The sequence below is a fragment of the Acinetobacter sp. AB03 genome (genome assembly GCF_058107045.1).
The window spans coordinates 2,394,084-2,438,119 of sequence record NZ_JBUEBA010000002.1; the positions used below are offsets into that span (position 1 = coordinate 2,394,084).

General features: G+C 41.1%; 44 protein-coding genes, 6 pseudogenes and 1 other annotated feature. Of the genes and pseudogenes, 17 read left to right on the forward strand and 33 right to left on the reverse strand.

Going from position 1 to position 44,036, the window contains the following annotated elements; genetic code table 11:
- Together ACY3FQ_RS12150 and ACY3FQ_RS12155 are read left to right on the forward strand one after the other, a co-directional pair.
- Positions 1-410: hypothetical protein (locus ACY3FQ_RS12150; RefSeq protein WP_489774109.1), on the forward strand; the 410-nt coding region annotated here is incomplete at its 5' end.
- A 224-nt stretch (positions 411-634) separates the two neighbouring features.
- Positions 635-1,213, forward strand: a complete 579-nt coding sequence (locus ACY3FQ_RS12155; RefSeq protein WP_201704142.1) for a DJ-1/PfpI family protein — start codon at positions 635-637, stop codon at positions 1,211-1,213.
- Between the two features lie 172 nt (positions 1,214-1,385).
- Here ACY3FQ_RS12155 and ACY3FQ_RS12160 read toward each other — a convergent pair whose 3' ends face one another.
- The 5 genes from ACY3FQ_RS12160 to sbmA all read right to left on the reverse strand — a co-directional run bounded on the left by ACY3FQ_RS12160 (position 1,386) and on the right by sbmA (position 5,327).
- The gene (locus tag ACY3FQ_RS12160) at positions 1,386-1,904 is read right to left on the reverse strand and encodes a hypothetical protein (protein ID WP_005399999.1); all 519 of its coding nucleotides are present in this window, start codon (positions 1,902-1,904) and stop codon (positions 1,386-1,388) included.
- Positions 1,905-2,014: 110 nt separating this feature from the next.
- Positions 2,015-2,695, reverse strand: coding sequence for a hypothetical protein (locus tag ACY3FQ_RS12165; protein ID WP_227556989.1), 681 nt, complete (start codon positions 2,693-2,695; stop codon positions 2,015-2,017).
- A 42-nt stretch (positions 2,696-2,737) separates the two neighbouring features.
- On the reverse strand, positions 2,738-2,878 hold the full coding sequence (locus tag ACY3FQ_RS12170) for a hypothetical protein (protein WP_227556988.1): 141 nt from the start codon (positions 2,876-2,878) through the stop codon (positions 2,738-2,740).
- A gap of 59 nt (positions 2,879-2,937) precedes the next feature.
- Positions 2,938-3,990 carry a hypothetical protein gene (locus tag ACY3FQ_RS12175; RefSeq protein ID WP_201950526.1) on the reverse strand — a complete coding sequence of 351 codons (1,053 nt, stop codon included), beginning with the start codon at positions 3,988-3,990 and terminating at the stop codon, positions 2,938-2,940.
- A gap of 143 nt (positions 3,991-4,133) precedes the next feature.
- Entirely contained in the window at positions 4,134-5,327 is a 1,194-nt protein-coding gene (sbmA, locus tag ACY3FQ_RS12180) for a peptide antibiotic transporter SbmA (RefSeq protein ID WP_178928804.1), read from the reverse strand.
- 416 nt (positions 5,328-5,743) lie between these two features.
- Between sbmA and ACY3FQ_RS12185 the strand changes: the two genes are divergently transcribed.
- The 4 genes from ACY3FQ_RS12185 to ACY3FQ_RS12200 all read left to right on the forward strand — a co-directional run bounded on the left by ACY3FQ_RS12185 (position 5,744) and on the right by ACY3FQ_RS12200 (position 8,402).
- Entirely contained in the window at positions 5,744-5,938 is a 195-nt protein-coding gene (locus ACY3FQ_RS12185) for a hypothetical protein (protein ID WP_004694700.1), read from the forward strand.
- Positions 5,939-6,405: 467 nt separating this feature from the next.
- On the forward strand, positions 6,406-7,110 hold the full coding sequence (locus ACY3FQ_RS12190) for a CoA transferase subunit A (RefSeq protein ID WP_201950508.1): 705 nt from the start codon (positions 6,406-6,408) through the stop codon (positions 7,108-7,110).
- A gap of 2 nt (positions 7,111-7,112) precedes the next feature.
- A complete protein-coding gene (locus ACY3FQ_RS12195; protein WP_201950505.1) occupies positions 7,113-7,760 on the forward strand; it encodes a CoA transferase subunit B in 648 nt (215 codons plus the stop codon).
- A 255-nt stretch (positions 7,761-8,015) separates the two neighbouring features.
- A complete protein-coding gene (locus ACY3FQ_RS12200; RefSeq protein WP_201950503.1) occupies positions 8,016-8,402 on the forward strand; it encodes a carboxymuconolactone decarboxylase family protein in 387 nt (128 codons plus the stop codon).
- Between the two features lie 98 nt (positions 8,403-8,500).
- Here ACY3FQ_RS12200 and ACY3FQ_RS12205 read toward each other — a convergent pair whose 3' ends face one another.
- From ACY3FQ_RS12205 to ACY3FQ_RS12225, 5 genes and pseudogenes are all read right to left on the reverse strand, one after another.
- A complete protein-coding gene (locus ACY3FQ_RS12205) occupies positions 8,501-10,666 on the reverse strand; it encodes a TonB-dependent receptor domain-containing protein (protein WP_489774426.1) in 2,166 nt (721 codons plus the stop codon).
- A 94-nt stretch (positions 10,667-10,760) separates the two neighbouring features.
- Positions 10,761-11,081: pseudogene (locus tag ACY3FQ_RS12210) on the reverse strand (membrane-bound PQQ-dependent dehydrogenase, glucose/quinate/shikimate family); the annotation flags it as partial.
- 78 nt (positions 11,082-11,159) lie between these two features.
- Positions 11,160-11,801, reverse strand: a complete 642-nt coding sequence (locus ACY3FQ_RS12215) for a hypothetical protein (RefSeq protein WP_227556987.1) — start codon at positions 11,799-11,801, stop codon at positions 11,160-11,162.
- Positions 11,802-11,865: 64 nt separating this feature from the next.
- Positions 11,866-13,047 (reverse strand): annotated as a pseudogene (locus tag ACY3FQ_RS12220) (TonB-dependent receptor domain-containing protein); the annotation flags it as partial.
- A gap of 42 nt (positions 13,048-13,089) precedes the next feature.
- Positions 13,090-14,309, reverse strand: a protein-coding gene (locus ACY3FQ_RS12225; protein WP_489774113.1) for an IS3 family transposase whose coding sequence is annotated in 2 segments (ribosomal slippage) — positions 13,090-14,033 and positions 14,033-14,309 — 1,221 coding nt in all. Because the reading frame shifts where the segments join, the coding sequence is not laid out codon by codon here.
- Positions 13,918-14,034 (reverse strand) — a sequence feature (AL1L pseudoknot). (Overlaps the previous gene by 117 nt.)
- A 51-nt stretch (positions 14,310-14,360) precedes the next feature.
- Between ACY3FQ_RS12225 and ACY3FQ_RS12230 the strand changes: the two are divergent.
- From ACY3FQ_RS12230 to ACY3FQ_RS12245, 4 genes and pseudogenes are all read left to right on the forward strand, one after another.
- Positions 14,361-14,699: pseudogene (locus ACY3FQ_RS12230) on the forward strand (cytochrome ubiquinol oxidase subunit I); the annotation flags it as partial.
- Complete coding sequence (gene cydB / locus ACY3FQ_RS12235) at positions 14,692-15,696, forward strand: cytochrome d ubiquinol oxidase subunit II (protein WP_039889800.1); 1,005 nt, start codon at positions 14,692-14,694, stop codon at positions 15,694-15,696. The pseudogene ACY3FQ_RS12230 and the gene cydB, both read left to right, overlap by 8 nt.
- Positions 15,697-15,710: 14 nt before the next feature.
- Positions 15,711-15,833 carry a hypothetical protein gene (locus ACY3FQ_RS12240; RefSeq protein WP_004694789.1) on the forward strand — a complete coding sequence of 41 codons (123 nt, stop codon included), beginning with the start codon at positions 15,711-15,713 and terminating at the stop codon, positions 15,831-15,833.
- 79 nt (positions 15,834-15,912) lie between these two features.
- A complete protein-coding gene (locus ACY3FQ_RS12245; protein ID WP_201950492.1) occupies positions 15,913-17,319 on the forward strand; it encodes an aminotransferase-like domain-containing protein in 1,407 nt (468 codons plus the stop codon).
- A 133-nt stretch (positions 17,320-17,452) separates the two neighbouring features.
- Here ACY3FQ_RS12245 and ACY3FQ_RS12250 read toward each other — a convergent pair whose 3' ends face one another.
- From ACY3FQ_RS12250 to ACY3FQ_RS12280, 7 genes are all read right to left on the reverse strand, one after another.
- Positions 17,453-18,274 carry an HPP family protein gene (locus ACY3FQ_RS12250; RefSeq protein WP_227556986.1) on the reverse strand — a complete coding sequence of 274 codons (822 nt, stop codon included), beginning with the start codon at positions 18,272-18,274 and terminating at the stop codon, positions 17,453-17,455.
- Positions 18,213-18,380, reverse strand: coding sequence for a hypothetical protein (locus tag ACY3FQ_RS12255; protein WP_227556985.1), 168 nt, complete (start codon positions 18,378-18,380; stop codon positions 18,213-18,215). The genes ACY3FQ_RS12250 and ACY3FQ_RS12255 overlap by 62 nt, the downstream gene beginning before the upstream one ends.
- A gap of 18 nt (positions 18,381-18,398) precedes the next feature.
- Positions 18,399-19,109, reverse strand: coding sequence for an LrgB family protein (locus ACY3FQ_RS12260; RefSeq protein ID WP_201950491.1), 711 nt, complete (start codon positions 19,107-19,109; stop codon positions 18,399-18,401).
- Positions 19,102-19,518 (reverse strand): CidA/LrgA family protein, encoded by a 417-nt coding sequence (locus ACY3FQ_RS12265; RefSeq protein ID WP_201950488.1) that lies wholly within the window; start codon positions 19,516-19,518, stop codon positions 19,102-19,104. Before ACY3FQ_RS12265 ends, ACY3FQ_RS12260 begins: the two co-directional genes overlap by 8 nt.
- 1 nt (position 19,519) lies before the next feature.
- Positions 19,520-21,172 (reverse strand): nitrite/sulfite reductase, encoded by a 1,653-nt coding sequence (locus ACY3FQ_RS12270; protein WP_201950486.1) that lies wholly within the window; start codon positions 21,170-21,172, stop codon positions 19,520-19,522.
- 69 nt (positions 21,173-21,241) lie between these two features.
- Entirely contained in the window at positions 21,242-22,063 is an 822-nt protein-coding gene (locus tag ACY3FQ_RS12275) for a hypothetical protein (protein WP_201950479.1), read from the reverse strand.
- Between the two features lie 294 nt (positions 22,064-22,357).
- On the reverse strand, positions 22,358-22,819 hold the full coding sequence (locus tag ACY3FQ_RS12280; protein ID WP_201950477.1) for an Lrp/AsnC family transcriptional regulator: 462 nt from the start codon (positions 22,817-22,819) through the stop codon (positions 22,358-22,360).
- Positions 22,820-22,927: 108 nt separating this feature from the next.
- On the opposite strand from ACY3FQ_RS12280, the pseudogene rarD reads away from it, so the two are divergent.
- Positions 22,928-23,833, forward strand: a pseudogene (rarD, locus tag ACY3FQ_RS12285) (EamA family transporter RarD).
- A 159-nt stretch (positions 23,834-23,992) separates the two neighbouring features.
- Here rarD and ACY3FQ_RS12290 read toward each other — a convergent pair.
- Positions 23,993-24,904: a LysR family transcriptional regulator gene (locus ACY3FQ_RS12290; protein WP_201706137.1), complete on the reverse strand. Its 912-nt coding sequence runs from the start codon at positions 24,902-24,904 to the stop codon at positions 23,993-23,995.
- A 96-nt stretch (positions 24,905-25,000) separates the two neighbouring features.
- Here ACY3FQ_RS12290 and ACY3FQ_RS12295 point away from each other — a divergent pair, with 96 nt between their 5' ends.
- Positions 25,001-26,254 (forward strand): MFS transporter, encoded by a 1,254-nt coding sequence (locus ACY3FQ_RS12295; protein ID WP_201950475.1) that lies wholly within the window; start codon positions 25,001-25,003, stop codon positions 26,252-26,254.
- Between the two features lie 13 nt (positions 26,255-26,267).
- Positions 26,268-26,603 carry a gamma-glutamylcyclotransferase family protein gene (locus tag ACY3FQ_RS12300; protein ID WP_201950473.1) on the forward strand — a complete coding sequence of 112 codons (336 nt, stop codon included), beginning with the start codon at positions 26,268-26,270 and terminating at the stop codon, positions 26,601-26,603.
- 123 nt (positions 26,604-26,726) lie between these two features.
- Here the strand turns inward: ACY3FQ_RS12300 and ACY3FQ_RS12305 are convergent, their stop codons facing one another.
- Positions 26,727-28,643 (reverse strand): bifunctional metallophosphatase/5'-nucleotidase, encoded by a 1,917-nt coding sequence (locus ACY3FQ_RS12305; protein WP_489774116.1) that lies wholly within the window; start codon positions 28,641-28,643, stop codon positions 26,727-26,729.
- Positions 28,644-28,904: 261 nt separating this feature from the next.
- Between ACY3FQ_RS12305 and ACY3FQ_RS12310 the strand changes: the two genes are divergently transcribed.
- On the forward strand, positions 28,905-29,375 hold the full coding sequence (locus tag ACY3FQ_RS12310; RefSeq protein WP_201950465.1) for a Csu type fimbrial protein: 471 nt from the start codon (positions 28,905-28,907) through the stop codon (positions 29,373-29,375).
- Between the two features lie 12 nt (positions 29,376-29,387).
- On the opposite strand, the gene ACY3FQ_RS12315 is transcribed toward ACY3FQ_RS12310, so the two are convergent.
- On the reverse strand, positions 29,388-30,368 hold the full coding sequence (locus ACY3FQ_RS12315) for a Csu type fimbrial protein (RefSeq protein ID WP_489774118.1): 981 nt from the start codon (positions 30,366-30,368) through the stop codon (positions 29,388-29,390).
- A gap of 121 nt (positions 30,369-30,489) precedes the next feature.
- On the opposite strand from ACY3FQ_RS12315, the gene ACY3FQ_RS12320 reads away from it, so the two are divergent.
- Together ACY3FQ_RS12320 and ACY3FQ_RS12325 are read left to right on the forward strand one after the other, a co-directional pair.
- Complete coding sequence (locus ACY3FQ_RS12320; protein WP_005156618.1) at positions 30,490-30,837, forward strand: IS630 transposase-related protein; 348 nt, start codon at positions 30,490-30,492, stop codon at positions 30,835-30,837.
- A 17-nt stretch (positions 30,838-30,854) separates the two neighbouring features.
- Positions 30,855-31,328 (forward strand): annotated as a pseudogene (locus ACY3FQ_RS12325) (IS630 family transposase); the annotation flags it as partial.
- On the opposite strand, the gene ACY3FQ_RS12330 reads toward ACY3FQ_RS12325, so the two are convergent.
- The 12 genes from ACY3FQ_RS12330 to madL all read right to left on the reverse strand — a co-directional run bounded on the left by ACY3FQ_RS12330 (position 31,325) and on the right by madL (position 42,656).
- On the reverse strand, positions 31,325-33,595 hold the full coding sequence (locus ACY3FQ_RS12330) for a fimbria/pilus outer membrane usher protein (RefSeq protein WP_489774119.1): 2,271 nt from the start codon (positions 33,593-33,595) through the stop codon (positions 31,325-31,327). The pseudogene ACY3FQ_RS12325 and the gene ACY3FQ_RS12330 sit on opposite strands and share 4 nt — an antisense overlap.
- 27 nt (positions 33,596-33,622) lie before the next feature.
- Entirely contained in the window at positions 33,623-34,372 is a 750-nt protein-coding gene (locus tag ACY3FQ_RS12335) for a fimbrial biogenesis chaperone (RefSeq protein WP_227556984.1), read from the reverse strand.
- Between the two features lie 43 nt (positions 34,373-34,415).
- Positions 34,416-34,943 carry a Csu type fimbrial protein gene (locus ACY3FQ_RS12340; RefSeq protein ID WP_201950458.1) on the reverse strand — a complete coding sequence of 176 codons (528 nt, stop codon included), beginning with the start codon at positions 34,941-34,943 and terminating at the stop codon, positions 34,416-34,418.
- 441 nt (positions 34,944-35,384) lie between these two features.
- On the reverse strand, positions 35,385-36,302 hold the full coding sequence (locus ACY3FQ_RS12345; RefSeq protein ID WP_201950454.1) for an acyltransferase domain-containing protein: 918 nt from the start codon (positions 36,300-36,302) through the stop codon (positions 35,385-35,387).
- Positions 36,280-37,158, reverse strand: coding sequence for a triphosphoribosyl-dephospho-CoA synthase MdcB (gene mdcB / locus ACY3FQ_RS12350; protein ID WP_201950450.1), 879 nt, complete (start codon positions 37,156-37,158; stop codon positions 36,280-36,282). The genes ACY3FQ_RS12345 and mdcB overlap by 23 nt, the downstream gene beginning before the upstream one ends.
- Positions 37,136-37,816 carry a malonate decarboxylase holo-[acyl-carrier-protein] synthase gene (gene mdcG / locus ACY3FQ_RS12355; protein ID WP_201950442.1) on the reverse strand — a complete coding sequence of 227 codons (681 nt, stop codon included), beginning with the start codon at positions 37,814-37,816 and terminating at the stop codon, positions 37,136-37,138. The genes mdcB and mdcG overlap by 23 nt, the downstream gene beginning before the upstream one ends.
- A 10-nt stretch (positions 37,817-37,826) precedes the next feature.
- Complete coding sequence (mdcE, locus tag ACY3FQ_RS12360) at positions 37,827-38,543, reverse strand: biotin-independent malonate decarboxylase subunit gamma (RefSeq protein WP_201950439.1); 717 nt, start codon at positions 38,541-38,543, stop codon at positions 37,827-37,829.
- A gap of 4 nt (positions 38,544-38,547) precedes the next feature.
- Entirely contained in the window at positions 38,548-39,435 is an 888-nt protein-coding gene (locus ACY3FQ_RS12365; protein ID WP_201950433.1) for a biotin-independent malonate decarboxylase subunit beta, read from the reverse strand.
- 3 nt (positions 39,436-39,438) lie between these two features.
- Positions 39,439-39,747 (reverse strand): malonate decarboxylase acyl carrier protein, encoded by a 309-nt coding sequence (gene mdcC / locus ACY3FQ_RS12370; RefSeq protein WP_016166424.1) that lies wholly within the window; start codon positions 39,745-39,747, stop codon positions 39,439-39,441.
- Positions 39,748-39,752: 5 nt separating this feature from the next.
- Positions 39,753-41,408: a malonate decarboxylase subunit alpha gene (gene mdcA / locus ACY3FQ_RS12375; RefSeq protein WP_201950426.1), complete on the reverse strand. Its 1,656-nt coding sequence runs from the start codon at positions 41,406-41,408 to the stop codon at positions 39,753-39,755.
- A gap of 21 nt (positions 41,409-41,429) precedes the next feature.
- A complete protein-coding gene (gene madM, locus ACY3FQ_RS12380) occupies positions 41,430-42,191 on the reverse strand; it encodes a malonate transporter subunit MadM (RefSeq protein ID WP_004981504.1) in 762 nt (253 codons plus the stop codon).
- A 63-nt stretch (positions 42,192-42,254) separates the two neighbouring features.
- Complete coding sequence (gene madL, locus ACY3FQ_RS12385; RefSeq protein ID WP_201950422.1) at positions 42,255-42,656, reverse strand: malonate transporter subunit MadL; 402 nt, start codon at positions 42,654-42,656, stop codon at positions 42,255-42,257.
- A gap of 136 nt (positions 42,657-42,792) precedes the next feature.
- Here madL and ACY3FQ_RS12390 point away from each other — a divergent pair, with 136 nt between their 5' ends.
- Positions 42,793-43,461 (forward strand): GntR family transcriptional regulator, encoded by a 669-nt coding sequence (locus ACY3FQ_RS12390; protein ID WP_201950420.1) that lies wholly within the window; start codon positions 42,793-42,795, stop codon positions 43,459-43,461.
- Positions 43,462-43,900: 439 nt separating this feature from the next.
- On the opposite strand, the pseudogene ACY3FQ_RS12395 reads toward ACY3FQ_RS12390, so the two are convergent.
- Positions 43,901-44,036, reverse strand: a pseudogene (locus ACY3FQ_RS12395) (IS5/IS1182 family transposase); the annotation flags it as partial.

The window sequence follows — 44,036 nt, forward strand, 5'->3', positions numbered from 1 at the left end:
CTAAACCCAATGTTCCAGCTAAAGAAGCTAGCCAAATATTTAAAGCCGCTGGCTTTGCAAAAACCAAACATGGCTGGGAAGGTAGCTGCGACACAGGTGAAATCAGCACATACAAAGACCTCAATGGTGACGGCCTAAAAGACGCAGTTATTTCAGACTACAGCACCATGTGCTATGGCAACACAGGTGTCGGCTACCACATCGTTGCTCAGCAAAAAACGGGAACATGGAAACTCATTTTTGAAAACATGGGCATCCCTACTTTTCTAAAAACCAAAGGAAAAGACGGCTGGCCTGATATTGAAAATGGTGGCCCCGGATTTTGTTTTGCCGTTTACCGCTGGAATGGTCAAAAATATGATGTCAACCGTTATGAATATCAGGGCAAAGCCTGCACATTAGACTATTAACACCTTAGCATAGTAAATTTCATATCAATGAATATATAAACTGATTGATTTATCATGCTTTTCTATACAGTTAAAACGCCTCAATTACTTGGGGCTTTTTTTATAAAAATGACCTCAGTTATACGACTAAAGAGCGCTGAATGACTTAAAAATGACATCTGAACTGTGCTAATTTAGATCAAAATTGAACATAAATATGTACAAACAATAAAGAGGGTTTAAAGATGTCTAAACAAATTTTAATGCTCGTAGGTGACTATGCTGAAGACTATGAAACCATGGTGCCTTTTCAGTTTCTAACAGGTCTCGGTTATACCGTACACGCGGTCTGCCCCGATAAAAATGAAGGAGAAAGCATAGCCACAGCCATTCATGACTTTGAAGGCGAACAAACCTATAGTGAAAAACGCGGTCATAACTTTGCCATCAATTACAACTTTGAAGCCGTACACACTGCGGACTATGTTGGTTTAGTCATTCCCGGTGGTCGCGCGCCCGAATATTTACGCATGAATGAACGTATCCTTGAAATCGTACGTGAGTTTGATGCTGCAAAAAAACCAATTGCAGCAGTTTGTCATGGTGCTCAAATTCTTGCGGCAGCCGATGTACTCGAAGGCCGTACTTGTTCAGCCTACCCTGCATGCGCAGCCGAGGTGAAACTAGCAGGTGGAACTTATGCGGACATTGAAGTGACGGAAGCTGTAACCGATGGGCACTTGATCACAGCGCCGGCTTGGCCTGCCCACCCTGCTTGGATGGCGCAGTTTATTAAAGCTTTAGGGGCGACTGTAACGATTTAATTGTGTTGTTCCTCAAATGAATCTTTTATGGCATGGTTTATCATCTTTTTAGATTCAAAAATAAAAAAGCTCCTTCGATTCAAGGAGCTTTTTTAATGACTTTTTTATAACATTAATGCTTTCGATTCAGTTTATAAATCTCTCTCACTATTCATAATCTTCAAAGACCGAACTACCTCGTCACACCCAACTTATTCCAAATCTCTGGGGTTAAAAAAGTCGTGACCAATTTATTCAAATCCACATAGCGCAGCACACCTTGCAACTGGCCCTTCACTTCAGGGTTCTTTAAAATTTCCTCACCCGTAATCTGTCCAAGTTCCTGAAAACTGTCTCCAACCGCTTGTAAGCCTTCAGCTTGAATCACCGCTTTGGTCTGCGCTGAACATTGCTCCACCAAAATGCGTTGTAAGACCTGTGCTAAGTTTTTATCTAGCTGTGTACGCTGTGCATCGGTGACATTGCTATACACCTTCAGATCAGGATGTGCAGCCAGTGCCGCAAACGTCCACTGCAACACAGTGGTTTTATCTGTTGCTGTCGTTGACTTCACCAAACAATTACTCAGTTGGTCGACTGTAGTACTAGCCGTAGCAACTTGGACTGAACCACACAATGCTGCGGCCAAAAAAGCATGACGAAAAAGAACAGAAGACCGACCTCGTAAAACGCTTAAAACAGGCTGTGACATAAACTCAACTCCAATCAACAATTGCATTCTTTGTATCACAAAGCCCGTCGATCAGCCTGTTATGGAACTGTAAAATTACCGTGTAGTTGGAGAAAATTAAATCGCTCAATTCAAGCGATTTCCCTATCCAACTCAGCAGTTTCAAATGCAGTGAGCTGTGGGTGTATAGTCGGGCATGCATTCCAAAACCAATAAAAATAACCTTTGGGATCAAGCAAAGTATGCATATGAATCGTAGATTGATCACTTTCGCCCTTCCAACACGCTAAAGCAGCATTTCGGTTATTGTGTAAATCGATAAATTCAGGAGCAACTTGCTTCGGCATTTCAGGAATATAAAGTGCGTCACCATGTTCTACCCACAAGTCAGCCAAATAAATTTTTCGGTCTTTTGGAAAATATCGTCCTGCTGAGATCACCAACGGCAATTGATTTGGATCGGTCGAAGCAAAAACATGCGGAAAGTCGTGATGCTCTAAGTCTGTGACGACAAAAGGATATAATGTTTTCGCGGCTAGATTGATTTGAGTTGGGTCATAAGGGAAAAAATGACCCGCCAACATGCCATATTGATATTTAATTTGAGACAACTTTTTCTGCGTAGCCTGTACCTCTATCGCCTGTCTAGCTTTCAGCAAAGTCATACCAAATGCGGCAGCAGTTTCTGGCGTGGCTTTGAGTGGCATAAACTCAAAAGAGTTTCCCCCGAATGCTAACTGAGTCTGCTCTCCCCAATGGGCTTGGATCGTTGCTATTTCTTTGGGTACATCATAAACATGTCCCATACTCATACGGGCATTGGTCGATGATGCAGAAATAAGTTCAATAGCATCTTATAGATCAGCTAAATACTCAGGCGTTCCGTCATTTTTGTAAAAATAAGGCTGAGCTGAAATATCAACGTCTATTTCTTGCACGGTCTGATCCAGCAAAGGCGCAGTAAAATAGGTGGCTGGTGTTTGGACATTACTCATGATGTTCTTCCTTTGGTTGAGGTGCTCACATGAAGTTCGGTCGCAAACAGCCGAAAATCTTACTTCATTTGCTTGAGCATATTTTTAGCACCTGTGTGGTTATGGTTTTTGGCTAAGTTCTGCAAAACATATTTTGCTTGCCCTTTAGGGTTGGAAAAACGACTGCTATAACTTGGAATACCCGTTAAACAGCGTGCAACTAATATGCCCGATTCGGTATAGACATTTGAGGCATCCGACCCCGGCAAACGACCATAGTTATATGCGCGTTGTGCACTGTTACAGGCAGCGACTTGGTTGCGTCCACTGTTAATATCACGGCGTGCAGCCACATACAGTTTGGCCTGTTGCTGCTGTGGTGTTTCTAAAGCTTTGGGAGCTTTAGGTGGTACTTCAACTTTGCTTTCTTTTTTAAGCTCAACTTCTTTTTTGCTTTCTTCCTCTTTCTTCACCTCTACCTTGGTGGCAGGTGCTTTCGTCACCGTTTTTTTGCTTGGCGTAATAGGGGTCATACTTCGTGGTGCTGGCTCAGTCAATACTTTGCTTTGTAGATTCACTACACGAGTATCATTTGAGTTAGGCAGTTTGCGTTCAGACAATGCCTCAATACTCACCAGCCACTGCTCGCCATTATTGAGCTGGCAACGAAAAGCACCCGTACCCTGTTTTAAACTGTTATAGGTGCGAAGTAATTTTTTCGCCCACGGATCTTTCACTAAGCTAAAACTACTTTTTTGTGTCTGAGTAAAACGCCCACCATGTGCTTGGCAATACTGACTAAACATGCTGCGTGGATATAGCACCTCGATATCTTTTTCATTTTTTACGCCTACCGTGTGATAGACGTATTCTTTGCTGTTTTTATCGGTATCATTAATTTTTCGTTCTACGATTAATTCTTGTGGTGATGCAATATTTTTAAAAGGTGCTTGTGCTATATTTCCCAGACTGGTACAGCCCTGCAACACACTCACCAAAACCCCAAATACACATAAAATTTTATAATTCACTACGACTTTACTCTTAAACACCCGCATAAAAACATTAGCGGAAAGCACATAAAATAACAAACTTAAATAACTGTTTTTATTATTTATTTTAGCTTGACACACACATCGTTTTGCTTTGCTTTATGACAACCTCAACAATATTTCATCAATTTAATTTGACCCATATAACAAAAGTTACAGACAAAACGATGTTTGAACACATAAAAAACCTGCCGTGAAAGGCAGGTGAGATACATCAAAAATATTTAGTCATCTAAAGTCGATTCAAAAGCTTTTAGACGCTTATAAATTGAGAGCAGTTCAATAATGGTTTTCCATGACAGAATTAGATATTGAAATGACTCTCGTACTTTATCAAACACATTACCAATTTGGTTGATTAAACCTAGAGTCATTTTCCCTGCTGCAATTGCGGGAAATAACACCACCAAACTGTATAAAATATCCAGTTGTCGATACCATGTCGCGACTAAGTTAAAATAAGCATAGTGAAAATAAAGTCTAAAATAATTCTTTCTTACTCTGCTAAACAGTTCGACCAATGTTGCAGGTTGGGCACGGTCTGCATGGTCTTCCCCATAAACCAATTCTTTACGGTAAGCTGCTTCTACTTTTTGATTGTTAAACTCTAAACCTGGTAGTTTACTTCCTACTACCATTAACAAGACCGTACCAAAAATAGCCCAAATAATAGAAGCCCAAACTAGGGAATGCTTTACTTCACCCACAATAGGCAATTCAGGAACATGCTTTGAAAGCTCAAATAGAATTGGTAAGAAAGCCACCAATACCATCACAGCCTTGATCAACTCAACGCCCAAATCTTCTAAAATGGTAGCAAAGCGCATAGTGTCTTCTTGCACACGTTGTGATGCCCCTTCTATATGACGCAATTTTTCCCAGTGTTGGGTGTAGTATTCATTCATCGCTGTACGCCACCGAAATACATAGTGGCTGGTGAAAAAGGCATTGATCACTGCGAAAGTGACCGCAACCATCGCAATATACAAGAAGGTTAAAGTACCCATATATAGGTCTTTAATGTTACCGCCTTTACCAAGCATGCTTTGAATGAGGTCCCAAAATGGTCCATACCATGCGTTGATGGCAACACTGACCTGTACACCAAACCAGATGTTAAACAGAATAAATGCGGAGCCCCAAATCGACCATCTTTGCCATTTATTGTCTGAGACAAAACGCCAAAATAAGGCAAAGAGTGTTGTTGCTATAAAAAACCAGAGATAGAACCACAGAAAAGACGGAGACCAAAAACGGCTTACCCCAATAGCTAATTCAGCCGTTGCATATCCTTGCGGCCAACCTATGGCGCTTCCCCATGTATTTCCCCCTGTGTACCACAGTACGACATTGATCACCGACCAAAGTAATACCGAAATGAAGAACCATCTAGGGTTTGGGAAAAATGACTTAAACATGAACGATATATATCCCTTTTATGTTTCAGGTATGCAATCCGTGCATACTAATCCTTATTTCTTAATTTAGTACAATCGCATTACAGCAAGTTTGTACAATTTACTTATCCTTATTGGGTTATACGTTATTTGATTTGTATGCCCCTTCACAAGAGCTCAGGACATTATTTTCCGACTTGATCAGTCACATCAAAATCAAAATCAATTATTTCAATAACTTATAAAAATAGAAATGAACTTTGCCTCAGATTTCAAATAATATTTTATTGCTTAGGATTTAAAGCGAGTGCAATAACGGTATTTCTTTAACAACCATACGATTACTTGTTGATTTTATGTATAAAAGAATGAAGTTTGCACATTTTAAAATGGCTTCATGCTACTATCTTTTCATTAAAAACTATTGGATCTATGACATGGAAACCCTAGTACTTGAACTGATCAAACCACTCACACTGACAAAAGAAGACTTTCCACCCATTAACTTTGAAGAAGGCACTGTGCTCAAAGTTCTCATGAAAACACCTACAGGTTACTTGGTAACGGCGGACTCTCGTTTTAATTTTACGGTGTCTTTTGATGATGAAAATCAAGTGTGGCAGAAGCTTTAATTTGCAACGCTCTTTAATAAAAGAATAATCCACTCAATAAGATAAAAATAAAAAACCATCTTTTTTTATTGATTTAAAACTGATTATTTTTATTAAAATTTAGTTTTTTATACTCAATCAGCAAATGAAGCCGTGCTGAGAGTTTTCTGTACCTATTGATTTTGTGAGATTATGAACTGTCTAACATTTCGTCCCAATTTATTGAAACCACACTTTGGCATCATTTCTAAGCTAAGTTCTCCCTCCTTGACTAAGCGAAACTGAGGCTAAACCTTTATAGTTCAGAATAAGCCGTATGATTATTTGCATAGCTTTCGTACATGCTTTGACTCTTCTTTTATCTATTTTTCTTTGTAAATATTCTGCATTAATGAGTTTTTCTTATTATACGTTAGAAAGATTCAATTTCTAAAAAGTGCAGCGCAATGCTAAAAAAATAACAAGCAAGGAAGATCAGGAAATAAAAGATGAATAAAGTCGTCGCAAATGCAGCCGAAGCATTGGCTGATGTGGTTGCCAATAATCAAACGGTTGCCGTGGGTGGTTTTGGCCTCTGTGGTATTCCAGAAGCATTAATTGATGCCTTAAAAAATACAGGTGTCACAGGTTTAACCTGTATTTCAAATAATGCAGGTGTGGATGGCTTTGGTTTAGGTAAATTATTAGAAACCAAACAAATTAAAAAAATGATTGCCTCTTATGTCGGTGAAAACAAAGAGTTTGAGCGACAGTATCTCAATGGTGAACTTGAAGTTGAGCTCACTCCGCAAGGTACACTCGCAGAAAAACTACGTTCAGGCGGCGCAGGTATTCCTGCATTTTTCACCCAAACAGGTGTAGGCACCCTCATTGCCGAAGGTAAAGAAGTCCGTGACTTTGATGGTCGTCCGCATATTTTAGAAATGTCCCTTACTGCGGATATTGCTTTAGTGAAAGCCTACAAAGCCGATAAAGCAGGGAACTTAGTGTTCCGTAAAACAGCACGTAACTTTAACCCTGACTGTGCCATGGCAGGCAAATTCACGATTGCCGAAGTTGAACAAGTGGTTGAAATTGGTGAAATTGATCCAGATGACATCCATTTACCGGGTATCTACATCAACCGCGTGGTGCTTAATGCCACCCCAAAAAAGCAGATCGAACAACTGACCATTAAAGCAGAGGAAGCTTAATTATGGCTTGGACACGTAATGAAATGGCGCAGCGTGCTGCCCTTGAACTCGAAGATGGTTTTTATGTCAACTTAGGTATTGGCTTACCGACCTTAGTGGCCAATTATCTACCCGAAGGGATCAATGTTTGGTTACAGTCAGAAAATGGCTTGCTCGGTATTGATGAGTTTCCAACCCGTGATGCAATCGATGCAGACTTGATTAATGCAGGAAAACAAACCGTCACCGCACGTAAAGGGGCTGCATTTTTCTCAAGCTCAGAATCTTTTGCCATGATTCGGGGTGGACATGTCAATATTGCTATTTTAGGTGCAATGGAAGTCTCTGAAACAGGCGACTTGGCAAACTGGATGATTCCGGGTAAAAAAGTCAAAGGCATGGGCGGTGCTATGGACTTGGTTTCTGGTGTACAAAAAGTCGTGGTTCTGATGGAACACTGCGCCAAAGATGGCACGCCAAAAATTATGCCTCAATGTACCCTACCACTCACAAGCAAAGCTGTCGTCAGCCGTATCATTACTGACTTAGGCGTAATGGATATCACGACTGAAGGTGTGAAACTGGTTGAACTGGCACACGATGTAAGCTTAGAGCAAATCCAAAAAGCGACTGGCACAGCACTCATCATCAATGACTTTAAAGCCGCTTAAGTACAAAACAGCATCATTCAAAGCAGCTTCGGCTGCTTTCTTATTGGGCTCAATCAAAAAGATTTTCAGTTACCAATAGGTATTTTTATAGCCTTTAAATCAGACATAAAAACCATCATCAGCTTGATCAAGAGTATTTCTATACTCCGAAATATATTGAAGGATGACTCTCGCGCACATCTTTTTAACCCAAATAGCTGATGAAAAACTAAGCCGCTCGGCTACTATATTTGCATTCCACATTCAGAGGTTCCCATGTCACAACAAGATTATGAAAATGGTTTAAAAGTTCGCACAGAAGTCATGGGCGAATCTTTTGTTAAAAGTGCTCAGGACAATACTGTACCTTTCACCCAACCTTTACAGGACTGGATTAATGAACATGCTTGGGGCTCAACATGGCAACGTGAAGGTGTCTTACCACGTAAATATCGCTCGTTAATTACCATTGCATTCTTGACGGCACAAAAAAGTCCAACTGAGCTGAAAGGTCACGTTCGTGGTGCGTTGAATAACGGTGCAACGGTTGAAGAAATTCAAGAAGTCCTTTTACACAGTTTGCCTTATTGCGGCGCACCTGCGACTCAAGAGGCGTTCCGCGCTGCGCTGGAAGTGATTCAGGAATATCAAAGCCATTCATAAATAGATTATGCGCCATACAAAAGCGTTTTTTGCAGTCGCATGGCGCGATTCATCTGGTTTGGCTATGCTGTATTTTTTGCCTAGCCAAACCATTTCCATTAAAAGGCTTTAGTCACACTCATGCCAACGCTAAAGTTTCGACCATCGGCCGGTTCAAAGAAGCGACTATTGCTGTCATTTACAATCACTGAGCCAACATAGTTACGGTCAAACAGGTTATCGAGTCGAGCATAGCTGTTTACTTTCCAGTCACGGTTTACCCATAAATAGCCGACATTTGCAGCCACAACGGTATAACTTGGCGCAGTATCTGAGTTGATATCATCGACATAAATTTTATCCATATATCGTGCTTCTAAGCCTGCTTGAAAGCCCTGTTCAGGTTGCCATGCAATACGAGTAAATGCTTGATTTTTAGCAATTCCGGGAATCTTATTTCCTTTATTAATGGCTTTCGCATAAGGTTTTGTTGAATCATCTGGATTCGCTATTTCTGCTGTATAACTATCAAATTCAGCATCGATATAACTAAAGCTAGATTGAATATTGAGCTGTTTCCAGATCGTTTGTTGCCATGAAAGCTCTAAACCTTGTCGTGTGGTTTGATCTGCATTACGAAAAGTCGCACGACCATCACGTGTTCCCGCTGTCACTATATCGTTTTCTGTATCTGTCTGGAAAATAGCAAAAGTGAAGAGCCCGAATGGATTCTGCGACTTTAGACCCAGCTCATAGTTATCACTACTTGCTGCTTTTAACGCAAAATTCATACCCGATTTCGAAGGATCAGTGTTATAAGCCATTTCGGTAAAGGTTGGCGTTTCAAAGCCTTTGCCATAACTGGCATAGGCATAAATTTCAGGTAAAATTTCCCAGCCTAAAGCTACAGAAGGCAATAATTTTTGATAATCCGTTGAACCACTGTCATCACCATTTTTATCAAGGATGTAATGATCATCTGACTCATAATGTACATTGCTATAGCGTAAGCCTGTATCAAGATGCCATGTGGGTAAGAATTGCCATGAGGCTTGTACATACGGATCTAAATTCCACAGGGTATTATTTTCATTTCGGCGTAAATCACCTTTCACGCCAAATGTACCCGCATGATTATAATTGTTATAACCTTTACGGTCCTCGACCATCCGGTCTAAAGCCAGTCCTGCAACCAAAGTTGTATTCAGCAAAAGTGCTTTTCCTGTCCAGCGAAAATCTGCGCCATAGTAATCTCGGTCAAAATCAATTACTCCACCTGCATGGCGAGGATTGAGTTGTGAAGAATTCGGTATACATTTGCCTGTATTTTCATTTATTGCACACTCAGGAATCGACTGATATTGTACGACTTGTCGGTTTCCCAAATAGAACATGCTATACAACTCTTGCTGGTCATTCAGCGGTTTAGTCCACGTCAGTCCTGTTTGGGTTTGTTCAATTTCTTTACGCACATTATAAGTATTGGTACGGTCATTCACTTGTTTCGGATTAGCTTTCCACTGCTCACGACTGAGACCTTGCGGGTCGTCAGCATCAATATCGACACGGTTCATCACCCAGTTGATTTTACTGCCATCGTCTAAGTTCCATGTTAGTTTGGCATTATTTAATACTTTTTGTGCAACACTATGGTCTCGAAAACCATCAGTATCAAAATAAGAAGAACTAATCACATAAGCAGGTTGATTGGCCTGTTCGGAACCCCCTTGTAATTGGATATTGGCTTGTTGCTTATGATTGCTGCCTGCATTTAGACCCACTTGAATTGAGTCTTTCCCTTGTCCTTCTTTGCTCTCAGCTAAAATGGTTCCACCTGATGAGTTACCATATAAAGATGAAAATGGCCCTGTCAGTACTTCGATGTGATCTAAACTATTGAGGTCAATATTGGAACTTTGCCCTTGACCATCAGGCATGGTCGCAGGAATACCATCGACATACATCCGAATGCCACGTACGCCGAAAGTTGAACGAGCGCCAAAGCCACGCATCGAAATCTGTAAGTCTTGCGCATAGTTTTCGCGGTTATTAATTTGTAAGCCTGCAACCCCTTGTAATACTTCGGATAGGTTCACATTGGCATTGTTTTGTACTGTAGCCGCTTGGACTTTTTGAATGGATGCAGAAGTCGATAACAACTCGCTATCGGTATGTACCGCTTGGACGGTGATGACAGGAAGTTGATATTCTGTCGCTTCTGCATAAGCATGCATAGATTGTAAAATAACCGCTGTCAATAAGGCTTGTTTAAAAGGCGCAGGCATCAAATAAGTTAATCGCACAATATTTCCTTGCTTGTTATTACCATAAAAATGGGAAGCCTATCATCTCGGCAGGCTTCCCATACAATAAAACGTTTTAATCGGCTAAGCTATACGCAACCACATAATCACCATGATCAGGCGACTGACGTGCCCCACCTGCGGAAATGACCACATATTGCTTGCCTGTTTTTGGAGAAATGTAGCTCATCGGTGTCCCTTGGCTACCCACTGGTAAACGCGCTTTCCATAATTCTTCACCATTAGATGAATTGAAGGCGCGCAAGTAGAAGTCTTGTGTTGCAGCAAAGAACACTAAACCACCTTGCGTCGCCATTGGGCCACCAATGGTTGGCATACCAATCGGCGCTTTTAAGCCCATTTTAATACCCATTGGACCAGTATCTTCAACCGTACCGGCTTTGTTGCACAACTACCTAACACCATGATTTTATTATATTTATTTTTATTAAAATTCTCACAAACCCCTTAAAAATCAGTATCTTGCAAAATATTTATGCAACAAATCAGTATCGGTCTCGAAATATTGTTTATCGCGCGCTGTTAGATAGTCACCCAAAGTCACATAATTTTTACCCTGACCATATTGCGCGATAAACTCATTCACATTACTTGGCATCGGCATTGAAATGGGTAATTTGGCACGGAAACCATCATGTGTTCCTGTATTTGCCCCAGACAACTTTGCATCTTCAGCATTAATCAAACCATCTTGGTTCTGATCGAAACCATCAAAAGTTTTTTCACCAGAGGCTTGGAACTCTTTTAACGTTAACTTTGGATCTTTACTCTTATCTAAAATACCATAACGGACATGTGCCTGTTTTAAAGACATTTCACGTCGTTGCTTAAGTACAGGGGCTAAACGTGCCTGTTCAAATTGTGCAAACTGTTCGGCTGTCACTTTTTTAGTGTTCGCAAAAAGTGCGGCATAATCCTGCGTATATTGCTGTGTTACCAGTGCAGCACTCGGTTGTTTATTTTCTGGGTGGTAAAGCGCATGAATGGCATAAGCTTGTTGGTATGTATCCGTTTGTGCTGTTTTGTCTGCAGCTAAAATACTCGCTGAAGCACTGAGCATAACGATGCCCGTTGCCAATCTAGTCATAATTTTCATGGTGATTTCATTTCCTGAAGGTTAAGTTTGCTGGGCGGAATCTCAGTTCTATCTAGCTTTGAAATTAGTATTTAAATTCAACACTTGCGACAATATTACGACCTGGTTCTGCAGCACGATCGATCAGAGTGGCTTGGTTCGTTCCTGTAATGGTGCCCACTGCGGCATAGTTCCAATACGTCTTATCAAAGATGTTATTCACCGCCACATTCAACTTAGTGAACTTATTCATATTCCAGTAAGCTGAGAGATCAAACACGGCATAACCTGCAACATGTTGATACTCCACGTCATCTTGGTAGGTACTCACATCTTTAGATGCGATTTTGTCCCCGACCGCAGTTGCAGTTAGACCTAAACCAAAGACTTTATCTGGATGGTCATAAGTAAAGGTGAGGCTGCCCTTTTCAGGTTGTACTGAATTCACCCCACTTTTCAGTCCATCTTTATTTTTTGCGGTGCCTTTGGTTTTACCTGCCACTAAAGAGAGGCTAAATCCATCCGAGTGTGGAATAAATTGACCCAAATCAATACGTGTAGACAACTCACCTCCCCAAATTTCGGCATTGGCTAGGTTTTCTGCACGGTAGTAACCATAAGGATATTGTAGGGTGGTGCCATAGTTGTGGTAATCGATGAAGTCACTGTATTTGGTATAAAAACCTGTGACATCAAACTTGATACCATCAATTGAAGTATTTCTCAGTCCAATTTCAAATGCATCACTGGTTTCTTCATCAAGATTCGAGTTACCAATCACGATATAACTTGGATTGCCTGCGGTAGTTTGATAGATGCCGCCTATCTCAGTAGGTGATGGAATACGTGTACCGCGGGTGTATTTAAAATAACTGTAGTTTTCAGGAGTGAATTGATAACTGGCCGCAAAACCCGGCGAAACATAACTAAAGTCACGTGCTTGGACATCACTATAGCTCGAAGAATCTGGTCGATACTCCTGTCGTTCAAAACGAAGCGATGGTGTTAGGGTTAAATCACGACCAAAGAGCCCCAAACGAATTTCATCTGAGAAATAGGCTGCGTAACGCTTTAACTCAGAATCCAGTAAATAACCATCTTGGTAGAGTGTTGGTAGTGTTGCACCATTGCGTAAATCGACTTTGGTACTGGAATAATCTTTTTGGTCGACTGCAAGACCATATTTTAAAGTCTGCTGCTCTAAGTTCTTCGATGCATCAAACTTAATCCCTGTGTTTTTTTCTTTATAAGTGGTTGAGAAATCACGTTTTGAACCGTACTGGGTTTGTCGGAGACTTTTTTATTTAAGTTAGGCCACCTGACCTAACGGGTTAATCTTATCATAGTACATTGCTTCAAACTCAAAAGGCGATACATAACCCAGTGCACTGTGTACACGCTTTTTATTGAACCAATCTACCCAGTTTAGTGTCGCAAGTTGTACATCTGCTAAACCTTGCCAATCTGCTTTTAAATATTCAATCACCTCTGTTTTGTATAAGCCATTCACCGTTTCAGCCAGAGCATTATCGTATGAATCACCAGTTGTACCGACTGATGCTCGTAAATTTGCTGCTTCTAAACGATTGGTATAGCGAATGGAAAGATATTGCACACCTCTGTCGGAATGATGAATCACATTCTTTGGCATGCATCGATCGTGCAATGCTTGCTCAAGTGCATCGAGTACCATATCTGTATTCATCCGTGTAGATACTTTCCATCCAACAATTGCTCGTGAGAACACATCAATAACAAATGCGGTATAGACCCAGCCTGAATGAGTTTGAATATACGTAAAGTCACCCACCCATAGTTGGTTTGGATGATCAGCATTAAAATTCCGTTTCACTAAATCATCTGCTCGTTTTTGGTCATCTCGGTTACGAGTAGTTTGTTTATTCTTACCACGCCAAACACCTTGTATACCTAGCTTCTGCATCAATCGAGCAACTGTACAACGTGCAATAACATAGCCTTCACGTTTCAGTTGTTGCCAGATCTTACGCACACCGTATCGACCTGAACTTTCTTTCCAAATACGTTTGATTTGCTCTGCATGATGTAAATCATGCAGAGCACGTTTCGCTCGATGTTCTGGATTGTCAGCGAGATCTAAGGTTCGGTAATAGGTTGAAGCTGCGATCGGTAAAATCCTACAAATCGCTTCAACACCATATCGATCTTTATTGTTATGGATAAAATCCACCATTATTTGTGTGGGCGGTCGAGCTCCGCCTGGGCGAAAAAAGCGGCTGCTTTACGTAGAATCTCATTGGCGCGTTGCAGTTCTTTATTTTCGCGTTCGAGTTGTTTGATACGTTCTTGGTCTGAAAGCTGCTGTACTTTAACTGGATTTTGTTTATCTAAATATTTTTGATACCAAACACGTAGTGTTTCAGGAGTACAACCAATCTTAGGCGCAATAGCTGTGATTGCAGCCCAAATAGAAGGATAATCTTTTTCAGATTCAATCAATAATTGAACCGCTCTTTCTCTGATTTCAGGGGTATATTTTAATTTTGTCATCGGGATAGTCTCTCAGAATATTGACTCTCCGACAAACCCGGTACGGTTCACCTAGCAGGTTGGGTTACCACAGAAGTTGGCCGTCAGCCTTGGGTCGTGTATGGCGTGATTCGAACTAAAGACGGTTTATCGCATACAGTCACCGCAGATCAAGTCGGCTTGAGCCTGATTATTTTTGTTCTGGTCTATACCGTCGTCTTTGGCGCGGGTATTTACTACATGCTGCGCTTGATCAAATTAGGCCCTGCTTTTTCTACGCCTTTAGATGCCGTGCAAGATACTGGCCCAGGGCATTTTAAAACCCCTTTACGTCCACTCAGTGCTGTTGAAGAATCCATCGAGACCACTGATCCTTCTGCTCAAAATAGTAAGGAGAAACCACATGATTGATCTCGCTTTGGTTTGGGTCGGTATTATCGGGCTCGGGGTACTCATCTATGTGGTTATGGATGGTTTCGACTTAGGTATTGGTATTCTGTTTCCCTTTATGAACGGAACGCAAGAACGCGATGTGATGATGAATACCGTCGCGCCTGTTTGGGACGGTAATGAAACATGGATGGTCCTAGGTGGTGCTGGCTTATTCGCTGCATTTCCTTTGGTCTATTCAACTGTTTTATCGGCACTGTATTTACCCATTATCTTTATGGTGGTTGCCTTGATTTTCCGCGGCGTAGCGTTCGAGTTCCGCTTTAAAGCCACGCGCACCAAATACCTCTGGGATCTCGCGTTTATCTGGGGCTCTATCTTATCGAGCTTTTTCCAAGGCGTGATTTTAGGGGCTTATATCCAAGGTATTCAGACCACCAATGGTATTTACAGCGGTGGTGGATGGGACTGGTTCACGCCATTTACATGTTTTACCGGTCTAGGTGTCGTGGTCATGTACGCCACTTTAGGCTGTGGCTGGCTCATTTGGAAAACCGAAAAAGAGATACAGCAACGGATGTTTCATCTCATGCCTAGGCTGATTATTGCTTTGCTCATCATCTTCGGTGCCGTGAGTTTATATACGCCGCTGACCCATCCTGAAATTGCACAGCGTTGGTTCTCTCTGCCGAATCTATACTATTTTAGCCCAGTGCCAATTTTAGTCTTACTGTTTGTTGGCTTGATTCTATCTGCGTGCAAAAAGCAGCATGAACTAAAACCGTTTATCTATACTTTGGCTTTAGTCTTTTTGGCTTTTACTGGCTTCGTCATCAGCTTATGGCCCAATATTATTCCGCCATCGGTCACTATTTGGCAGGCCGCTGCACCTGAGTCAAGTTTAAAGTTCACCTTGGTGGGAGCTGCAATTTTAATCCCAATCATCATTGCCTATACCTTCTTGTCCTATTGGGTGTTCCGTGACAAAGTACGTATAGGAGATCAGGGTTATCATTAATTGAGGAGATAGACATGAAAAAATTTGTTGATCGACTCAGCCCACGATTATGGTTTATTTTATTGTGGTGCTTTGGCTTTATTTCTCTCGCACTGATTGCGGGTTTCTTTAAGCTGTTGCTGAGTTTTGCTTACTAAAGCCAGCCAAGCATTTTTTATGAATTAGGCACGGGACTTTCAGTACATGTCCTGTGCCTTTTAATTGCAGCGAACCTATATGTATAAATCAGAAAAACTTGCGCTCAGCCTGAAACATTTGATTGAAAGTGGTTTTTGGAAAGCCAACGATAAACTACCTTCACTTCGTCAACAAGCTGAAATATCGGGTTTTAGCCTAATGACCGTGATGAATGCCTATCAGGAACTCGAAGCGCAAGGGCTGATTTATTCACAAGAAAAACTCGGTTATTTTGTGACAGGCGATGGACGCTCAGACAGCAACTCCAATAGTGTCATCCTCAACGAAAAAATTGAAATCAACTCTAAAATTTTCAGATACTTAAAATCGATCCAATCTGAACAAATGGTTCCCTTTGGCATTGCCTTTCCCAACAGCCAACTGCTCTACTCTGCCAAGCTGATGCAAACGTTGGGACAACGTGCCAAACACCGTCTCAGTTATGAACAGATGCCAAGTTTACCTCCCGGAAACTTTGAGCTGCGGAAACTGATTGCACAGCGCTACTGTATGCAAGGAATTCCAACAGACCCATCCGATATCGTAATTACCTCGGGCGGATTAGATGCTTTAAACCTCTCCTTACAAGCCATGACCCAACCGGGTGACTATATTTTACTTCAAAAAACAATATTTTATGGTGCATGGCAAGCGGCTGAACATTTGGGCCTAAAAGTCATTAGTATTCCTGAACATGAAGAACATGGTATTGACCTTGAGGCGTTTAAAGATGCAATTGAACGTTATCCAATTAAAGTCTGTTTATTGATGCTCAACAGTCACAACCCAATTGGTTTTACGGTCAGTGATGACATCAAATACCAACTGGCAAAGCTACTGCATGAGCGCGATATTTATTTAATTGAAGACGATGTGTATGAAGAGCTTTATTTTGATCATAAAAAACCGCTGTCGATGAAATACTTTGATCAGAAAAATTTGGTTTTACACTGCTCTTCTTTTTCAAAAACTTTAGGTGCGGGTTTTCGGATTGGTTGGGTCTATGCGGGTAAATTTTCGGAGCATATTCAGCATCTACAGCTGATGAGCACGCTTTCCGTCAACTCATTTATTCAAAATGCCTTGGTCGATTATTTATCGCATCGACACTATGAAAAGCACTTAAAAACTTTGCGTAACACCTTAAAACGTCTCAAAAATCAGTATTACACTTATTTATCTGAACATTTGTCTGAAGATTATCAAATTCATTATTATCCATCGGGCTATTTTCTTTGGATTACTTTGCCCGAGCAGATCAATGGAAATTTGATTTATGAGCAGCTTTTAGAGAAAAATATCAGCATTGCGCCCGGTTCATTATTTTATCAAACGGACAATGTCCCACATCATATTCGAATCAATTGTTCATTTGAAATCAATGAGCGTATTCAAAATGCCTTAGATGCCTTGATCCAATGTATTTACCCAGAAGCCTTTGAGTAAAAGTTGAATGCTTTAAATCCAAACTGATTTAAAGCATCTTTTTATTTGAAGAGACTCACTGCCCATACTGCAAATATCACCATCCTAGAGATAAAATGACATGATCAGATCGGATCATGCCATTCCTCTCAAGCTAGGTATAAGATTTCTCAGCAATCATATTTTGAAAATAGGTGCGATAGATATAGACACAGCCAAGTGAAAAGCCAGCCATCAGGCCGGATGCAACAGGTAAATACATCACACTGTCTTGTGGAAAGACAAAAACCAAAAATGGAAAGGCATATACCGCAGGAATGCGCATATCAAAGAGCTTGAGCAAAAGAAACATCAAGGGCATATATATAAAGGTGAGCAAGATCCAATCTTGAATCCACAACTGCATAAGCACGGCCATTGAAATCGACAGTGTCAACACAGCAACCTGCTTAAGATACATTTTCAACGAATACATCATCATATTTAATGATTCGTACACCACCACTGTAATCGGTGGAATCAGTGCCATCGCTTCAACCTTGAAAATAGCAGCGAGTGCAAAACCAATTAAAGTAATACTGGCATACACACCTATTTTTCGTCGATCAAAATTGCCTTTTCTCTCCACACCTTGGTTCAGTTTAAAGAGCACTACACCCAACATCAGGATAAAACTGGTGGCAAAAATCGAAATCAAAAACGATATTTCATAGGCTTGGGTCACAATCGGCAAGAAACCTGTGGCCAGTGCGGGCGGTAATATATAGTTAAACATCCGCATCACGAGCAACATGGCACAGAGAACTAAAACCAGTTTGAATAGATATGAAATTGGCATTAAGTTAATACAGAAGCCTATAACAGCGGTCAAACTGGGTAAAATAAAAATTTTATCTGGCTGATTCAGCCACTGTTTATCTCGATAGACCCACAACCCAACGGCCATCGCCGCCCATTTCAGGCAGAATAATTTCACGATCATTCAGTCCATAGGCAGCTGCCACCATGAATACTATAAAGACAAAGGCCGCGAGATAGCTTTGGGGGCTTAAGATTGTCTTTGCATGTGACATAGGATTCATATTCGATTCCTTGTTGATTTAAAAAAATATAAAGCCAAGTAAATATTTCGTCACTGCAATCAGCGATGGCGCAAATAGCACCATAATGATTCCTGAAATAATCATCGAGAGACTGGCAATGACGCCTTCCAATTTATGCCGCTGTCTTGCTCGAGCTATGCCCATAGCATGTGCGGCATTACCCAGTGCTGCACCTGAGGCAAGGTGATTTTTATATTTAATCCAAAGCAAGAGGAGGTCTCCCAACAACATACCGACTAAACCTGTAATCACGGTAAATAGCGGAATCAGGCTGATAGAGCCCCCGAGTTTTTCGGTGAGCACCAAAGCAAAAGGAATCGAAATGGAACGCGCCAACAGGCTATTTTTAACGATGTCATCAAAGTCCAATATGCTCGCCAAAAACCAACTGCTGAAAATACCCACCAACATGGCGAGGCTGGAACTGAAGAGCAACACTTTAAAATGTTGCTGAATCATGCGGCGATAACGAAATACAGGAATCGCAAAAGCCACCGTGATTGGGCCGAGCATGGCCACCAAATATTGGGTATAAAAGTAATAGTCTTGGAACTGATGCTGTAAAAGAAAGATCAGTATGATGCTCAAGCTAGGAACGACAATAATCGGAGATAAATAGATTTTTTGGGTTCGAACAAAAAGCTGCTTTGCCATGAAATAGCACAGCACGGTCCAAACCAAGTAAAAAAGCCCCCAGCATTCAGTCATACTGATCTTCCTGTTTTGGTTCCTGATTTAGCTCTGGCTGCTTTAACAACAACCGCACGCTATATACAGAAACCATCATCACCAAAGCGGTGCTGATTAAAATCACCAGCAGAATTTTCCAACCACTGGCAATCAATAAATCCTGATATTGAATCACGCCAACCACTGGCGGAATGAAAAACAGCAGCAGTTCAGCCAGTAACAGATCGGCACCGCGTTCAACGTGGGCTAATTTCAACCATTTCATTTCAAGTAAGAACAGCAGCAGAAAAAAACCAAGTACTCCAGATGCCACAGGCAAATTCAGCAGCTTTTGCAAGACCTCAGCACAGCTCCAAACGGCCAAAATAATGATGATTTGGCAGCTCGCAGTGTTTAGCTTTTTCAGCCGAGTTCGGTCATGCAACATCTCAATTTATGTCCGCATAAGCCCGCTCTTTAAACGGCTGGATCGAGACACGTTTGTAGGTTTCTAAAAAAGATTCATACTCCAAACGCAAATCCAGATAAGTATTCAGAATTTCCTCTAGCACATCGGGAATATCTTCTGCAGGAAATGATGGCCCTAAAATATCACCGATGGATGCATCATGATCTGAGTTACCACCTAAGCTAATTTGGTAATATTCAGCGCCTTTTTTATCGACACCTAGAATGCCAATATTGCCGACATGGTGGTGTCCACACGCATTCATACAACCTGAAATGTTCAAATCGACCCTGCCTAAATGATATAAAGCATCCAGATCATCAAAACGGCGAGCAATCGCCTCATACACCGGAATGGATTTGGCATTTGCCAAGGAGCAAAAATCGCCGCCCGGACAGCAAATCATGTCAGTCAGAAAGCCAATATGCGCTCGGGCTAAATTGCCACGATCTAAGACTTGCCACAGTTCAAACAGATCCTTTTGGCGTACATCGGTTAAGGCAATATTTTGCTCATGCGTGGTTCGCAGCTCACCAAAGGTATATTGGTCAGCCAAATCTGCAATTAAACGCATTTCATCGGAAGTCATATCCCCCGGAGCCACACCCGCCCGTTTTAAGCTGATTGTGACTATGCGGTAGCCCGCGACTTTATGTGCATGGGTATTGATATTGAACCAGTGTTTAAACTTCGGATACTGTTGGAACAACGCCTCAAAATTTTCCGCATCTAAAGCTTCATAGGCAAACGGTCGAAATACTGCATCCATTTGCGCTAAAACACTAGGCTGAACTTTGAGCAGTGTTTGAGTATGTGCAAACTCAGCTTCAACTTTTTCCGCAAAGCCCGCTGGAGTGAGGGCTTTCACTAAAATTTTAATACGCGCTTTGTATTTATTATCACGGCGACCATGCAAGTTATATACGCGCATGATGGCATCTAAATAAGCAATTAAATCTTCACGGGCTAAAAATGGCTTAATGACATGTCCCGCTAAAGGGGTGCGTCCAAGCCCACCGCCGACTTTAATTTGATAGCCCAATTCTCCTGCTTCATTTTCTACCAAATAGACCCCAACATCATGAAAAGTCGTGGCAGCACGATCTTGTTCTGGGTGTGCACAGACCGCAATTTTAAATTTACGCGGAAGGAATGAAAACTCTGGATGGAAAGTACTCCACTGGCGAATCAGTTCACAGGTCGGACGTGGGTCTGTGAGCTCCCCTTCAACGACACCTGCATACTGGTCTGTCGTGGTGTTTCGAATACAGTTGCCACTGGTCTGAATAGAATGCATGTGTACCGTAGCGAGTTCCTGCAAAATATCTGGGACATCTGCAAGCTGCGGCCAATTCAGTTGAATATTTTGACGCGTAGAAATATGCGCATAACCACGATCATACTTCTGCGCAACCTCAGCCACCTTACGTAATTGCTCTGTGTTCATTAAGCCATAAGGCACTGCCAAACGTAGCATGGGTGCATAACGTTGAACATATAAACCATTTTGTAAGCGTAAGGGGCGGTATTCTTCTTCGGTCAGTTTTCCCTCTAAATAACGCTGGGTTTGGTCGCGAAACTGTGCGACACGTTCATTCAATAAATTTTGATCAAAGTCTGTATATAAAAACATGGGGATGACCTAGGTATATGCATCAATATGAAAGAAAAGCTGTTTTGAATGGCGCATCAAAAATGCAAGTTAGGCGAAAAAAGTCGCCTGCTTTCGGGACACGCCATGTTGTAAACAAGTCTGCATATACTCGGCATAGACCGATAACTTTTCATAAATATGCTCGGCATAGAACATATCTTCAACCAACTGGATCGCTTGCTGCTGGTTATAACTGCCATAACTCAACAGTAACTGCGCATTCAATGTGGCGAATTTTTCACATAAATCGATATATTGCTGATCTTTGTTTTTAAAGAACAATTTCCGCATATTCCATTCACCGCTGTCGATAATGGCATCTTGCGGATGGAGAGAAATATAGTTAATTTTGACTTTAAAAAACTGTTCCAGCTCTGTGAGTTTTTGTGTATTGAGCACCAATGATGTCACCAAAAAAATCTGAGAGACATCAGTTCGACATAGTGCTTTGATCAATGAAAAATAAAAAAAATCGACATCATTAAATACGCTATCACTCAAATCTAAATAAACATTGAGTGCCTCAAGCACATCATCTATTTTTAGGTTTTGTTTTTGCTCTGCTTGATAGTAACGATTGAGGATATTGAGTACGGTTGGCGTTGCAGGACTGCTATAAATCACAGGATGGTTCAAATTTGCCAAGATAAAAGGCGCAAATAAAAATGCGACCTCGGCATGTTCTGCTTGAATGGCAGACTGCACGATATATTGAACTTTAGCGCTTGAAAAATCTCGTAAAACTTTAGCACGCAGCAAAGTCGCTTCTAAGTTTAAATACTGCTGCGCAAGTAGATGTTGCAGTTGATCTGAAAGACTCTGCCCCTCAACCAATTCAGAAATTGTATTCAGTTGCTGTGTTATAAACATTACGCCACCATCAAGATTGTGATCCCTTCTTGAATCAAATTTTCAGCTAGTTTGGTGCTAATGAGTAGCTACAGTAAGGCTTGAAAAAACTATAACAGCGTGCCTCCTTCTCAAGTTTTATGGGTACAAAACCATCAAAATTAGAAAATAAATTCGCTATTTAAATAGAAGCCAATCCCCTCATGGCGTTATTTTGAGTGCCTAAAAATTCAGAAACTACTCTTCTCTTTTCCTATTTCAAGCTGACTGTTTAGCCATTGAATCTAAAATGGAATATAAAAAGGAGAATAAAAGTTATGGCTGACAAGACACCTCTAAAGTTGTTTTGATCCTTTCTAACACAACGGTGGTTTTAAACCATTGCACATTGGCATTATGATGAAAAAGCTGATCACATAAGGCTTGAAACCGACTCATACTTGGCACCAAGAGTACCAACATAAAATCCGCCTCACCTGTTACGTAATAGCACTGCTGTATTTCTGGAATTGAAAAACTTGCTTTCAACTCGTCAAGGTCAGTCACATGGGTTTGATTGACGCGAACCTCGACAAAAATCGTAATCACTTGTCCCAATTTGTCTGGATCAAGCACCGCGGTATTACCAATAATATAGCCACTGTCTCTTAATTTTTGAATGCGACGTTGTACCGAGGTCGTTGATAAATGCACTAAATCTGCCAATTCTCGGAGTGGCGTTAAGCAATCTTTTTGCAGATGCTCCAATAAAGCGAAATCAAATTTATCCAATTGCATGAGCAACCTCCTACGAGAAACTTTCTCATTCAAACTAATGATTACAAGCCATTTTATCAATAAGATTGCAATAAAATATTATCCATTCATCCAGTTTTAGAACCGCCTATGTCTACGCATTCCAATACAGCACTTGGCATTAGCTTAAATGTCACGGCCTCGGTATTATTTGCTTTAATGTTTGCCTATACCTCACTTTTGGGCAAGTTGGCAGGTACAGAAATATACGGCTGGCGCATCGTATTGACCATTCCATGTCTAACGCTTTTTATTTGGCTCAAAGGCAATTGGTCTCAGATGGTTGTTATTTATCGCCGTTTCTACCAAGAGCGCTTTTTCTTTTTAACGCGAATTTTATCTTCGTTTTTAATTGGGATTCAGTTGTGGCTGTTTATGTGAGCACCCAGTCATGGCTATGGACTAGATGTTTCACTCGGTTATTTTATGATGCCAATAAGCATGGTGATTGTCGGTCGGATTGCCTTTAAAGAGCGAATGTCACGCTTTCAGCAACTGTCCTGTATTTTTGCAGTGCTGGGGATATTGAATCTCTTGACCATTTCTCAAACACTGACTTGGCCCACTCTGCTGATTTGCTTAGGTTATCCGATCTATTTTTGGCTCAGACAAAAAACGGAGACGAATAATATAGGCGGACTTTGGTTTGACATGATGCTGAGTCTCCCTGTCTGTATTTTCTTTATCATGCAAGGCAGTATCGTCACAGAAAGCCTATCTGAAAGCTCACATACACTTTGGCTCATTTCAGGACTTGGACTAATCAGTGCGCTGGCTTTGGCATTTCAGTCCTTGTCTGCCCCGCATTTAAACTTAAGCCTGTTTGGACTGTTGGTTTATGTTGAACCGATATTGTTAGTGGTGGTTTCAATCGCCTTAGGGGAAAGCATTACTTCAGCAGAATGGCCAACCTATATCGCCATTTGGCTCGCAATTTTTACCCTCATGCTGGAAGGATTACGCAGCTTTAAAAAGAATCGTAAATTAGCGACATAGACATTTTTTATGCATATTTTCCTCTAGATCTCTTAAATTTAGCCGTCTAGGCATGTTTTGGTGCTGAATTGAGAACAGACTTTCTGATCTTATTTAAATGGCTATTTGACTCCGCGAGTTAGGTGCTGACACTTCATATTTAAAATGACATACCGTGAATTACAGCGAACCTTTTAAATGATGATGTTGTCTCACAATACTATTCAATAAGCTGGAAAAGTTGATTGCAGGTTGGCTATGCAAATCTGCCTTGAAGGCAATACCGAGTCCAATTGTCGCGGTCTTATTCTTCAGGTATTTATATTTAATCCCTTCAATTTTGAGCTGTTGGGTGGACTCAGGCACCAAAGAAATGCCCAAATTTGCCGCAACCAACGATAAAATCGAAACAATCTGAGGGGCTTGCTGTCCAATTTTAGGCGTGAAGCCATGCTGTTGGCAGCTATTTAAAATCGCGGCATACAGCCCTGCACTCACCTCTGGTGGAGAGACAATGAAGCTCTCATACTTAAATTCTGCCAAATCTATCACCTCATCTTCTGCGGGATATTGAATCGGCAAGGCAGCAATCAATTTTTCATCGATCAAATTACGAATCGTAATGGCTTTAGGATACTGCGCAGGTGGTCGCACAATCGCAATGTCTAATTCATTATTCAATAAACTCTCAATCAAAATCAAAGAATTGGCTTCTTTTAATACCAAATTCACCTGAGGATATTGCTGTTGAAATGCTTGAATGGCTGTCGGAATTAATGAGTTTAAAATTGAAGTACCTGTAAAGCCAAGCCGTAGTTCTCCCAATTCACCATTTGCCGTACTTTGGGTCAATTTCACCGCATTTTTCAGTTGGTTCTGAACAGGCAAAACCATTTTAAGAAAAGTTTCCCCTGCTGGTGTCAGAGCTACACCATGCGAATAGCGATAAAAAAGTTCTACACCGATTTCTCTTTCCAATTTTTTAATTTGCATACTCAACGGCGGCTGACTTATGCCAAGACGCAAAGCAGCTTTAGAGAAACTTTGCTCTTCCGCGATAGCAATAAAATATTGAATATTACGCAGCTCCATATATTAAAGCTATACCATTATTGAGTTATATATATTATACATATATGCATGTAGTTATTAAAATAAAGCTTCTCTCCATTTTAAATCCGCCAAGTTATGAAACTGAGCTCTTCACTAGAAGCAGATTGGTCTACCCCTCAACAGCCGATTCCACAGACCATCAGCCAAGGTACAGTTGAATATAAAAAAGCGGGCATGGCGCTGTTTTTGTTGGGCTTTACTAGTTTTTCACTGATCTATTGCGTACAACCCTTACTACCGAACTTAAGTCAGAGCTTCCATATTGCACCCAGTGCAAGTGCACTAGCACTGTCCTTAACCACGGGCTTTTTGGCCATGTCGATCATGCTATCCAGTGCCTTTTCACAAACATTGGGCAGAAAAGGCCTGATGTTTTTCTCTATGCTTTTGGCTTCTATACTCAATGTGGTATGCGCGGTTTCACCGAGTTGGCATGTGCTCATGGTTTCAAGAAGCTTAGAAGGTTTTGTCCTAGGTGGAGTTCCCGCTGTTGCCATGGCTTGGATTGCAGAAGAAATTAGTCCCAAAAACTTAAGTAAAACCATGGGGCTATATATTGCAGGCACAGCATTTGGCGGCATGATGGGACGTGTTGGCATGGGCATTTTGACCGAGTTTTTCTCGTGGCGTATTTCCATGGCCATTCTCGGCGTCATCTGTCTGTTCTGTGCATTGGGTTTTTTGAAACTCTTACCCAATTCACGAAATTTCATTGCCCAGCAAGGTCTCTCTTTTAAGTTCCATCTACATGCATGGTATGCACACTTGAGTCATACACGGCTGTTAAAAATCTATGGGATTGGCTTTTTACTCACCAGTGTATTTGTCACGCTGTTTAACTATGTCACCTTCAGACTGTTTGCAGCACCGTATCATTTAAGCCAAACCCAGATTAGCCTCATTTTTTTATCTTATAGTTTGGGTATTATTTCCTCTTCGATTGCAGGCAATATTGCAGACCGAATAGGCAAAAAGCAGGTAATGATTTTGGGCTTTTTGTGCATGCTCTTAGGCGTGCTACTTACTCTTTCTGCCTCGTTGTTTTTGATTATTCTCGGGATTGGCTCTGTGACCACTGGCTTTTTCATTGCCCATGCCATTGCCAGCAGTCGTGTTGGAGAGCTCGCAACATCCAATAAAGGTCATGCCACTTCCTTGTATCTGCTTTTTTATTATTTAGGTTCAAGCATTGTGGGTGCGTATGGCGGAAATATCTGGCAAAGCCATGGCTGGAATGGCATCGTTATATTAAATATTTTTCTGATTCTAATTGCACTCATCGTTATTTTTTCAATAAAACCGCTTCATTCTCCATCTGTTACCCATTAGGAATATTTACATCATGCAACAACACTTATTTGTTTACGGTACTTTAAGACCAAACAAACCCAATGCTCATATTTTAGAAGTGATTGGCGGTACATGGCGCAAAGGCTCTGTGAAAGGTTTGCTTAAAGAAGCCGGTTGGGGGGCCGAGCTTGGCTTTCCTGGGCTGATGCTGAGTCCAGATGGACAAACTGTTGATGGAGATATGTTTAGTTCAGAGCAATTAAATACGTTGTGGAACAGCTTGGATGAGTTTGAAGGAAGTGAATATCAGCGTGTTTTAACTGAGGTCACTTTAGAGAATGGGCGAATACAACAGGCTTATGTTTATGCGTTGAATCATCTTGCATAAACCCAAGCTCACATACAATGCTAAACCAAAAATCAGATACATTAAATTGCAGCATTAAGGTTTGATCTTAGTGTTTTAAAAAGTCAGCTGAACCCAACTGACTTTTTAAATATAAAACTAAATTTACTCTTTATAATTTTGCGTACTGTAGTGTTCGACAGGCAAACGCGTTAACACTTTTTGCCCTTTAGCACCCGGCATACCTTCTACATACTGTAAAAAGGCTTCAGCATAATCTAGACCCACATCGACTCGACGTGCCCCAGTAATGCCCTTTAAGCTGGTATAAAAGTCTTGACCATCAGCAAGGAAATTAATGGTAATCACTTGATAGGTTTGGTTTACATTTAAAGGCAAATACTGACCATCAGCATTTCTCACCTGTAAGTTCGATACACGCTGGCCTTTAGCTTGGGTTAAATCGACATCCCACTTTAAGCCCCCTGTATATGGATAACTGCCAGTGTTGTTCAAAGCTACGGCATCAATCGCATCTTCTAAAGTTGACTTAATTTCCTGTCCAGTGGCTTGTAATTGCCCCAATGTATTTTTAAAAGGCAAGACCGTATAAATTTTCTCAACCGTAATATCGCCTTGGGGTACATCAACCCTGACTCCGCCACCGTTTTGAATGGAAATATCTGCATTAAAATACTTTTTGCCTTGCTGTAAAAAGGCTTCTGCTACCAACTGTTGCACATCTCCACCATGTTGATTGGTAAAGTCGGCTTTATTACAAATATCACCGAGGCTTGAGCGTGAAGTATCTTTAGTTGTTCCAGGAACGCGACGTAAGCAAAGATTACTTTCAGCTCTTGCCACAATCTCTTTGCCCAATAGATTTTTAGCCACTTTATACGGTTCTAAAATACTTAAAGCCGTCGTATCAGGCTGTACAATCCGTAAAGCATTACTATTTTCGACATCCTGTTTGATGTGTACAAGTTCAGTACTGGTTAGTGCGACAGCATCTTTTACAGTACGTTTAAAATTATCGCCAATCAATACATTGGCCTTGCCTGCGCAAGCATCAACTTTACCATTGGCGTCAAAATTGACTTTTAACTGACCCACGACATAAGCATATTGCCATGCTTGAACCACACAAACCTGATCACCCTCTTTATTTTTCAATACGGTTGGATAGTCGCCCTCAGGGGTAATGCCATAATTCTTTAATTTTGCATCAGCCAATAAAGTATGCGAGTCCCCACCAACAATTACATCGACGCCAGATAACTGCGTAGCCAGTTCTTTTTCTGCACCATAACCCAAATGAGACTGCACGATAATTTTATTAATCCCTTGTTGCTTTAGTTCATCAATATATTTTTGTGCTGTGGTGACTTCATCCTTAAACAAGGTATCTGAGTTTGGGCGTGATGCATTTTTAGTTTTATTGGCAATGGTTAAGCCAATCAATGCAATTTTTTGGCCTTCTTTTTCCATAATGGTATAAGGTTTAACGAGATCAGTTCGATACAGCGGAGAACCTGCACCGAACTCAACATTTGCACTGAGTACTTGAGTTTTCGTTTTACAACTGCCTTTGTTGTTTAAGAAACCCATAAATTTTTGCAGGCCCGTATCGGTATTATCAAATTCATGATTGCCTAAAGTTAGTGTATCAAAACACACCGTATTCATTAGATCCGCTTCGGCCTCACCCTCTTTCAAGGTAAAATAGAGATCACCAGTAATGGCATCTCCCGAGTGAATTTTGATTGCATTTTTTTCACGATTGGCCAACTCATTGATCAACGCAGTCACCCGCGCAAAACCACCATTCGCAACTTGGATTTCTTCACGCTTCCCTGCAGAGGTTTCTAACATTAATTTGAGCGTCTCCTCATCTAAGTGTGAGTGGCTATCGTTAATGTGGATGAGATTCACCTCAAGTGCTTTATTCTTCTCAACGGGCGCAGTATTGTCTTTGTTATCATCATTACACCCTACAAGTAATGCACTGAAAAATAATAAACCACAAGTCAGACCTGAAGTTTTAACGGGCTTATTTCGAATAATCACAGCTGTCCCCAATGTTTATTTATTAAACAACCATCATGCAAGGACACCATTTAAAATTCGTGACACGCGCAGAATATTCTTGCTGATATCTACATATTTTTGATCTTTATACGGTTTTTTTATTCTTACGTAGCGCTAATTTTACTAAGTGATTAAATATGACTCATTTATCCGATCATTATGTAATATAGATCATAGTAATCAACGCTATATTTCCCTATATTAGTCATATAACTATTGATAATGATCCTAGTCTCATGGAGACAAAAAATCATGAAACTTTTTAAATATTCTTTTGCAATTTTAGCCGTCATTTCAGTTTCGGCTTACACCATGAGTGACCGCCAATCCACGCAGTTTCAAGTGAAAATGCAAATTACTGAAATTTGCGATATTGGGACAGGAAGTACTTCGGATATTGATTTTGGAACGGTGACTCGTAATGCACAGAATGTGCAAGCGACAGGAAGTCTAAATGTTTATTGTACCAATGGAACACCCTATAACATTGCGTTAAACAGCAACGGCAGCTTAAAACATAACAATGATGTTTCTATACAAATTCCTTATCAGCTATACCAAGATGCCTCGATGAGTAAAGAATGGGGAAATATTGCAGACAATCGTTTGTCTAAACAAGGCACAGGACAAACGCAAAATATTACCATTTGGGGGAAAGTACCAAATGCCAATGTTCCAGCGGGTCAATATAGTGACAAAGTGACTGCAACCATTACATATTAAGACACTACAAACTTAATAGGTTAAGGTTACCGTGATTGTGTCAGAGTATTGTCCAACACTAGTGATCGGTTGCACTGGAACAGCTGCATATACTGGAACAGTTCGACTATCTACCGCATAAAAAACATTGCCTTGCCAAGTTTGAGAGCGGCTAGCGTCTCGGTATAAGTTATATCGAATATAGTCGCCCAAAACATTTCGCATTCTTCTTTGTTGACCTTGGGCATTGATGCCATGATCCAGACTGACTTGCATACTGGCCCCCGTTGGACAAGCCAATTGAATCGAACCATAACCCATTAATGGATTATTCAAATGCTCGACTGCTCCAAAGTCAATGTCCGTTGCAGACTGAATCAAACAGCTATTTTCATAATTAGAGTTAACAATTAGGTTGTTATTTCCTGTATTTGAATTTGCAAAAACCTCTTCATTGCTTGGTGTTACGGTACCATAACGAAACGCAGAATAAAGTTTCAAATTTACACTATTCGTCGTATAACTTCGTGCAGGAACTACTTGCCCAGCGAGAGCCTGACCATATATTTTAATTGGCGTACTTGGATTTCCTTGCCCAGCCTTGACTTGAAAAGTTTGGCACTGGGCTTGATTTCTACGATCTGATCCTGGAATTTTATATGCTCGTGCAGCATCATAGTACAAATGATACTTCAGTAAAGTTTCAGGATTATAGCTAATCATACTGCGAGGATCATTACCTGAAGGGCCTGTACTGTCAATCACTAAACACATTTTGTACGTGACTTGCTGCCTCGAATTGGAATTACAGGTGGCGATTACATCTGTTGAGACCATTGCCGAACCTTGGGCATTTGATGTGCCTAAGCTTAAAGTTGGTGAATGCTCTAACCAACAACGCTCTGCATATGCAGGCGCATAAAAAACACTACAGCCTAAAAATAAAAAGCTAACGGGAATAAGACGTTTCATTAATTTTTTCACTTTGAAAACATCATTTAAATTCATTGGCATACGATTTCCCCCAAATCACTATAACCATTCAAAGTTTCAATATCGGGTAACTTCACGCGACACTGATTGAGTTGATCGCCTATATATAGTCAACACGTCAAAAAACCAATACAATACTGATATGAGTTATCCAATACATTTTAGAAAAAAAATATTAGCCAAGCTTGAAGAAGGTCAATCTATCCGAGCGGTTGCTCAGCACTTCGAAATTAATAAAAATACAATTGTCGAATGGAAAAAGCGAATCGAAATAAAAAGAACTCGACCAAGAAAACCATCTAAAGTTGATGATGATGCCTTACGTGCAGATGTTGAGCAATATCCTGATGATTATCAATATGAACGCGCTGCTCGTTTTGGTTGTGGTACTTCTACAATTGGTGATGCGCTCAAGCGTCTAAATATCACAGTTAAAAAAAGACCTTACGGCACCCGAAAGCAAAAACAGAACTCAGAGAACAGTATTTAAAAGATTTAAACCGATTAAGGTATCAACACCCGATTATCTATCTTGATGAAAGTGGATTTAAATCTCATGAACATAGACCTCATGGTTATTCAAAACAGGGAACTCCTTGTTATGGAACATATAATTGGCAATTAAAAAATCAAACCAACGCAATAGGAGCAATCCATGAGGGTAAATTATTTGCAGTGGGTTTATTTGATAGCAAAGTAAATTCGGATGTATTTCATTTTTGGGTAGATAAGTTTTTATTACCAGAATTACCCTCGAATAGTGTAATTGTCATGGACAATGCAGCCTTCCATAAACGACAAGATATACAAGATCTATTAGCCCAACATGGGCATCAAATACTTTGGTTACCACCTTATAGTCCTGACCTTAATCCTATTGAAAAAATGTGGGCATGGGTGAAAGCAAAAAGGAAAAAATGGTTGGTTAACTCAATAGATAAGCTTTTTAGTCGTTTCTTTAACGAGTGTATGGGTAATTAAGCGGTTTGACTATATAGCGTATTATTTTTTACATTATCTAAATACACCATACCCTCATGCGCTACAATCGTCGTCGGTTGCTGTTGCGGTGTCGGATTTTCTTGCCAAACTGAAGTACCAACACTTAAATTTTTCCCTTGAGAATCGACCGCTTGAAATTGAACGGTTTTCACTTGATACATAGGGAAACGAATAAATACCCCACTCGACTGTCGAGGTACCGCATCTTGCTGTGTAGTTTCAATTTTTAAGTTGATAGGTAAATCTAAAGTATCTACCGCTACACTGTTGTGTTGATATGGATTTAAATGGTCAAGTAATAAATAGCCTTTCCGATTTGTCTTACCTATTAAACGGTTTTCCAAACGTACAGGTACATCTGCAACTTGATCTGTTGAGACAATTGCAAATGAGCCATTACCTAATCGTTTAGGCAGGAATGTATCTTTTAGAATGACCAAGCCACCATTTACAGAAGCATAGGCACTGGTACTATTTTGTTGATCCGATGCGGTATGTTGCACATTCAACTGTGCTAAGCCATAACGTCCCAAATAATCAAGTTGTCCCTGAAACTGTGAGTATTGTTCAGTCTGGTTTGCTAAAGCTTGCCAGCCTAAACCACCTTGGTCTTGGTCCACTGCATGTAGGACATTGAGTCCAACTTGGTTTTGATCATTGCTATGCTGTGCTGTCATGGTTGCAGAATTGCGTTTTGCCCACGGAAAATTAAAAGACAAATAATAGCTATTTTCTTTATTTAAAAGGTCACGGCTATAGCTTAAGCCCAAGTTCATACGTCGCGGTAAAATATAAGACCAGTTGAGTAAAACAAAACGACTACTGGCTTGATCAACATACTCCTGCTGAATATAACTCCCACCAAACTGACCAAGCTGGGTATTAAACCCCATATAAAATTGATCAGACTGACTGGCAAATGTCGCATCATTCAGACTTGCAATATCATTGAATTGTCCAAATTGACGTAAACCATTGTAGTTTAAACTGATTAGCGCAGAGTTCCAGCTATAGCCTAAACCTAGTAACTGCCCTTGTTGCTCAGGCGTATGGCTATAAGCATAAGAAAGGTTAATTTGCCCTGCGCGTTTGCCTAATTGATAAACCGTGCCTAAACCTACTTGTTGCAGCTGTTCTGTCAGTTCAGCATGTGTCTCGACCGTAAACATATTGCTCATGCCGTAACGATAACTACCATTAAAGGCTAGATCATCGGCATAATCAAAAGAAGAGACGCCATAGTTAAGTTTCGGATAACCTAAATTCAAAGACCAATCATTTAAACCCTGAGCCAGTAAATGATTGGCGCGATACAAAGAAAAATTTTGGACTTGCTGCTGACCATTAATATCAGTAATAACCATTTGAGCATTACCTGCACCTGTAATACTCGGTATCGTTTGTATATCGAACTGCCCTGGTACCACATTTTGTGAGGATTGCTTAATGCCATTAATAATCAGGTCAATTTGTGAAGGCAAAGCCACCTGACCTTTAAAACTCATTAATGGCGTTGTCACCATATAAGGCTGTAATGCAAAATTTTTAGAGATGCTTAAACCACTTAAACGTGTAGACCGCGTCCATGTAAGCGCATCAGTTTGAGCATCCCCCAGACGTAATCGAAGCAGTTGATCCGGAAAGTCTTTTTCCCAGTAAGTATCAAGTATTTGGCTATCTGTAAAAGTATGGTCCCGATATTGATAGTTTCCTGATAGGCTCAATACTCCATCAAACAAGCCAAAATAACGTAATTCATTCCAGCCATTAAACGAAAACGTATCATCCGTTTGTTGAGCAAATGCTGTGTAATTAAGCAATGCCCCTTTTGTTTCTTGTAATGGATTGATACTGGCCGCAGGTAATGCTTGATAGCCATATTGGTTTTGTCCACCCAACAACTCTATCGGGACTTGTATCGATATTTTCTGATTCAAATCATCATACTGATAGCTCAGACCATTGATTTGATCCAGAGCAATATAATTTACCTGATCAATGATAGTTTGCGGTGCATTCGTATGGATAGCAAAGTTATCTAAAGATGCACGGTCTATATAAAGCTGTTGACCCTGTTGCAGGAAGTGACCGATTTGAGACTGAACGGATTGATTCAGCTCTACATCCAAATACAAATCTTGTTTAACTTCGCTCACCAACTCTGGGGAGTTCGACACTGCAAAAGTTGAAGGTGCTACCGCGATGATTACTCCTGCGCATAGTAAGTCACCAATTCGAACACTCAATGATAGAACTCCCAGAAATATTCTATATCAAGGAGATATAGGAAGTTCTTGTTCACGAATATCCATATTCACTACAGCAACAAATTTTCCATTGGGTTTGACATTTATTGGAGTAGGAATAGACCACTGCATCGTTTGACCACTCAACACATAACCCATCAGTCCCATTTGTATCGGTGTTTTATGCCCTTGCGCATCCACATAAGCAAACTGGCTAAAACGTTTATAATGCTGCGACTGGTTGCTCACTGTTAAGGTGTTTGTGCTGTATTTAAATGTCATCCCTTTTAATGAAGTCAAGCCTTGTTGAACGGGTTCAGAGGATGAAGTTTTAAAGAAAACAGGAATCGAATATTTAAGTAAAAGTTGAAGTCCACTCTGCTTTTCTAGTTGTGGATTCGGTAATTCATCCACGATTAAACGATAAGCCTGTTCGGATGAATTATTGCCTGCATTGGCACGAATGAGTCTGACAAGTTGTCTCTGACCTGCGGGAATCGTAAGCACCATTGGGCTTGCTATCAGGTCTTTGGATGGTGTCAAAATATCTTGATGATTACTTTGCGTCCACGCATTTACTCGAACTTGACCTCGGATAGCTTCATCTCCAGTGTTGGTTAACCAGAGTTCTTTAACTTTTTCTTGAGGCGAAAATTCCAATAAAATAGGCGCAACCTGCAAGCTTGCAGCATACGCCTGTGTCATAAAAATACTCGTTGCCAATACACCCAAGCTACACTTGCGTAGTACACTTGACAAACGTGGTGTATTTTTCATGCCGATACCCTTTTCGTGAAGAATATCTGTACGATAGCAAAAATTAATACGTTACTGTAGCAATAACCGTATCACTATATTTACCCGCACGAACGTTGGTCGAACCTGATACTTTAGCAATTACGGGAATCGCTTCTACGCTACCAGAACCCAAACCTGAAAAGAGGTTATTGTTGTTGTTCCATTCCTGCGTATCACCAGTTTTTTTGAATAGTTCGTAAGCAATACTAGATGACTTATCTGTTTCATGGGTCATTTTCCCACTACCATTTAAACCAATGTCGTATGGCGTTGATTTCGTACAAGTCACATTTAAATTACCAGTTTTATCACTTGACGTTGCCCCACTGTTTACCTGAGCAAAGTCAATATCAGTGGCATTAATGGTACATGTAGAAAGAATTTCAATTTTTACATTAAACTGAGTATCTGTAGTTTTTTTCGCTACAGCAGGAGCTGCAAAAGCTTGACCTACAAAAAGAAGCCCAGAAGTAGTCAATAATGCAGTAGTGATAAAGTTTTTCATAAACGCCCCAAGTATTAAATCAGATAGCCAAAAAGCAATCGTCATGAACAACATTGCTTTTAATCTTTACCCTTTTAATTTGATGAAATTTCATACATATAAAAAAGCAAGTGTGAAAAGTATCACATTTTTTCTATTTTTCAAGAGATTTTTCTTTTTTTTAGTATTTTTTGTTATTAATATCATTATTTCTTAAAATAAGAGGTCACAAGTAGGCTAATCTGTCTTAAGCTTAGAAATCCAAATTTTTTATTTTCAACTAAAGCAATTTTAAAAAAACATTTATAGATCCATGTTAAATGGACATGTTTATGTTTTGGAGGATTTTTAGCCGCCCCCCTTAAAAATAAAAGGATCTAAAAGTAGAATTTTCTCTTAAATAAAAACACTGTTTAAATGCCCTCAATCTAAAATATTGTTGCATCTATCTTCAAAAATTATTGAATACATATTCGTCTATTATTTTTAATTTTTATAATACCATCATTATTCTACATGTAATTTTTCTAACCATGCCTTCAACCCAGACCAACTTTTAAAATCATCCACCGCACGTACAATACAATTTGGACTACGTTCCAAGAGCATTTTACTTAAGGCGTTGCCCGGCCCAATTTCTAAGACAACATCAGGCTGATTTTCTTGTATAGCACTTAAGCAAGCATCCCAATCAATCGCATGATTCATTTGGTGAATCAACGCATTCACTGCATCTGTAGTCTTAAAAAACTTATGTCCACCCGAACCACTAATCATGGCCGTGCATAAACGAGCAAAGTCTTGCTGCTGTAAAACTTGCCGATACGGCTGAACCGCAGCATCCATACATACGGTATGCGATGCAATAGTAACATTCAAGCGTTTAACAAAACGTGTTCCTCGCAATTCAAGTTGCTGAGCCAGCTGCTGTAAATTGGCATTAGCCCCACCCACAACAAAACTACTATCACTCAGTTTGATGGAAAGTGCAGTTGAGGTTTCAGTCAACAACGCTTCAAGCGTATTGAGATTAATACCCTGAATAGCCATTAAGCCACTTGCGTGCTGAGTGGCTGAAGACATCAACGAGGCACGCTGCTGGGCTAAATATAGTCCTTGCTCCAAACCAGTTTGCGTTGCGCAAATGAGTGCGCTTAACTCTCCGAGTGAATAACCCGAGAAGCTCATAAGCTCTTCAATCTCAGGTTTTAACTTTTGCCAACGACACCATTGCAAAGCAAAAATAAAAGGCTGTGCGAACTCATTCGGGTACAGATCCGCTTCGGTTAAATCGGAACAAAAGAGTTGCGGCAAATGCTGCTTTAAAATATCTGATACATGAAGCTCATCTGCCATGCTGAGCAGTTCTTGCACATGGGCTAAGCTTTGAAGTCCTTGCCCACTAAATATGATTGCGAAATTCATGTTCCACCTTCAGCATGAATAAAGTCACCCCCAATAAATCAGCACTCCCCCCCGGACTTAAGCGATGCTGAACGAAATAATCTTCCACTTTAGCCACCTCTTGCATCCAATTGTGTTGTAGCACTCCGCCACGGGCCAAAAACTGCTTGGCTAGATCCTGCACAATATATAAGGCAGATAAACCACCGCGCCAAACAATATTGGTATCTTGTACATAGGCCATCAGGCTGAATAAGGTCTGAATTGCAGCCTGCTGTGCATTGGCCGTTTTGGCATAAATGTCGATATACGTTGGCAAGGCAACATCCATCACCGTTTTAAAACCTGAAGCCACTTCTTCAATCGCCCCTGTGATGCCATATTGACTCCGCATACGTTGCCCATGACTGTTGGGATTTCGCTCTAAATGATGTAACAGCTCATCCTGCCAAGTGCTTTGAATTTTTTGACTGATCGAGCCTGCATTCAAGGGACTATTATCTGCTAGACATTGCCCGACTGCTGCACTGGCAAAACCTAAATTAAAAATCGCCCCTTTATGGGTATTGATCTGCTGAGTTGCAATCATCATTTTTTGCTCAGCTAAAATGCCACACTGTCGAATCTCTTCAAAATCGACATCACGATAGCCATTCAAACATTGTGCCTGAAAATAGCCCTGTAAAGCATCCACACTACATTGGAACAAGCTAAAGTCCATGTCATGATGACTGCCCTGCGAACTTGGACAAACCAAACCGGGCTTATGTTCTAAACTGGCTTCATCCAATAACGCCATACATGCCAAACGGTCTAAAGTTTCAGCAGTAGTGATAATGCTTGGACATAAAACTTCATGTGGTTGTAGCATCTGCATATTCCAGTTTCCCTTCGAATAATTGTTCTAATCTCAGCATCTCAACACGCTGAATTCCTTTGACGATCACTTGCTGTTTCATTTCAGGAAAAACCGCAATTAGTTCATTAAATGACACATGCCAGTCTGGATGGATTTGAATCTCGCCATCTAACCGGATAGAACTCTGGGCTTGGACTTGTTGAATGAACTGTAAAATTTCTGGTACATCATGTTGATGCTGTGGATACAACAACAGATCTAAGTCTGAAGTCGGTCTGACATAAGCCTCCTGCGTAAGAGACTGGTAGGCATAGGAGCCATAGACATACACTTTGCAGCCCAATTGTTCTAAGTTGTCTGCAAAATCACTCCACACTTTAGGTTGTAGGAGCTGCGAGTCAGCTTCTAACAAAGCCTGTAGAGAAAGCGGTCGAGTGATCTGTTCGATCTCGTGTTTCTCTACTAAGCACGCCACACGATATTTATAGCCCTCAACCAAGCAGTTGATCGCCAGCTTCACTTGTCCCACATCCACATCTTCCTGCCGACAAACGGTCATTGGAATATGTTGGTTCAACAACTGATACACCTTTTGTTTCACCGTTTCTGGTAAAGAAACATCTAAAAAATGTAAGGTTACTGAATCACGAAGATAAGCTAAGTCATGACGATCCATATCTGCTTCCTTAACTGTGGACAACTTTCTCGATGATCTTATTACACAACACACGCCCTTGACGCTGCTGCCCCACCACACGGCGTTGATCTGTCATATAACTGTCCAGATGTTGCTGTTGCTTTAATAATGCTTGGCTGACCCAGTCGGTCTCCAAATCTGGCCAAATGGCATTGATTGCGCCCATTTTGTAAAAGTTTTCTGCCCCTGGGGCAAAAATAGCTGAGCTTTGCGACAACTCTTTTAACTTTTCGACTGGAATTTTAGTGACTCGTGCCATCGCGTTTAAGTCCATGACTTTCACTTGCGAATCACTGAGTGCATAAACTTCGTTTGCCATGAGTCCATAGGACAGGAACCCACCACTGACCGCTTGACCGAAAATAATCGCAAGGTTGGCATGACCACTACGGCGCAGTAGGTCAACACAAGATGCCAAATGCGCGAAGGTACGGTTTAAGCACAATAACTCATCGGCACGAGAAAGATCTTGACCTTGCGTATCGACAATAAAGACCACGGGAGTTTTATTGCCTTGTTGTACCAATTTCAAAATTTCAGAGGATAATTGAATGGCAATGTCTTGATTGATGGGTGCTGCATTAACTGTACCCAAAATCCGTACTGGACCTGCGTCCGTCTGCGCATTGCCCTTAATCACATAACCTTCGATCTGATAATCCAGTTGACGCGGAAACAACTGTTGTAAAAGTAATTCTGTATTCATGAGCTCATCCTTGCTTTAACAACACAACTTCATGGGCAGACAACATCGGAATTTTTTCTGGCTGTGAAATTCCCATGTCATGCCAAATCTGTAAACCATCATTTTTACCAAACCAGCGTTGGTACTGCTGCTCAAGCTGTTGCTGTTGCTGCAATAATTGTTCTAAGTCTAAAGGAACTGCCTTAGCGTCTAGTTGCGTTAAAATCGCATCACGAATATCGGCAATATCATCCTCAACTAAAGCCTGTACATGGCTCAGTAAATAACGATGTTTACCGCCAGTCACGCGCCAAACCAAAGCACGATCTTTCGAATCAAACTCTTCGACGCCTTTCACTGTTTCAATCACTTCTGGCCCAGACAGTGCCAAACGCCCTTCTTCCGTCATGATGATGGCACTGCTCAAACATGCGCTGATGCCCATCCCACCAAAAGCACCACAGGTGCCGCCAATCACGGTAATAATGGGAATCCCCGCATTTCGTACTTGCAACATGGCACGCATAATTTCGGAAATGGCGATGAGACCGGCATTGGCTTCATGCAGACGCACACCACCTGAGTCGACAAAAAATAGCACCGCTTGCGCTTGATCTTGAATGGCTTTATGTAAGAGACCGACAATTTTCGCCCCGTGGATTTCACCCACAGCCCCACCCATAAACTGGCCTTCTTGCGCCATAATATGCACGGGTGTTCCGTTTACACGCGCTGTACCAATAATCACGCCATCATCAAAACTACCCGGAATATCCAGAGCAGAGAGATGTGGGCTAACTTCAATTTCAGCAGGCTTTAATATTTCATTAAAACTCTGAGCATCGACGACCGCTTGAATACGCGCACGTGCGGTTTTTTCATAAAAACTATTTTTGAGCATCACTTGATCCATGTTCTATACTCCCTTAAACATAGATATTGCTTGGCTTAAGCGTAGATTCACCACTGCTGGGGTCGCCCCCATATCATTTAACTGAAATTTAAGCCCTGCTACTGCATGACGTTGTGCAAACTCATTCAGCACAGACTGCCAAACATGTTGAAAACCGACGGCTGATGTCGTGACTTCAATCTGACAAATATCCGCCTGATCATGCTGTGAAACTAAGACTTCTAAATTTCCAGAACCGACCACACCACAAATGACCGCCGCTTGTTCAGCGCTCAGCGGTGCGGATTGCAATTCAAATTTTAACTTTTCCATGTCGATCACCAGTTTCTAAAGCGACTTGGGGGACTATATAAACCACCCGACCATTTAACTAAATCTTTCACCGACTTTGCCGCCAACAAATCACGACTGACCTGTGTTGGATCAATGCCTAAATCTTCTGGACGTTGAATAATGCCGCGCTGACGTAATTCTTCCACTTTGGCCTCATCACGCTGCATACCGACTGGGGTATAACCTGCCACGCCACGAATGGCTTGTTCACGTTCTTCTGGAGTACGACATAACAGTAAGTTAGCAATACCTTCTTCCGTCACAATATGGGTTACATCTTCACCATAAATCATGATTGGCGGCAGATCACTCTCCATTTTGTCCTGCAACTGCCACGCATCTAACTCTTCAACAAAAACAGGATGCATATGCTCACGGTACGTTTCGACCAGTTGCACTACCAGTTTGCGACCTTTAATGAGTTTGCCATCGACTGCTTCACGACCTGCTTTGGTATAGGCATAACTGGCATGACGGCGTCCATGCGGATCAGAACCCATATTCGGCGCTCCGCCAAAACCAGAAATACGGTCTACAGTTGCGGTTGAACTGTTACCTTGTAAGTCAATTTGTAAGGTTGAACCGATGAACAAATCACAAGCATATAAACCCGCAGTTTGACTAAAAGCACGATTGGAGCGCATGCTGCCATCACTACCCGTAAAGAACACATCTGGACGTTCTTTAATATAGTCTTCCATCCCGACTTCGGAACCGAAGCTATGAATCGATTCGACAAATCCACTTTCAATGGCTGGAATTAAAGTCGGGTGCGGGTTCAAAGCCCAATTGGTACAAATCTGCCCCTTTAGTCCTAAGGATGCTCCATAGGTAGGCAGTAACAATTCAATTGCTGCGGTATCAAAACCAATACCATGATTTAAACGTTGAATTTGATACGGTGCATAGATGCCTTTAATGACCATCATTGCCATTAAAATTTGCACTTCGGTAATTTGTGCAGGATCACGGGTAAACAATGGTTCTATATAGTTATGCTTAGGACTTTCGATATAAAAATCGACCCAATCCGCTGGCACATCGACACGCGGTAACTTATCGACAATTTCATTAACCTGCGCAATCACAATGCCGCTTTTAAATGCAGTCGCTTCAATAATCGCGGGCGTATCTTCGGTATTCGCACCTGTATAAAGGTTGCCCTCACGATCAGCCGCATGTGCCGTAATCAGGCAGACATTTGGCGTCAGATCGATAAAGTATCGCCCATATAGCTCTAGGTAAGTATGGATCGAACCAATACTGATTTTTTGCTGCTGAACCAATTGTGCTAGACGTAAACTTTGTGGGCCCGCAAAGGAAAAATCGACCTTAGAAGCAATGCCTTTTTCAAAGACATCAATATGACTGGGTAAAGCCAATACTGACTGCACGATATGTAAGTCATGAACCACCTCTGGATTACACTGACTTAAACTCTTTGACAAAAAGTCGGCCTGCTTTTGGTTATTACCTTCTAAACAAACGCGATCACCACTGGAAATTACCGTTTCCAAAAGTTCAATCACCCGAGCATGCTCAACTTTTTTTGTAAAGCCTTTTTCTTTGGCAAGATTCAACTTTTCTTGTCTACGGGTGCGCTGCTTATCCCATAAGCGCGTCTTAACCATTTGGTTCATGGGGTCACCTTTATGCTGTGCTTAGCCGAAGATGGCATTAATTGTGAGAAAAAATACAGAGGGTCCAAGTAAACAACCAAGACCGGTATAGAAGGTTGCGACCAATGCACCATAGGGTACTAAACGCACATCAGTTCCTGCCAAACCTGCTGCTGTACCACTGGTCGTTCCCGCCATTCCACCAAAAACCATGGCAGAACGTGGACTTTTGAGATACATAAATTTTGCAAAGATTGGTGTACCCACCATAAAGAACACTGACTTAATTAAGCCAATTGCAATCGATAGTGCAATCACTTCTGAGCTTGCACCAATGGCAGAACCCGTTACTGGTCCAACGATATAAGTCATCGCACCTGCGCCAATCGTGGTCATCGAAACGGGGTCTTTATAGCCCATCAACCAGGCCACCATTGCACCAATCACAAACGGAATCACGCAGCCAAGTGCAAGTGCGATCAAACCCACCTTTCCTGCTTTTTTCACTTCTTTGACGTCAACTTCAAACGCCGTTGATGCAATGGCCAAGTCACGAATCATGGCGCCACCGAGTAAAGCAAAACCTGAGAAAATGGCGATATCTGAAATGCCCTTTTCACCTTGAGTATAAATCCCTGCAAAATATGCCAAGACTAGCCCCATGGTGATGGCGATGGCTGAGCTTTGTAACTTCCCTTTGGTGAGGTATTTCGACAAAAGATGCGACACATACATCATCAAACCAGTCACTGCGAGCGCCGCGACGAGGGCATTTTTGGTAAAAACCGTAATTATTTCTTCCATTGCGTTTCTTCCTTGTAACCGTATAACTGATTGTTATTTCGTGTTAAGACAACACCCTTGTCCTTAAGCGGTTTTTTCAGTCGGCTCTACAGCCCATTCGTAGCTTTCGTAGTCGCCACTGGATTTATTCAACCAACGAATCACCAATACCGTACCGATAAGCGAGGCAACCGAAACAATAAGCCCCAACATCCCGCCCGACATAGCAGCAACGACGTTTTGGCCTGCCGACATGGCAACCACAATCGGGATATACATACCTGACCAGTACAACACACCAAATTGAGTCACTTGAGGTAAGTGCCCACGTTTAGCTAACAGTTCCTTCGATAGAATTAATAAAATCATGGCGATGGCCACACCACCTACATTGGCTTGCACACCAAGAGCAATCCCGAGGGCATTGCCTAGATAAACACCAAGTAAATGGCAGACTGCCAATATGGCTGTTCCGTAAATAATCATTGCTGAATCCTCCCTGGATTATGCAGCGCTTCTAATAATCTGACTTATAATTTGCTATAGTTATAGCTTATCTGTATCCAGTGTACAATGTTTTGTACTCAAATAAACATAAATTGTATACAATTTTTGGTGATGTATGACTTCAATTGCGGAACTTCCTCTTTCTATTCAAATTAGTAAAAAGTTAGAGGATGATATTATTTATGGCTTTTTCCTACCTGGGACTAAGCTAGATGAACAAGAGCTTTGCGAACGCTATGGTGCTTCACGCACCCCGATTCGTGAGGCATTAAAGCTATTGGCCGCTGAAGGTTTAGTTGAAATTCGCCCACGTCGTGGCGCAATTATTCCAGCTATTAATTCACTTACCCTTTGTGAAATGTTCGAGGTGATGGCTGAATTAGAAGCCATGTGTGGACGTTTAGCAGCACGGCGCATTCAACCTGAAGAAAAGCAAGAATTACAGCGCTTACATCAGTTATGTCAGGACTATTTAAATCAGAACGACTCAGAAAATTATTATGAGGCCAACCGTTTATTTCACTTTGCCATTTATCAAGCCAGTCATAATGCCTTTTTAATTGAACAAGCGTGTACTTTACACAAACGTTTGCACCCGTACCGTCGCCTACAACTCCGCGTTAACCATCGAATGAATCATTCGTTTTCAGAACATAGCGCAATTTTAGACGCCATTTTTGCAGGTGATGAACAAGAAGCTGAGGCTTTGCTGAAAGCGCATGTGGTGATTCAAGGGGAAAAATTTACGGACTTTATTTCAACCTTAGAGCATTTAAATACTTAACGAGAAGCTGGACTTGTTTGAGCTGAGTTATTCATGCTTTTGATGTTTAGCTTCATGTTTAAGACCATTCATGTAGCGAAGATAAATACCAAGAAATACGTATCGATTTCTTGGTATTTTTCTTGATGTGTGCCTTGGTTAGAGCAGTATCAGATGCATCTCCGTCCTAGAAACTCATCGGTTTAAAATCAAGAAATGGCTTGAACGATGCGCAACTACCCTGCGTATAATGATGTAATATAGAAATCAGCACTCAGATGACATATGATGTCCTATATCTTCTAATTTTATGTTGAATACTTTCTTATGTCGACTCTCAAAGTAACCTGTGCCGAAAAATATGTCTTAATTGATCAAACATTTCAATTCGATTTTCCTGTGCAATACGGCTTTGTTGCACAAAGATTTGAAATGCAAAGCGCCCCTAATTGAGTCAAATTTAAGGCGTAACTTGGGTAAGTGGTCGACCTAATTCCGTAAATCTGTTAAGGACTGCTACACGTGCATGGATTTCATTCACTTGGCTATCAAAACTCCTTGCACTGAGTTTATCTCCTAATAATTTGATGCAATGC

Coding starts and splice junctions, on each gene's coding strand:
- mdcE (WP_201950439.1), bottom strand. CDS start 38,543: ATGAATACAGAATTACTTTTACAACAGTTGTTTCCGCGTCAACTGGAT.
- ACY3FQ_RS12190 (WP_201950508.1), top strand. CDS start 6,406: ATGAATAAAGTCGTCGCAAATGCAGCCGAAGCATTGGCTGATGTGGTT.
- ACY3FQ_RS12340 (WP_201950458.1), bottom strand. CDS start 34,943: ATGACGATTGCTTTTTGGCTATCTGATTTAATACTTGGGGCGTTTATG.
- ACY3FQ_RS12185 (WP_004694700.1), top strand. CDS start 5,744: ATGGAAACCCTAGTACTTGAACTGATCAAACCACTCACACTGACAAAA.
- ACY3FQ_RS12240 (WP_004694789.1), top strand. CDS start 15,711: ATGAAAAAATTTGTTGATCGACTCAGCCCACGATTATGGTTTATTTTA.
- mdcG (WP_201950442.1), bottom strand. CDS start 37,816: ATGGATCGTCATGACTTAGCTTATCTTCGTGATTCAGTAACCTTACAT.
- ACY3FQ_RS12265 (WP_201950488.1), bottom strand. CDS start 19,518: ATGTTGCATGACCGAACTCGGCTGAAAAAGCTAAACACTGCGAGCTGC.
- ACY3FQ_RS12215 (WP_227556987.1), bottom strand. CDS start 11,801: ATGAAAATTATGACTAGATTGGCAACGGGCATCGTTATGCTCAGTGCT.
- ACY3FQ_RS12310 (WP_201950465.1), top strand. CDS start 28,905: ATGAAACTTTTTAAATATTCTTTTGCAATTTTAGCCGTCATTTCAGTT.
- ACY3FQ_RS12195 (WP_201950505.1), top strand. CDS start 7,113: ATGGCTTGGACACGTAATGAAATGGCGCAGCGTGCTGCCCTTGAACTC.
- ACY3FQ_RS12295 (WP_201950475.1), top strand. CDS start 25,001: ATGAAACTGAGCTCTTCACTAGAAGCAGATTGGTCTACCCCTCAACAG.
- ACY3FQ_RS12390 (WP_201950420.1), top strand. CDS start 42,793: ATGACTTCAATTGCGGAACTTCCTCTTTCTATTCAAATTAGTAAAAAG.
- mdcB (WP_201950450.1), bottom strand. CDS start 37,158: ATGCAGATGCTACAACCACATGAAGTTTTATGTCCAAGCATTATCACT.
- ACY3FQ_RS12335 (WP_227556984.1), bottom strand. CDS start 34,372: ATGAAAAATACACCACGTTTGTCAAGTGTACTACGCAAGTGTAGCTTG.
- ACY3FQ_RS12245 (WP_201950492.1), top strand. CDS start 15,913: ATGTATAAATCAGAAAAACTTGCGCTCAGCCTGAAACATTTGATTGAA.
- ACY3FQ_RS12275 (WP_201950479.1), bottom strand. CDS start 22,063: ATGTTTATAACACAGCAACTGAATACAATTTCTGAATTGGTTGAGGGG.
- ACY3FQ_RS12270 (WP_201950486.1), bottom strand. CDS start 21,172: ATGTTTTTATATACAGACTTTGATCAAAATTTATTGAATGAACGTGTC.
- ACY3FQ_RS12320 (WP_005156618.1), top strand. CDS start 30,490: ATGAGTTATCCAATACATTTTAGAAAAAAAATATTAGCCAAGCTTGAA.
- ACY3FQ_RS12260 (WP_201950491.1), bottom strand. CDS start 19,109: ATGACTGAATGCTGGGGGCTTTTTTACTTGGTTTGGACCGTGCTGTGC.
- madM (WP_004981504.1), bottom strand. CDS start 42,191: ATGGAAGAAATAATTACGGTTTTTACCAAAAATGCCCTCGTCGCGGCG.
- mdcA (WP_201950426.1), bottom strand. CDS start 41,408: ATGAACCAAATGGTTAAGACGCGCTTATGGGATAAGCAGCGCACCCGT.
- ACY3FQ_RS12345 (WP_201950454.1), bottom strand. CDS start 36,302: ATGAATTTCGCAATCATATTTAGTGGGCAAGGACTTCAAAGCTTAGCC.
- ACY3FQ_RS12300 (WP_201950473.1), top strand. CDS start 26,268: ATGCAACAACACTTATTTGTTTACGGTACTTTAAGACCAAACAAACCC.
- ACY3FQ_RS12255 (WP_227556985.1), bottom strand. CDS start 18,380: ATGAATCCTATGTCACATGCAAAGACAATCTTAAGCCCCCAAAGCTAT.
- madL (WP_201950422.1), bottom strand. CDS start 42,656: ATGATTATTTACGGAACAGCCATATTGGCAGTCTGCCATTTACTTGGT.
- ACY3FQ_RS12170 (WP_227556988.1), bottom strand. CDS start 2,878: ATGAGTAATGTCCAAACACCAGCCACCTATTTTACTGCGCCTTTGCTG.
- ACY3FQ_RS12315 (WP_489774118.1), bottom strand. CDS start 30,368: ATGCCAATGAATTTAAATGATGTTTTCAAAGTGAAAAAATTAATGAAA.
- ACY3FQ_RS12200 (WP_201950503.1), top strand. CDS start 8,016: ATGTCACAACAAGATTATGAAAATGGTTTAAAAGTTCGCACAGAAGTC.
- ACY3FQ_RS12280 (WP_201950477.1), bottom strand. CDS start 22,819: ATGCAATTGGATAAATTTGATTTCGCTTTATTGGAGCATCTGCAAAAA.
- ACY3FQ_RS12155 (WP_201704142.1), top strand. CDS start 635: ATGTCTAAACAAATTTTAATGCTCGTAGGTGACTATGCTGAAGACTAT.
- cydB (WP_039889800.1), top strand. CDS start 14,692: ATGATTGATCTCGCTTTGGTTTGGGTCGGTATTATCGGGCTCGGGGTA.
- ACY3FQ_RS12290 (WP_201706137.1), bottom strand. CDS start 24,904: ATGGAGCTGCGTAATATTCAATATTTTATTGCTATCGCGGAAGAGCAA.
- sbmA (WP_178928804.1), bottom strand. CDS start 5,327: ATGTTTAAGTCATTTTTCCCAAACCCTAGATGGTTCTTCATTTCGGTA.
- ACY3FQ_RS12365 (WP_201950433.1), bottom strand. CDS start 39,435: ATGGATCAAGTGATGCTCAAAAATAGTTTTTATGAAAAAACCGCACGT.
- mdcC (WP_016166424.1), bottom strand. CDS start 39,747: ATGGAAAAGTTAAAATTTGAATTGCAATCCGCACCGCTGAGCGCTGAA.
- ACY3FQ_RS12160 (WP_005399999.1), bottom strand. CDS start 1,904: ATGTCACAGCCTGTTTTAAGCGTTTTACGAGGTCGGTCTTCTGTTCTT.
- ACY3FQ_RS12205 (WP_489774426.1), bottom strand. CDS start 10,666: ATGCCTGCGCCTTTTAAACAAGCCTTATTGACAGCGGTTATTTTACAA.
- ACY3FQ_RS12165 (WP_227556989.1), bottom strand. CDS start 2,695: ATGAGTATGGGACATGTTTATGATGTACCCAAAGAAATAGCAACGATC.